The sequence below is a fragment of the Candidatus Hydrogenedens sp. genome, from assembly GCA_035378955.1.
Lineage (GTDB): Bacteria > Hydrogenedentota > Hydrogenedentia > Hydrogenedentales > Hydrogenedentaceae > Hydrogenedens.
In genome coordinates this window covers 57,672-115,342 of record DAOSUS010000001.1, presented here as the reverse complement: position 1 = coordinate 115,342, position 57,671 = coordinate 57,672, and the positions used below count along the sequence as shown (strand labels likewise).

Genomic DNA, 57,671 nt, shown 5'->3' with positions numbered 1-57,671 from the left:
TCTTAACTTTCGTATTTACAGAATTATATTTCTGCGTTTTATCCATGATAAAATTTATAGGAACATAATAAAATCCCTTTAGCTATATATGGCTCTCTCTATGTCAGAAGTTATTAAAACAGGACGGAACAATCTGGGTGACAGGAACAAGCCATGTAATATATTCGGTAGGTTTTGCAATGCAACAATTAGGTATGAAGATCTTAAATGATATTACATCGGAGAAAACCAATCCACCACCTAACCTTTCATGCAGATATTTTACACATTCCACAGAAACAATCATCTGGGCAGGAAAAAACGAAAAGACAAAACATCGGTTTAATTATGATGAAATAAAACAACTTAACCACGGTAAACAGATGAAAACGGTCTGGACAATTCCTGCTCCTAATGGTAACGAGAAAGAATTTGGTAAGCATCCAACACAAAAACCGATACAACTTTTGGATAGAATTGTCCTGTCGTGCACATTAGAAGGTGATTGGGTCTTCGACCCTTTTTCTGGAAGCTCTACTACAGGTATATCTTGTTTTAAGCTCAACCGATATTTTGTAGGATGTGAAATAAAAAAGGAATTTATCCAGTTATCCCTTAAACGCCTTGATGCATTTATCGATTATAAAAAGTCAAATCTTGAGCTTTTTGAGGTATATCTTCATGAAAAAAGGTGGTAAAGGAGGAGGACATACCTTAACTTAATTCAAAACCAATATACCATCCGTTTTGTTTATCTACTGCGAAAATATACCATTCTTTTCTAAAATTCCCCTGATTATCTTTGATTGATTCAGAAGTTGGGCAAGGGCTCCATCCCCCGCATTAACTTGATTCTCACAATCACTATATCCACATAACACATTTAAGTATCCACACGGCCCATTGCTATATACACTATCCAATTGCTCGACTATTTGGTCTACCATTCGCTCAAATTCCGAACTCTGGCGAATATCCTGCTCAAACAAACGATTTATGCCTTTCTCTCTCAAATCAATGCTAACCTCGCAAAAATGTGGCAAACCCTCTAACTCCTTTCCTGTGTAATCCGCCAAAATGTGTATATCCCACAATATCGTGAGTAGCCCCGCAGATTCATTTCTCGGCAGACCCGTAATTTGCATACACTTTTCAATCAACTCTCTATTAGCCTCGTTCCGCTTATCTTTTATAAATTTCAACGCATCCTTCACCTTCTCCTTTTTCTCCTTCTCCATTTGATTTTTATCGAGATTTCCTTCTTTCTTAATATCCTCCGAAATCTCTTTATTTAATGCCTCAATCAACGGTTCAAATTTTTCTATATCCTGATTAAATCCCCAGTGAAATAAATAGCGGTGCTTCTTACCCCCGCCAAAACTAACCCCATATTTCTCCTTTAAGTCCTTAATAAACTCACTATTTCCCCCTTCTTGGTCAATAATATCGTTTAACTTCTTGAACAAAGGCTCTAAGGGGTTATTTGGGGCTCTCTCTATGCCCAGAACCGCATAATAATCCAACTTATGTCTTTCATAACTATCCCGAGCATATAGATTTGAACCTAGAACAGAAAGAAAGAGAAGCAAAAAAACAATTAATTTCAATCCCTTTCGAATAAACATATCTTATTACTCCTATGTCCAAAAATTACCTTAACCGCTTTGGCAATTGACCTGGTTTCCATGAATTAACTATTTTCTCTGCTTCTTGAACCTGCTCTTTGGTTATTCCAAAAAACAAACCATTTAAACAATCTCTTCCACTTTTGGCTATTTTATATACATCATTATTAGATTCTTGTTCCGCTATTTTCATTGCTAAGGTATAGTATACATAAGCCCAAACATAATCCTTCGGGACTCCCTTGCCATTGTAATACATCAACCCAAGAAAAAACATTGCCGTTGCATCCCCATTCTCTGCCGCCTTCCCATACCACTCCCGTGCCTTACCATAATCCTTCGCTACTCCCTCACCATTGTAATACATCACCCCAAGATTAAACATTGCCTCTGCATCCCCATTCTTCGCCTTCTCATACCACTCCCGTGCCTTTGTCTCGTCACCTCTTTCTTCAGATGAACAAAAATTCTGAAGTAAAAACATGCACCACATAAAGAGAAAAAGAGTTAACAATCTCATTAAGGAATTTTTTCTACTATCTAATCGCATTATGACTCTCCTTCTTTTCTTTTTTAATTTTTCTATATCTTTATACGAAAATTAACTATCTCACATTTTAAAAAAATAAGCTATCTTTTTCAAACTCTTTTTTTCTTATTTCGGATTCAATAAAGAGACGCTTCTCTAATCAATCCCAGAACATAAAATTTATATATTTTATGTCCTGCAATTTTCCCACTTATTGCATCTTTTGTAAGTTGCTGTTATTGTTAAAGACCTTTTACTCAGCCTATCGAAACAGGGTAAGTTTAACAGAACAAAGGTGGATTATTATCTATTCAGGATTCCTATTTATTGTCTTTTTAGCATAGGACTGGGCGTAATTATAGATGTCTTTGATAGGTACATTGTGTTTTTGGGCGAGGGAGTAGCAGTCTTCGAATTCAGGGCTGATTTGATAGACATGTTCTCCAATATATCCGATTTTGGTTTTTACGGTGCCCCAGGGAGTATTCACAGTTATCCATTTCCTGTCCAGGATTACTCGTTTTTCCGTTCGATAGCGAATGCCTAATGTCGTTGTGTTTTTGAATAATATTTCCTGTATGGATAATATCCGTTCGGGTTCGCAGAGTGCCGTTATAATATAAGCGGGTCTGCCTTTTTTTGCGATAATCGGTGTAATGAATGCATCGCGTGCCCCTGCATTGAGCAGTTCGCTGACAATCGCAGGGAGCAGTTCCCCAGTCATATCGTCAATGTTTGTTTCTATTATCGAAATCTCTTCGATATTGGCTGATGTTTCTTCTTCATATTCGCCAATAAATAGCCGAAAAACATTTGCTTGTCCTTCCATGTCTTTAGTCCCAGCACCGATACCTATTTTTTTGATAGTAAAGGGAGGAACATTTTCCTGGGGTTGGGTAAAACTTCGCAATAGCACAGCACCCGTCGGGGTGGTCAATTCTGTATTGGCTTGACCTATTAATAAGGTGTAGTTTTGTAATAGTAGGGCGGTTGCGGGGGCTGGCACCGGCAAAATCCCGTGAGCACAATTCACCGTTCCACCTCCCACATTCACAGTGGCAACAAACCCTTTTTCTAATTTCTGATACCACCAGCACCAATGAGCACTCACAATATCAATAATGGCGTCTATAGCACCTACTTCGTGGAAATGTATTTTATCAGCCGTAGTTCCATGAACTACCGCTTCTGCCTCTGCTAATTGCCGAAAACTTTCCATAGCCCCTTTTTTTACTGTCTCAGGCAGCGAAGAAACAGTAATGATTTTTTCTATTTCGTTTAGTCCACGATGAGGATGTTGTCCATGATTATCTTCAATTTGCACCTTAAATTGTGTTGCTCGAATTCCCTGTTTTGTTACTTGGTGTTGTTCAATCTTATAACCTGTTATCGGCAGACTTTCTAACGCAGTCTTTAATTCTTCAAAGGAAGTTCCTATGTCCAAAAATGCCCCGATGAACATATCTCCACTAATTCCCGAGGAACAATCAAAGTAGGCTATTTTCATGTGATATATCCTTTATCCTTTCTGGCTAATTATTCTATGATTATCGGACAGTATTCAAAAAAATTTCGTGGTTATTTTAAGGTTGGAGTGGTGAAACGAGTTGATGTATTGTTACCGCACAAGTAGCCGCACCAAAACCGTTGTCGATATTTACTACGGCAAGGCCGGACGCACAGGTATTCAGCATTCCTAACAGGGCGGAAACTCCCTTAAAGTTAGCACCATAACCTATGCTGGTCGGCACGCCAATCACTGGTTTATCAATAAGCCCCGCAACAACACTGGGCAAGGCACCTTCCATACCGGCACAAACAATCACCGCCACAGCAGAACGAATTTTTGGGAGTTGGTCAAATAAGCGATGAATTCCCGCAACACCGACATCATATATCCGTTCTACATGAGAACCATAAGTTTCACAGGTGACGGCACTTTCCTCTGCCACAGGCATATCCCCTGTTCCTGCAGAAACTACGGCGATATACCCTTCACGGTATTGTATAGGTTTCTTAATCACAGTAAAAACACGGGCAATTTCATGATACTTTGCTCTCTTTATTTCTTTTTTGACTATATTAAAAACTTCCTTCTCACATCTTGTAGCAAGGACATTCGTATCCCTTGCCATCATAGACTTGCAAATGCGAATTATCTGGTCTGCGGTCTTCCCCGGGCAGAAAATGGTTTCCGGGAATCCTTTCCGTAAGGGACGATGATGGTCAACTTTCGCATCCTTTAAATCTTCGTATGGAAAATGCTTTATTTTTTCGACAGCATCGTCTATGTTCAACTTTCCCTGTTGAACCCATTCAAGAATTTCTTTGATTTGCTTCGGTTCCATTTTGTTTCCTGTATCCTTTAACTTTATAAAAATACATCCATTTAACGAAATTTAAGAATACCAAATTCCTGCTTCTCGTTGCATAATATATCTTTCTATTTGTATTTATCCATAGTATATGCTATAAATAGTGTAAGAACTTTTGTTCATTTTTGGTGTTTAAACAATTCATCAATAAATTTATTCAGGAGGTATGTCCTATGGATACTTTTTCCCGTAACCAAAAAAAATATGTGGCAAGTATTGCAATATCTATCGTTCTTTTTGCTATGTTATGTTTCTCTTCATTTTCTTTAACGGTAAGCAATGGCCTGGTGAATTATCAGGTATTACAGGCAAATGCGGAAGATAAGAATTTTCCTGTAGAGGTGAGTGGCACCTGTTCCAATGATGGGAAAGTAGAAATGCGTGTTGTAGGGCTGGCATATGAAATAGCCCCGTGGAAAGAGGTCGGAGCTGCTCAGAATAACCAATGGAAAGCAACGCTAACCGATATTCCTTTAGGGGGTCCCTATACAATCGAATTTCAGATAAAAGATACCTCCGGTGAAGTGAAAGAAAGTGCTTCTATCTATGATGTACTGGTTGGTGATGTATGGATTTTAGCAGGTCAATCAAATATGCAAGGGAACGGCAATATGGAAAATGTAACTGAACCCCATCCTTTGGTGCATTTGTATTCCATGGGTTATCAATGGCGTATTGCTAAAGAGCCCCTTCATTTATTGCAAGAATCTCCCGACCCTGTTCATTATACTCGGGTAATGAAATCAGAAGAGGAAAGAGTCCAGAAAATAAAGGAAGGGATAAATGCCAAAAAAGGTGCTGGATTGGGATTACCCTTTGCCATCGAAATGGTAAAAAGGACAGGTAGACCTATAGGCTTAATTGCTTCTGCTCACGGTGGAACATCTATGACACAATGGGACCCTTCCCTTAAAGACCAGGGCGGTGAATCGTTATATGGCTCAATGTATAAACAAGTTCAATCTGCCGGTGGGAAAGTCCGTGGTGTTTTGTGGTATCAGGGAGAATCGGACGCCAGTAAAGACCCCCAACCATTATATAAAGAACGGATGCGGAAATTAGTAGAATCTTTCCGCAAAGATTTTGGTAATCCGCAACTCCCATTTTATTATGTGCAAATCGGTAGATATGTTCTTGAGAATCCTGACGCTACCTATTGGAACAAACTGCAAAATGACCAATTGGAATTGGAAAAGGAATTGGCTCCTGGTGGAATGGTGCCTGCTATAGATTTAAGTATTGATGACCTCATTCATGCAGGGACAGATGGATTACAAATTTTAGGGTATCGGTTAGCAAATCTTGTCGAACGCGATTTGTTTGGTGGAAAGATTTTAGCAGGACCGCGTGTTGAAAAAATAGAGCGATTATCTTCCCCTTATGGACCTCAGGTAAAGGTTACATTCTCCGGTGTTAATGGAAAACTTAAGTCTGACGGGCGTCCTTCCGGTTTCTCAATCAGCACGGCAGAAGATGCCCCAATTTTGCCTTGTATTTATAAGATTACTTTCCTCGAAAATGAACCCAATGCCGTTATATTATGGATAACAAAAATGCCCGAACAAGCGTTCTTATGGTATGGACGGGGCTTTGACCCGTATTGCAATATTGTGGATGAAGCCAACATGGCCGTTCCTGTGTTCGGTCCTATTCCAATACCGTAATGAATTGGATGGCGATTGTTAAAAATATACAAATAAGTTTCAGGTAAAGATGATGAAGATACAAAATATTCTTCTATTGGTATTGATACCTGTTTGTGTCGTTTCTGCTATTTTATTGCTGAGATGGAACGGAAGTGTTTCTCCGGATGAAATAGCAAATGTGAATCCGACAAAAGTAACTTCCTCCAACAGCAATAAAAATAATTTGCCATCGGATTCTTTCTCAGCCTCTGCTGAAGGTAAAGATTCCAATGTAGCCAGCAAAAATAATTCCGATGTGGAAAATGACCCTACCCTGGACTACGACAATATTTCTGAAAATCTCCGTGAAAAATCGGTAGAAAATGCTCTGGAAGACATGATAAAGTCTATATCAAAAAATACAGACAATTCGGCTGACGGGAAAAATAATGCCAAAGACGGTAACCTGAAAGATGGGAACAAGACCGGTGGAGCAGGTTCTTCTCGAAACAATTCTAATAATTCTAATAAAGATAATGATATTGCTTTTGGGATAGGTAAGAATAAAGACAAATCTGATAAAGCACGAAGAAAAGACATGGACAATGAAAGTCAGCAAATTCAGGCTCAAGTAAAATCGCTATTGAATGAAGCAAAACAAGCCTTAGACCAGGGGGATTATGATAAGGCTTCCGAACTTTTGCAAAAAAGTTTAGAGTTAGACCCCAATTCCAGAGATGTCCTACGGTCTATGGCAAATTTGTATAAGAAAACAGGAGACTATCAAAGCGAAGTAGATGTATATAAACGGTGGATGAGCAATAATCCTAATGACCCAACACCGCACTATTTCCTTGCGGATACTTATCGCAGGCAAGGGAATTACGACCTTGCATATCGTGAATTGCAGCAATTTACCCAGATGAATGGAGAGAAGCCCTCTACCTATGCAATGGCTTCTGGTGTATATCGCCAGATGGGGATGAAAGAAGAAGAAGGGCAAGCATTAACAAATTGGGTAAATACAGACCCCAACTCACCCGATGCACGATTAGCTCTCGCTGACTATTACCGTCGGAGTAATGACTATAATTCCGCTATCAATCAGTATCAAACCGCAATACAATTGGCACCGGGAAATATTAGTTCCTATGTAGCTTTAGGTAGTCTGTATAGCCGCATGGGAATGTTAGCCGAAGCAGAGGCACAGTATCAACAGGTCCTTCAACTTCAACCCAACAATACTACAGCCCAGTTATTACTTGCCCAAACCTATCAAAGACAGGGTGATGTAAACAGTGCTTTGCAGATGTATCAATATATCGCACAAAACAGCAAAGAACCATCACAGGTTCGGCAAGCACAACATGCTATTAACCGCATTGAACGACAGATGAATGCAAATCCACCCGTAAAACAGAAATAATGAGTGTCGGATGCATGGGATAAATCTGATGCATCCGACTTATTTTCTCGCTTTACTTCTTACGAAAAACAAAATTTTTACTGAGAATGAAATTGGAAATCAGCCCAGCAAGGATACCCACAAGAGCTGGTAATTGAGGCAAGTTTTCTAATAGAGGGAAGATATATAAAAGGATAAGAACTGTGATGTAGTTTATTACAGCCCCGATAGAGCAAGCACTCATAAAACCTATTAATTGAGGAAACCAATGGCTCCCTACTGCATGGGGAAAGGTAAACCTGCGATTTAATACAAAATTGGAAAGCATGGCTATGATGATGGATATTGCCACAGAAAGACGAACAGGAATTCCCAAAAAAACAAGTATGGTCAGTGCCAGCAGGTTTACTAGGGTGCCCGAAAAACCTATAATAGAAAAATGTAAGAGATAAGTTAGATTTTCATACTTAAAAAAATACAATCTCCGTAGGTGCACCAGATATTTGAACTGCTCTTTAATCGAAAGTTTACTTTTCCCTTTGGCTCGTTGCGAAAAATAAATAGGTATCTCTACTACCTTCTCTATAGGGCATTTCACCAGTAATTCCAATGCAATTTTATACCCTGTGGGATTTAAAGGTGCCGATTTTTCATATATCCTTCTGGGTAGAGCAAAGAAACCACTCATCGGGTCCTTCACAGAGGTCAATGGTCGTGCTAATAATGTGGCTATTTTACTATTTAACCACCGAAACAAACCCCATTCCTCATCCGTTTTCCCACCGGGAACATACCGCGACCCCATAACCATATCAGCACCTGCCTGAATTTGCTCGATTAGCTCCGGTATTTTCTCCGGGGGATGGCTCAAATCGGCATCCATTACCACAAAAATATCCCCCTGCGCTTCGGTAAAACCTTTTAATACAGCCGAACTAAGTCCCTTTTCATCACGACGCACAAAAATACGACACCAGGGATAACCCAACGATTGAACATACTCTTCACTACCGTCCTTACTATTATCATCTACAATAATTAATTCAAGGTTTAAGTTATGGTCCTCTTTAACTTTCTGAATGCGATGAATAAGTTCCGGTAGATTTTCGCATTCTTTATATGTGGGAACAACTATAGATATACTTTGCTTCATGGGTATGGAAATCATTTCTATACTATTTTGAAAGTCTTAAATATTCATTTGAGACTTTTGAACAAATAGAGTTTTTAGGTTTGGATTAAACTGTAAAGTTATTATACTGTTTCTGGAGAGGAAAAATCGCTTTGGGAAAGAATCGCTTTTTTATAACAGACATTAAAGTTGTTTATTATCGATTACTATTCTCTCTTCCTCTTTTTTACCTCCGTATGCGGATTAGGCATTCATACCGCCTGCAAAAAATAAACTACTTATTAATAACCGACACGGAAGTGAGGAATGATTTTGTTATCCCATAATTCGGCTTATACAAACCCACTTCAATACACCTTTGCTCTATCTCTCCCCAAGGTATTATCTGCCATCAGTCCTAAAAATTGTTCTGTTCGTATAGGCTCTTGTTAGGATAACATTGATACTTTCTCTTCCGTCTTATTTTTTACTCTAAACTCTCTTTTTATTACAATAAATAAAATTTTTTATTCAGAAATCTCCATTGGTTAAAAATGATATATATTCAGAAATCGAAAATTAAGAATATTTTAAGTTTGGCTTTTGCTATAACGACTGTGCTTTACTTTACCTATTTACTTATAAAAACAGCCTGGTTGTGTGATGATGCATATATAAGTTATAGGGTTGTAGATAATTTTGTCAACGGATATGGATTAAGATGGAATATTTCAGAACGCGTTCAGGCATATACTCACCCTTTGTGGTTATTTTGGAATATAATTGCATACTCTTTAACCCATGAGGGGTTTTTAACCTGGCATTTTGCAAACATTCTAATTTCAATTATTGTTGTTACCTATCTTATATTCGGAACAGGTTTGAAAATAACAAGTGCAATAATTGCGATTATTGTTGCTTCTTTTTCAAGAGCGTTTGTAGATTTTTCGACATCAGGGTTAGAAAATCCTTTATCTCACTTGTTATTGCTTTTATTTGTTGGTTATTTTTTTAGAGTTGTTGATAAGGGAGAAATGAGAAATAGAGATGTACTTATTTTAAGTCTTATATCTTGCTTGGGGGGATTAAATAGAATTGATTGTTTATTATTTTACTTCCCTATGCTATTTTATATCTGGTATCTATCTGGATTTTGCTTCAAGGCTATTTTTTATATATGCGTTGGATACTTACCTTTGGTAGGGTGGGAAATTTTTTCTATTGTCTACTATGGTTTCCCTTTTCCCAATACAGCCTACGCAAAACTTAGTGCAGGAATTCCAAAAATAGAATTTATAAAGCAAGGCTTGTGGTATTACTTGTATTCCATACATAAAGACCTGATTACTTTGGTGGTAATCGCATTAGGCATTTTAGTCTCTGTGCCTAATCTGAAGAAGCAGTATAGAAAGAATGTTTTTCCTATGCTTACTCTATCAGCAGGGGTTGTGTTGTATTGCCTTTATATTTTGTGGATAGGCGGATGTTTTATGGGAGGTAGATTTTTTACGCTTCCTTTTCTATTGTCTATTGTTATTATAATGAGATTTTTTGATACTTATAATCTTTACTTAAAAAAGATATTTATTGCTCTCTTATTAATAATGATTAGCATAAGCCAACCTGAATTACCCCTTTTTACGGGTTCAAATTACGGTAGTAACTTAAAAAATTTCAAACTTACCCACGGAGTAGGCAACGAAAGAGAGTTCTATTTCTAAGGAACAGCATTACAAAACTATGGGAGAATAGAGAAAAGAATGCCTTGTTACAGTTGGGCTGAACGAGGTTGGAAATTAAGAGAGGAGAATAAAAATAGCAAAAAGACTTATGTTTATGGGGCAATCGGTGCAACGGGATTTCTTGCCGGGCCTAATGCTCATATTATTGATTACTTCGGTTTAGCAGAACCTCTTTTGGCAAGGCTACCGTGCACAGGGAAATGGAGGATAGGACATTTTCGTAAAGAAGTTCCCAAAGGTTATGAGGAAACAATAAATACAGGTATTAATATGATACAAGATAAGGATTTAGCAGAATATTACGAGAAATTACATCTCTTAATCTCAGGGCCTATATTTTCAATTGAAAGGCTAAAGACTATAATTCAATTTAATTTAGGATGTTTCGACTATCTAATTAAAAAGCCACATAAACAGCCCCAAAATATAAATTAGAATTACCATAGAACTTAGGGTAACAGATTTGAGGCCTTTGAATAAATAGAGTTTTTAGGTTTGGATTAAACTGTAAAGTTATTATACTGTTTCTGGAGAGGAAAAATCGCTTTGGGAAAGAATCGCTTTTTTATAACAGACATTAAAGTTGTTTATTAGGGATATGTTTATATAGGTATGGATTTCGTAGCACTAAATAAAAGATGTTATCTTTCTCTATTTTTCCTTGCAACCCATCTATCTATGGAGGTGTTACGGTAACAAGGTCACGGATTTTTTCAAACCGTTTAGGCCCTATACCTGATACTTGCATCAATTCTTCAACACTCTGAAAAGGTTGATTTTCGCGATAGGAGATAATGGATTTTGCCAGAACAGGACCAATACCCGGCAATGTTTCTAACTCTTGTTGGCTTGCATGATTGATGTCAATCAAGCCACCAGTATTTGTCCCCTTTGAATTTTCTTTACGAGTAGAAGCAGGAATTGGCACGGGTGAAGCAGAAGCAGTTTGCGTCGTATTTGTATTGTTTGCATTGGCAATATAAGCATTCCCTGCAGATAGGATAGAAGGCACTGGTTGCGAAGAACCACGAGCGGAAAGTCGTTGCCCGTTAAATTCAACTTTTTGCTTTTCCGGTATAACAACTGTGGTGCCATCCATTAATATTGCTGCAATATTCATATATCGCAGTTCCGCATTATCTAAAGGTCCGCCAGCCTTATCTATCAATTCCTGTAATCGGGTCCCTTCTTCAAGCCAATACAAACCCGGCTTTTGTATTGCCCCTTGAATACCCACAGCAATCATGTGAGGCTTATCCTGTGTTTGCGGAGATACGGTATTTGTATCTGGTGTTACATCTTTCAAACTATCTTCCAATCGAACATTAACAGGAATCCCTTTCCCTTTCTCTTCTGTTTCATTCTTTTCTTCAGCGGGGATATTCGACTTGCTTGCCGATGGAACTATTTTTGTTTGAATAACAGCATTATCCGCTTGAGATATATCTCTTGTTCGATGTTCAAAATAATATAAACTTGCCCCGCTACATACCGCAATCAAAGCAACAATCCCTACAAAAACATACCTTCCATAATACCACTCTTTATCACTTAAAACTACCCGCATATATACTGTCCCTTATCAAAAACATCAACAAACACTTTTTATAAAACTATATGTTTTCGAAAAATCAACTAAACTCTCAAAAATTCTTTTTATAGGATTTAAACCTTTTACCTCGTAATTATAAATCAAATCCTGTGTTAAATCTTCAAGAAGGCTAATCAAAAACAACGCAAATCGTGTCTCTTCACACGGACTATTTTTAATAAAGATATTATAAAGTATCTCTCGATACCTTAGAAAGTTATTTTTATGTTATGAAATATTTCTTATTGTAAGGTGACATTAACAACGAGGATTTGTAGTGTTTTAATTGGACCAAAGATGCCGGATTTTGTATGTCCTTCAAATACATGGGCACTGGGATGACCGATTGCAAAATGTGGTCCTAATGTGTTGTATACGCGAATTCGGACATCATTGGTAGGTTGGGTTAATGCAGAGGTAATATCAAACAGATACGGATGCCAGATACATGTTCTGCAGGATATTCCGTTAACAAAAACTTCCGCTGTCCCACGAACACGCCCCAAACTAAGATATACTTTTCGGTTAGGCTCTGCGGGTGGTTCAACGGTTAACCGATACTCCATACCTCCGCTATAATGCAAAAATCCCAATTCATCCCATGAACCTAATGGGATATTCCCTTCACCCATCTCGTAGGTAATCGGTTCTAAAATAGCCGCACCTTTCTCAAAACCTCGTTTTGTCTCAATACGCAAGCAGGCAACTCTGTGCGGGGATTCAGGTTCAGGTAAAACTATCTTATAAAGTGGACCGTTTCCTTCTACGGAAAGAGGTGTCCCGTTAATCCAGCATTCTAACTTGCCGACACATTTCAAATTCATAGATTTCGCTCCCGGTGGAAGCAGAAAACGGAACCGATATGGAACAGGCAAATCTGTAGATGGGAAAAAAATCAATTTGTTGAATGGTTCCGGTGGCTCGGCCTGGTCCTGTAACCAACCTGCTAATGGCAAAGGATGTGGGCGTTGCTTGATTAAAAGCAATGCAGGGTCACCCATATACCCATGTGCCGGTTGAGGTAATAATTTTACAGGAACCGCCTGTCCATCCATCACAGGCTCTGGGATACATTTGAAATTAGCATCCGAAACAATAACAACTTCTTTCCCATCTACCAGTTGAATATCCGAGTCTAACAAAAGTCCCGTTTGGTCTTCCATATCACGAGCGATTATTTCTATACAATTTTCACCTACTTTCAAATAGGGTTTGATGTCATATTGTTCCGCACGACTTGTAAAATATGGGTCAAAATTTCCCTGGTCTGAAATTTTTTGCCCATTTATATAAATTTGGTGTATATCGCCTAAAGCCACAACCATTTTAGCAGAAGCAAGTTCTACTGGAATGTCAAAGACCCGCACAAATTTTGTTTTACCGGTAGGGCTGGGTGTATTACTCCATATCCATTCTGGCGTAGGAATGTCCTCACTTTCAGGCATAAAATGGACATATAGCCTCAACCGACCCTCTACAATACTCTCAACAAAAACATCTACAACATTAACCCCATAAGACAATTGGACTTTCCCCTTGAATACTCGTTCATCCCCACTACCTTCACCTGCAACAGGAATTTTGTTCAAGAACACCTTCTTTTTAGCAGTAGCACCGACACGCAAGATAGCATTTAGCCGCTGGTCTGCCGGAATACCTTCAGGGGGTAATTCTACAAAGCACTGGATATGGAATACCTTCCCTTTGACAACTCTTCCCAAATCAATAAATTCTTCCGGAATTCGCCCCTTCCCACCTAAAGCACTGGAAAACACTGGGTCTTCATTGATACCCAATTTAAGGGAATATTCACAATTTTTCCATTCTCCATCAAGGTCTAAAACTTGTTGCAGAGAATCTAAATTTGTATTTTCAGGCAAAGATAAAGGTCCTTTCCATCGTGCCCGTGGACCGAATGAAGCCAGCATCATCTCCCATGCAGAATCGTCGTAGTCTGGATTTAACCAGTCTGTATTATTATCCCGTTCTTCCTGTCCTTTAAACGCCCGTGTCTCTACAGGGATAGGTCCCGGGAATGGAGGATAAGCAAAACTACCATCTTTATTATCGCATGTAGGAATTAACTGAAAGGCAAACGGTCCTTCGTATATCTTTTCCAAAGTAGGTGGCACTTCAACTGAGGTATTCCATTCCTGCGTTCCTTTACGGACATGGATGGTTTGGGTCACCGATTGACTATTGAGTTGATTAAAGAAAGGCATGGCACTTAATTGAATTTGTCCTTGTTCCTCTTTGCAGGACAAAATTTTCAGGTCCGACTTTATTTCATCCATATCCTGGTCGGATTTTTTACGAACACTAATAAGAGGTGCCGCTGTCCGAGACAAATCCACGGCAACTTTTGTCTTACCGTTCTCAATAGAATAATTCCAGAGTGTTTCTACACTCCCTGTAATAGCATTCCAGAACTCCGGAATACCTTCCTGATTTAATGTTAATTGCAGCACTTCACATTTTGCCGAGGGTGTTTCATACAAAGCACGCTTGTTTATATCGAACCGTGCCCGCGAAGTTGCTGGTGTCCCTTCATCGGACATTATAAAGTAAAACGGTTTATTCTCCACATTCCGTTCTAAAACAGGCACAGATTCAGCGGTAGATGTATATGAATTTGTGCGTAACTGCAATGCCCATGCATCCAAATCGGAGATGGCCTGTCCTTTCTCACGAAGGTTTATTAATGCATTCCGTTGTTCATCAGTCAATTGAATTACATCCGATATTTGTTCCGGCACAAGCCCATAGACATAAATTTTACCCCCAAGATTTGCATATTGCGACAATTTCTCCACAGAAGTCGAACGCAAAAATTGACAGGAAGGAAGAATAAAAATTTTGAAATTAAGTTCATGTATCTTTACACCTTCCGTAGAAACTTCCGTTTTTTCTAAAGAATCTTCATCCATAATAATATAATCAATATGATGTTTCCTTAAGAAACTCTGAACATTCCAATAGGTATCGGCAACTTGCTTGGCTGTGGGTAAGTCCAATCGGTAACCAATATAAGCATGGGTTGTTGTTGATGGATGAATAACGGCGACTTCTACTTTGTGGTTGCCTCGAGATAGGAGCCAGCATAGACGCGCGTTATAATCCGCCAATGTTTTGTAATGCACAAAATACGGCTGTCTCCAGCCCGTATCCGGTGGAGCCCACTCCCAATAGGAGCCATGGATGGAATAATAAATGGCATGGGGGTCAAACAAAGTGGCTCCATTCAGTAACCAAGGATGGAATAAAATCGCAATTTCTTCCAAAGTTTGTCCCCAACCACTGGAATGGAAAACCTCCGCCCAAACTCGTGGTCTCTTATAAAGGTCAGCAATGGACTGATGTGGTTTACAATCACCGTTCATATCATCACCGGGAACGGAAAAATGCCGCATCGTCTTAAAGTAATCTACATAATACGACTCTCCACGGAATGGGTCTCCATTTCTAACCGTCTGGTCATAACCGCAGAGCATACCGTATTTCTCATGCCATTGATGCAGCGGTATAAAAAAGGCTTCTTCTGCCAATGAGGCAGCAACATCGGCAGCATCACATCGAACTTTTACAGTATTCGGTGTGGTTTCACTACCAAAACGGTCTGTTACATCCTCAAACAAGGCAGGTAAATAATCCCGTATGTCATAACCTTTCCGTTTCTTGAATTCCTCCATAAATAAATACGAGAAACGCGGTGTCGGTGGAAATTCATCTTGAAAAGAACCCGCTATTGTTTTGCCCAATTCTTCCGGAAAACGCCGCTCAATCTCACCATGAAGTATATCCAGTAACGCATGGCATGCCGCAGGATTATGATAATCAAAACCAGCAGGCACTGTATAGAAAAGTTCCAACTGATAACTTCCCTCTGGTATATCTACTGTAAAATTGCGTTCCGATATATTTATCGGAATTCGACTGACACGAACGACAGGTTTCCCGAGTGCATGTAAAGCCTTCCCACCATTCATATTGTTTACTTTATCCCACGGCGAACAGCCTAACGGACCTATAACAACGGCGGACTTCCAGTTATCATCATTAAAATCTACATTTAGCCAGTTTGGTATTTCCTCTAATGCAATACGACATTGATTATCACTTAAAAGAACTTTTTCCCCTATCCGTAATGAGAAAATCAAGCCACCCGGTCCACCCAAATTTGTCCCATGAACAGCCATTACATTTTTCCCTGTTTGCAAATAGGGAAGCACATCAAAAACCTCCGCCGTTTCCCATCCATCGGTATCATATACCAATTCGTTACCAATTCGTTTCCCGTTAATATAAAGTTCATAACCATTATCGCAAGAAATGGTCACAATGGCTTTTGGAGGTAGTTCCGTTAGTTCAAATGTTCTACGGAAAAACACATGCGGTGTGTTCTCTGTGTTTTTACTTCCCCAAATCCATTCGGGTGTGGTATCAGAAGAATCTGTTTCTTCAACCAACTTTTCGGAACGGAAAAGAGCCAATGGATTTCCTTCCGCAGGTGTTTCTAGGGTCACAGTACCGGGTCCTGTTACCTCTTTTACAAATCGTTTAAGGTCAATCCCCCGATACGGCGGATTATCACGAACAACGCGTGCCTGTAAGCCCGCTCCTGAAAAACCCAACTGGTCATAGAACCAAATCCGCACTCCAACCTGTTTGGCTACCTGAAGCGTATATGCAAATAAATCCCACCATTCATCTGTCAAAAATAACGGGTCATCGGGAGCACTACCATATAACGGTCCTGATGGAGCTAGATTTAGAATAATGGCATTATGAATGCCTCCCTTAACCAATTCTTGCAATTGCCATGTAATTCCCTCTTTCGTAACCTTCCCTCCACTCCACCACCATATAGGCACCGGTGAGAAATCGGGTTTGGCTTCAGCAAATTCCTTATATATCCATTCCTGCCCATCTGAAAAAACAGAACCGTTTACCAGAATTAGGAAAAAGACAATGGATAAAGAAAATATCGAAAAAAATTGCTTCATACCTTATTTCCTTATTTGAAAGTTTTGAATTATTACGAATGTTTATAATAACAAAGCAAGGTCTTCTTATCAAGAAAAGAGCTATGGAAGATATACGATTTGTTAATTAGAATTTTATCGAAATCAAATAGGACTATTACGGGATTATGGAATAGGAAGAAGCCATGTAGCAGAATATACTTCCTCTGCAGGACCTTCTTGATATACATAATCATCCTCTGCCCATTCAATAGTAAGCGAACCATGGACAAGATGCACATTTACCTTTCGGTCGGTGCGATTGGTTATCATTGAAGCAAGGGCTGCGGCACAAGAACCACTACCACTTGCCATAGTAATTCCACTACCTCGTTCCCAGATACGCATGACAATATTGGAACGGTCAATAAGGGAAACAAATTCAACATTTGTCCTTTGAGGAAACAGATAATGATTTTCAATCTTCGGTCCTAACTCTGCAACAGGTGCTTCTGTTGCGTCCGGAACAAATATAACGGCATGCGGATTGCCAATATTAACCGCTGTAATATTAATGACTTCCCCTTCTACATCAATAGGCTCTTCAATAACCTGTCCTGACGCACCTACCATAGGTATTCGGGAACGCTCAAAACTCGGCTTGCCCATACGCGAACGAACAGATTTTACCTTGCCATTTTCTACATTCAAAACAACACGATTGGGACCAGCTAAGGTTTCAATAACAAAATCCGTCTTATGTGTCAGTCCCCGTTCATAAACATATTTTGCAAAACAACGAATACCATTCCCGCAGGTCTCCGCCTCACTACCATCTGCATTAAAGATACGCATCTTAAAATCGGCTACCTCAGAAGCAAGGATAAGAATTATCCCGTCCGCACCTGCCCCTAAATGACGATGGCTCATTCGCCGCGATAATTCCGGGATATTCTCTGTAGGTAAACCACCTCGTGCATCAATATACAAATAATCATTCCCCAATCCATGCATCTTTGTAAAAACAAGTTGATTCATTTTCGATTATCCTTTTACATTTTTTTATCTATTCAAGTAGAATCAACCAATAAAACAACGCAAATATTATAGAACTTTCTACAATTGTTAGCAACAATAAAAAAGAAAAGTGTTGAGTATATTCCATCGTTGTTCAAACCATTTAGGACACTTGATTCTTCATACCCCAAAACATATCTTTTTATTTCAAAAAGGCTTTCTATTAAATCTATTTAAGCAACATACTTTCTAAATTTTTTTCTTAATCGCATACTCTACAAATTTTTGTATCATCTGTTCGTAACTGATACCCGCACATTTTGCTTCTTGTGGGTATAACGATGTAGGTGTTAACCCCGGAATAGGATTTATTTCTATCCAGACGGGTCCTTCCTCGTCAATAATAAAATCGCTTCGACTCCATGTAGAACAGCCTATTGCTTGATGTGCTTGCAAAGCCATTTCTTGAACCTTTTGAGTTTGTTTCGGGTCAATAGGTGCCGGGGTAATTTCCTCAGTCGCACCCGGCGTATACTTCGCCGTATAGTCAAAGAACGAACTCGTTTTAGGGCAAATCTCTGTAACGGGCAAAGCACGTGGAGGGACTCCTTCTTCACAATCCCACACCCCACATGTAACCTCACGCCCCTTTATAAACTTTTCCACCAGCACTTCATTATCCCACTCTAAAGCCTGCTCAACCCCTTCAAGAAAAGATTTAGCATCTTCGGCTATTGTAACCCCTACACTGGAACCCTGAGATGACGGCTTCACAATCACAGGAAAGCCCAATTCATTCTCCACACGAAAAGCAGAATCGGAACGGTCCCATATCCAGGTATCCTGACGAAAAACAATATGGTCAGCCACACGAATACCTGCAATCTTTGCGACCGCTTTTGAACGCACTTTATTCATCGCAAGAGCACATGCAGCACAGTCAGAGCCTGTATACGGGATATGGAGCCAATCCAGCAACCCTTGAATGCGTCCATCTTCACCAAAAGCACCATGAAGTGCATTAAAAACCACCTGTATTCCTATTCGTTTCAGTTCCACAAGGGCTTCTTCCGTTTTCAATATCTTTTTCTCTGGAAATTCCCAATTGAAATTGCGATGAATAATAATAGGAATAGGCACATATTCCGTTGTGCTCAAAGCACGCACTACACCTTCCCCCGACAAAAGCGATATTTCATGCTCCGAACTAATCCCTCCCATCAACACACCTACCCGTATCGGATTAAAAGAATTTTTTGTTTTCATAACATATTTTCCTAAGACAAAAGAGAGGATGAATTTTTAATTAAAGGGATACGATTATGAGATAGATTTTATCACTTGCTTTGCCAATATCTCAATATCGTCCTATTTTGGGTATAAACCCTCCGTATAAAAAATTTTATTTTTTAATTTATGAACTATATTTAAAATTAAAGCAATATAATATTATGAGTAAAGAAAAGGAGAGTAGAAATGGAAAAATTAATGAGGACTATTGGGAGTGTGTTAATTTTAATTATTCTCATATAGGGATATTCTCAAGCGGAGGGTATACCCATTTTTAATGTCGAACAATTGCAGAAGATTGGAAGAGACCTTGATTATCCAATAAATGGCAACTATTACCTAGCTAATGATATTGATGCTACAGAAACTCAATATTGGAATAAGGGTGAAGGTTTTCGTCCTATCGGTAGTCGGGATAAACAATTATTTGAGGGTATGACAGGCTGGGTTCGGAAACAATTTTAATCCTATTTCTAAAAATTTGAAGGGACTTTCTATGGTAAAGAACCTAAGATTTCGGGTTTACATATTGTTCCTAAAAAAGAAGCAGTGTTTATAAGTCTTTTTGCGTGGATAGGGGAAAAAGAAACCGACAAACAGCAGTATAAATCGATAGATACAATTAACGGATTACCTATGGGACACAAGTAATCATATAAATCTTTTAAAATCTCTTATAGGTGTGTATATTATGATTTAATTAAAAAGGGAAATATATTGTGAAAAAAAGATTGACAGGATAAAAAATTTTTATTATAATGGATTTGAATATATTTAGTGAGAAGAGTGGTAATAAGAAAAGTAAAATTAAAAATATAGGAAGGGGTTGTATGAAGACGAAGAAAACAGGCTTTACGCTCATTGAGTTGCTCGTCGTTATTGCTATCATTGGTATTTTAGCGGCTATTTTATTACCTGCTTTAGCCCGAGCCCGAGAAGCAACTCGTCGTTCTTCTTGTCAAAATAACCTAAAACAGATGGGTTTGGTATTTAAGATGTATGCAAACGAAGCCCCGGCTGGAAAATTTCCGCGAATACAAATGCGTGATTATCCCGGCACAAATATACGGGCTCAATTTGCCTTATCACCGGACATTATGTCTATTTATCCAGATTATATGAATGACGCAAAGATATTGGTTTGTCCTTCGGACCCGGACAATAAAATTTTCTTCCATGGCGAATGTATTTTCGATGACCCCACAGGAGAATATTTTATGGCAAAATATCCAGATGCATCCTGGATTGTTGTATATTGGCCATTTTGTCAGGCGGCACATAGCTATTCCTATTTTGGTTGGGTATATGATAAGTTTGATGAAGACCCGACAGACCCCGATTTATCACTCATTGCAGGGTCTTTAGGAATAAATCTTCCTCCCGGCACGAAGGCACCCCGACAGATTTTTGAACATTGGCTGGAAAAATTAGTGGAATGGTTCGTCTTTGGAAATCAAACTTACGCCTCTGGAAAACCCGATGATGATGGGACAGTAAGCCCGGGCTATGGGAATGCAGGGGGAACTACTATATATCGTCTTCGTGAAGGAATTGAGCGATTTTTAATCACCGATATAAATAACCCTTCTACAGCGGCAAAAGCACAAAGTTCCATATTTGTCATGTTAGATAATTTCAGCACTTTTGTTCAGGAATTCAGTCATATTCCCGGTGGCTCCAATGTTCTGTTTATGGATGGGCATGTCCAGTTTATGCGTTATCCATCCGAGCCACCTATGGTTCCACGAATAGCAGCAATTTCAGGTTTGATATTAAATGTTATGGCTTCACAACAAAACTAACCCCTGTCTTATATCTATAAAAAAGATTACTAAATTCTGCTCCATTATTCGATGAAATTAGATATGGCAGGTATCTGGAAAAATGATTGGTTGAGATTGGTTTTTAATCTTTCTAAAAGTTCAAAAGGGGAAAGTTTATATAAACAGTATAGCCTTTAACAGTATTCAGCAGGATTAAAAGGGCCTTAGTTGAAACAATAACTTTTTTTTTCCTAATATAAAGAAATGATTGCGATAAGACAATATAAAGGAAATACTATCTTTGAAAAGGGGGTAGGGTTATATTTTGTCTTTGTATTTATTGCAATGTATTCTATAAATGGCAGATGTGAGGAATATACTCGCATTTACTACTGGGGAAATGAATTAGATTTTTTTGTGAGTGAAACCGTTCGCGATTTTGAACATGTATATAATGGGACAAATGGCAAACCGAAAATCAAAGTGGTTATGGGGCAAAGTGCCTCGCTTAATAAAACAGATGACCCGCAGCGATTATTATGTGCCGTTGCAGGAGGTGACCCGCCGGATGTTGTCTTTTTTGATCGATTTGCAGTAGCCCAATGGGCTTCAAGAGGTGCTTTTCTGTGTTTGCAGGATTTTTATGAACGAGATTTGAGAGAAAATCCAAATGACCCTTTAACGCTAAAAGAGGAATATTTCTTCCCGCCTTGCTGGCAGGAAAGTCAATATCAAGGAAAACTGTATGCAATCCCCTGCGATACGGATAATCGCGGTTTGTATTATAATTTAGACCTGCTTGAAAAATATGCGGAGCAATTGAAAGCCATCGGTTGCGTAGACCCCAATAATCCCAATAAAGTAGGACCACCCCGAACCTGGGAACAATTAAAAAAAGCCGCTGTAATCATGACAGAAAAGGATGCACGAGGGGACATCAAGCAAATCGGATTTATTCCTAATTATGGAAATTCATGGCTGTATATCTATGGCTGGCTAAATGGTGGAGAGTTCATGTCCGCTGATGGCAAAACCTGCACATTAAACAGTCCTGAAATAACAGAAGCCCTTGCTTTTATGTCGGAAATATATGATGCTATGGGCGGTGCCGAAAAAGTCATGGCTTTCCAATCTTCTATGTTGGTTGGGGACCTTGACCCCTTCGTTGCAGGTAAGGTTGCGATGAAAATTGATGGTGATTTTGCTATGATACCTATCGCTAATGCACGCCGTTCCATGCGATTTGGTGTTGTACCAGCACCGGCTCCAGAAGGGAAAAAACGCATCGGCTGGACAGGGGGTTTTTCGTATGTAATCCCATCAAGTGCCCGTCATCCTGAAGAAGCATGGCTGTTTATCAAGTATCTCATGTCAAAACGAGCCATTCGTATACGAAACGATGCAGAAGCAGAAAAAGTTCGTGGAAGTGGCACCATATTCATACCCCGAATGAGTGCAAGACGCGACTTGACAGAATGGATTATGGAACATTATCTATATTCCGACGCTACTGTCGAAAATACTTTCAAAGATGCTATGAAAACCTTTATTTCCATGATGCCCGAAGCAAAATACCGTCCTGTTACACCCGTTGGTCAACTTCTCTGGAACGAACATGTGCGGGCTATGTGGGAAGGTATCTACAAAAAATATGATAATGACTACCTCAAAAATGCAAAGCAGGCATTAGACCGAAGCACTTCCATTGTCCAACGCGAATTAGATAAAGTAAATTATCCTGTTGAATACCCAAACTTGTCTTGGACACCCGTAGTATTTGTATATATTATCACAATACTTATAATTCTAATTATTATTACTTATGTTTTGTTCCAAAAATCACAAGCAAGGGGCTATTTTCGAAAAGAATATTATGCGGGTTATTTTTTTGCAAGTCCTTGGTTTTTAGGCTTTTTAGTTTTTGGTGGTGGTCCATTGCTTTTTTCACTTATAATGAGTTTCTGTAACTATGATGTTCTTTCTCCCCCGAAATGGGTAGGTTTTGAAAACTACCGATTTATGATAAATGACCCCCTATTTTATAAATCCCTTTGGAATACAATATACATGACCATCAGCGTTCCCTTAGGGATGATTATCAGTTTGGGAATTGCTCTTTTGCTTCAACGGGAATGGAGAGGCATGGCAACCTATCGAACCTTGTTTTATTTGCCTGCAATTATGCCGGGAGTAGCTGCTTCTATCCTCTGGCTGTGGATATTCAATCCACAAGAAGGGATGATGAACGCTATTCTGACGCAATTAGGGACAACAGGACCGAATTGGCTTCAAGACCCAAAATGGTCAAAGCCTGCATTGGTTATTATGAGTGTATGGTCTGCGGGCGGAAGTATGATAATTTGGTTAGCAGGTTTGAAAACAATTCCCGTGCAGTTATATGAAGCAGCGGAGATAGATGGTGCAGGAGTTTTTCGAAAATTTTTCTATATAACTTTACCCATGTTGAGCCCATATATTTTATTTAATTTGATAATGGGATTTATTGCAACATTTCAGATTTTCACCCAGGCATTTATCATGACACAGGGTGGACCGGTAGATTCCACTTTGTTTTATGCTTATTACCTATTTAACAATGGTTTTCAATATTTACGAATGGGTTATGCCTCTGCCTTGGCATGGATACTGTTTGGTATCATTTTAATATTAACAATATTGCAACTAAAATTGTCGCAGAAGTGGGTATATTATGAGCGGGAGCAATAACATTTTGAAAAAGATAGGGCAGGGGCTTCGTTTTGGAGCATACCATGCTATCCTTCTTGCAGGTGCAATTGTGTTCTCTGCTCCTTTTGTGTGGCTTATTGGAACAAGTTTCAAGTCCCCGGACGAATTATATCCACCCAGTTGGTTTCCACCCATGCCTGCTAATGTGGTTACATCTCCTTATTTTGGTGCAAATGCTAATGAACTGCCTATTCAACCGGTAGATGTAAATGATGAGACTTGGGAAGCATATTTAGAAAAAGGGCGAGAGACTGTTCGCGGGAAATTATTAACAATTAAAGATACATTACCTAATTTTATTCAACCTTATGTAGAAGAACCCTATCTTACAGATTTTATATTAGGTAGTTTTTTCCGTCGTATGCCCAAAGAGTTATGGACTTCAGGACTTAACGATTTTTCTTCATGGATAAATTCTGAAATAAATTCTGAAATTGTAATCAATGCATTTGATGCCATATATCGGCGTGTAGCATTAGGAGAATTGATTGTAAAAACATGGGATGCGGAAACGGTGAAGGTAGGTGATGCGGAAACATTAAAATGGGAATTACATAGCGATTGCGCCAAGTTTGTTCCGAGGTTGGAATATTTCAATCGAAAAGGGATTGAGGTTCACTATGATTTTTCAAAAGGGGACCATTTTGTTGTGGAGACCATTGCCGATTGTAATATTTCAGCAGATGAATTTAAGCGATTACGATTGAGCCTTCATGGGGATAAATCCTGGTATAGTATTCACGCCATTATTGACATAGGAGGGAAACGATTTAAATCCGTGGAGCCCATTTATCTCCAATACAATCAATGGCAGGACTGTCTCTGGCAGGTATATAGCCACGAAGATAAAAGTATCATGATGAAAAGTTGGTATACGATTAAGGAAATCGGAAATAGTCCAGAAACGCCTGAGGGGAAACTGCGTCTGAAATTGGAGATAAGAAAAACTTCCTACCCTATAGTTCTTGCACGGAAAGCATGGGGAAATTATCGGGAAGTATTAAGGGAAGTTCCTATCATTAAATATACTTATAATAGTTTGCTTTTAGTATTAATGAATATCATAGGACAGATTTTTTCTGCTTCTTTTGTAGCGTATGCCTTTGCCCGACTTCGCTGGCCTGGTCGTGATTATTATTTTATTCTGATATTGGCAACACTGATGATACCTGCTCAGGTAACGCTGGTGCCTCAATTTCTAATATGGAAAAGTTTCGGATTGTATAATACTCTTGTTCCATTGTGGGCAGGTTCTTTCTTCGGCAATGCCTTTTTCATTTTTTTGTTGCGGCAATTCATGTTAAGCATCCCGAAGGACCTTGAAGATAGTGCCTTAATTGATGGCTGTGGATATTTGCGTATATATCGTCATATTATACTTCCACTTATCAAACCTGCATTAGCCACAGTGGCAATTTTCACTTTTCTATGGGTATGGAACGATTTTATGGGTCCGTTGATTTTCTTGACTGACCAGGAAAAGTATCCGTTAAGTTTAGGTTTATTTGCATTACATGCTTTGATGATTTGGTTAGCACGGTTCGAACTTATGATGGCAGCGGCTGTGTTGATGACTTTACCTGTGATTGCGTTATTTTTCTTTGCTCAACGGCAATTTATACAGGGTATTACTTTAACTGGACTGAAAGGATAATTAATAAATTATTGTTAATTAATAATTTACGATTATGTTTCATGTGAAACATTTAATTTTTAGGCGTTGTATTTACATAATGTCCATATATATGCTTAAAAATCAAATATTTATTGAAATGTTTCATGTGAAAAAGTGTATAATAAATAAACTTAACTTATATAAGGAGAAATGTTATGAATTCTAAACTTTTTGTCAATCGCATTACGGTAGTTCTGTTACTTTTGATTTCAATCTCTACCTCAGTTTACCCATGGCAACATCATCCATTGTTCACAAAACTTGTGGTCGAAACATTACCCGAAGTAAAAAATGCAAATTCCGTTCCTGCGGAAACATTAGAAGAGTTCCTTACCGCAGAAGGACAAAATATTGCACAGGTGCTCGCTAATGTTGAAACCTGGGCAAAAAAGAATATACCCATGTATGCCCCTTGTCCACCAGATTTACTTTTCTCTCCTACCGCAAATACATCCGAAATCAAAACACGATTTTTCAAAGCCATTCGTATTAATCCAAATACAAAAACGCCTCTTTATGTTGTGAGGTTTGCTAATAATCCGCCTGAAGGCAAAACTTTGTTGAATGTAAAAGATGTATGTATTGTAAATAATACAAAAGAATTTGAGGTTTTTTGTTTCGTAAAACTTAATAAAGGGGAAACAGTTTCTCCAATAGATATTCTTACTTCTGCATCCAATGAACCTGATTACGGAATGGATACGGGATTGTTCTCAGATAATCAAACGGAATTTGGAGCGATTTATGGGTTTGGAACTCAGCCTTATGGAAATCCGAACCTTGATTTCGGTTCTCAGGCACCTTTCCACATGGGATTTTTTCATGAAAATCCTATAATCACCTTTTTTGCTCCTTTTTTGAAACAATCTTATGTTGAATATCGGATATATTTATATAAGGAATTATCAAAATTTGCCTTTGCAACGGGTCATGACTATTGGGGCTGGCGGTTTATGGGCTGGGGATTGCACTATTTAGGGGATTTATCCATGCCTTATCATACAACGGCTTTACCGGGCTACTCCGCGTTAAGAATGTTATGGATATATCTGCTGGATATATTAGGCTGGTCAACTCCTAAAAATAATGCTGTCCAGTTATCTTCAAATCGTCATTTAGCCATTGAAACATTTATGGGCACGCTTTACTTAAATGCAGTTCGTGATGGAGAAGACCCATTCTTTCTACTTGAAAGATATAATAATACTAATAATAGTAATAATAGCAATGAATTTGGATTCGTGTTTGGCTGCCCCCTTTATGAGGGGAAAATACCTGAGTATAGCGATGATTTGCCGCGGAAATGTCTTGCTTTAAGGTCACACAATTGGTCACGACAGTTAGATAAACTTATCAGCAAGATATTACCCTATCGTTTTGTGAATGACCCATCTGTAGAATTGAATGATTTAGAAGAACGGAATAATATTGTAAGCCTTACATTGGCAGAACATAATTTTGAAGAAGTCCGTGGGCTTGTGGATATGGCAAATGCGTCTCTGTTCCTTTTCAACTATTATGGGAAAAGTTATATTTTGAATATCATAAAGTAACTTTTTAACGGGATATACATAAAAATAGGGGCGTATATTTCCATACGCCCCAAATTTTTTATTTTCTTATTTTTATACTATACCAATTCTTTGCGATGAGCCCAAACTTTCTGGAATGCCTTTACATACTGTTCAACCAGTTCGGGCACTTCTGTAGTAAAGTAGGGCAGGGCTATATTTGTATCATTTGCTTGTTTTGAGCCGGGCAGTTCGGGAATAACAGGTTTGTGATGCCACCATTCATCTTCTGCATATACAGGTAATTCATGTTGTAGCGTATAATGAACTCCATCGGCACGGACACCTTCTGCCCTCAAAGCCTCTACAAGGCGATTTCTTGGAACACCTGTTTTCTTTTCATCAACAAATAACATGTTCCATTGGTAATGCAGGCGTTTTATATCTTTTCTTCCACTGGTCTGTTCCGAAATTCCTTCCAATTCCAGAAGTTGGTCATTCAATTTACGAACCTGACGGACACCGGCTTCATTTCGTTCTTCTAATCCGACTAATTGACAACGAGCAAGTGCGGCTGCCATCGGATGCATTCTGAACTTTACACCCAAACCGGAACCTGCATACTTTGCGTAGGGATTATCTTTGGGTAGATTTGTTACTTTATAGTCACCGAAGGCAACGGCTCTGCCCCAATCCTCCGCATTTTGATAAATGCCCATACCTCCTTCAATTGCAGGTAAGGGCTTGCTCATTTGATAACTGAAAATAGCCATTCGGCTCCATGTGCCCATAAGTTTTCCTTTTAATCTCGCCCCGTGGGCATGAGCACAATCTTCTAAAACAATAAGACCTTTTTCTTTTGCCCAGTCATTAATTTCATCCATATCGGCAGGTAAGCCAATCCAATGAACCGGTAGGACAGCCTTGGTATTTGGCGTTAGCCGTTTTTTTGCATCGTTCAGGTCAAAATTGAGCGTTTGTGGATTGATGTCAACAAAAACAGGGACTAATCCGAATAATCGCATCGGAAGTATTGTAGCAAAGAAGGTATACGATGGAACCATAATTTCACTGCCGGGCGGTAAATTAAGGGCAAAAAACATCGCTGTTAATGCACTTGTTCCGTTAAAATGTGCCTTTACATACGGCACCTGCATATAGTTCTTCCAATCTTCCTCCAATTTATCTATTGGATTGTAAGATGGATTTCGAACCAATTCTACTACGGCGTCTTCTTCCGCCTTACCATAACGAGGCCAGCGAGCCGCATCGTCCTGTGAAACTGTTACCGCTGGTTTGCCACCAAACAACGCTAATGTTTCATTGGCGCCCCATGCCTTATTTACAGTTGAGGAACCAGCAACAGCCGTCATAATTCCCGCAGACTTTAAAAATTCTCTGCGTGTTGAAAAACCCTTTTCTTCTTTCTTGTTTTTTTTCATAACCCAACTCCTGTTTTTATTTTATTTGACATTCCATTATTTGAAGAACTATAGGACATAGGTAACACCTGACTTAGTGTATTATATACGAAACTCATAACATTCTAAGGAGGTGCTACCTATGAACATATACATCCAACAACAGATGATTAAACCAAAACTGAATATGATTATGGAATATCAGAAAATAAAAAATCAAGAAAGTAAATACTTTAGGACGATTAAAGATTTGCGTTATTTCTACGGCATATCTCGTAAAACCTTTTATAAGTATTTGAAGCGATATAAGAATAGTCATCAGAATTCGGAAAGCTTATTACCTCAATCGAGACGACCCAAAACGAATCGGAATATGCCCTCCAAAGAATTGGAACGACTGATAGTGAAGCTGCGAAAGAAGTTAGGCTATTCCGCCCTTCTAATCAGCATGATCCTTCGGAAAAGAGGAATCAGTCGAATCAGTGAATTTGGCGTATATCAGGTATTTAAGAGATATCGCATCGGTTCTCGGTATGAAAAGAAATATAAAAAGAACATTCCCAAACGGTATGAGAAGGAACAACCCTGGGAACTCATTCATATTGATGACAAGAGAGTTGCGAATGTGAAAGGAGAAGACCCGAAACAGAAGCGATATTCGTTCAAAGCGATAGATGACTGCACCCGGTTTAAGTTTACCAAAGAGTATCCGGATAAAACCGCCCAGTCCGCCTGTGATTTCTTACAGTATGTCGTTCAGCAGATAAAAAAACTCGACCCCGAAGCCCAAATATCTGCAGTTCTCACAGACAATGGGAAAGCCTATACTTGTAAAACTCAAAAGGGTAGAAAAAATCATCCCTTCGAAAAAACCTGTAAACAACTCGGTATAAAACACAAACGAACCCAAATCAGAAGACCCCAGACCAACGGAAAAGTCGAATACGCTCATTACCTCTATGACAAAGAGTTCTATCGGAAAACCAAATTTCTTTCTCGCAGACCGAGAAGAAAAGTTAAAGGCTTTTACAGACCAATTAAACTACATAAGACCCAGTATGGCTCTCAAGGGCTTAACTCCCTATGAAAAATGGCTATCGAAAACAACAAAAACAGATTTGTCTGTAGAACAACACTATGCTATAAAATATATCCAACAGAACTATAGAAAGGAGGTGATTAATGAAAAACTCGCTAGCTGATTACATATACTTGTTACCTATGTCCTAAAGGTGATCATGTAAGGTTTTATTAATGGGATAGAGAATTTTTGGAGTTATACGAAGAAGCAGTTTTCGAAGTTAAGTGGATTAATAAAGAATAAGTTTGTATTTTATTTGAAGGAGTTAAAGCTCATCTATAATAATCGGGACAATATAGATGAGATGATTTATGTAGCCTTGGGTAGAATAAAATTAGCAATTACCTTCTCTTTTATTGAATTTTTTCGATTAACTCCTTATTGTATTTTAGGATCTCGGGTATTTTTGTTTGATCTAGTAAACAGTGATTTGTGATATCTATTTTTCCTTCACTTACAGGGTCTACTAAAAACAATTTGTTTTGTTCCCATTTTATTTCTACAAAAGTATTACTTCGCGGTATTTTAGAATGAATTTTATTAGAAATATATATAAGATTTTTATGATTATCAATTAATTCTAATTCTCTTCTTGATGTAGCATAAGAAATTGGGTAAATATGGTGTAATTGATAACCATCTTTTTTAGATACACTGTGATATTCAAAATATAACTCTCTTTCTTTTTGACTTCTTGTTGCTACAAACTCTAAGATTTCTTGAGAAAGGGTTAACATTAAAATCGTCTTTTTAAAAGTCTTAAAGTAAATTGTCTGATTAAGTAGGTTGAAAACTTGTAATGATTCATTATACCAATTCATAAAATCTCTTTTATCAGTTTTATTTTTTGCTTTTTTGTTGATTTCTTGAAATGTTTTTTGAATGCAAGAAATTATACTTGCTTGTTGTATTTTCTTTAATTTTCTATATTCTTTGATAAGTTCCACCTTTTTATCCGCGTTTAGGTTTGGATCGGATAATATAAGTGTATACTCATAAATATTAATAGAATCAAACTTTTTAAATAGTATCATAAATAATTCTTCCAAAATTGGGGCAACCAATTTTTCTACTGCATCGATATAAATTTTATACTTTTTTAATAAACTTTTTTCGTTTACAAAATCCACTGCTAAATCACTCAACTTAACATAATATATTTTACTTTTTCTGCCTTGCAATACTAATGTATTGTTTTTATCAAATCTATCTAAAAATCCCATTACAGATAAATCAGGGAATATATTTTTTTTCAAAGAGTTAATGGTACAAGAGAAGTTTTTACTTTTGTTGATATATTCAATTATTTTGTAATATTCACTACAGTCTTGTTTAATCCCCTTCCAGTCGCCAACATGTATCTTAATTTTTTTATTTTTGATGTTGTTATAGATTGTCTCTAATAGATAGCAAACTTTTTCAAATGGTAATCTATTGTGTTGAGAAAGATGGTAACCTCTGTAGTCATGTCTTGTAATACGTTGTTTTAAATAATAAAAAAATTTGTTATTCATTCTTTATCATTTTTAACCTTTGATTAGCAATTTTTATGTATTCAGGATTAATATCGCAACCAATAAAGTTTCGTCCTAACCCTTTTGCAGCAACGGCAGTTGTCCCTATACCGACAAAACAATCTAATACTAAATCTCCCGGATTACTACTTGCTTTAATTATTCTTTCAATTAAGTCAAGAGGTTTAGGGGTTGCATGGGGTAATTTAGGAGTTTTGCCGTTTATTTTATTTTTATGTCTCTCACTTGAAAAATGCCATACATCCGTACAAAGTTTACCTTTAGGATGAGGATACCACCTTTTATCATTTTTAAGTATGCCTTTTTTTTTAGCATGTTCTATCCTCTCAAGAGAGTCATAAGGAATTCTAACATCGTCTACATTAAAAGTGTATTTATGGGACCTTGTAAGGAATAATATAGTTTCCTGACTACTTGTATATTTCCTTTTAGCAGCAGACAAACCATCTCTTTTATCCCATGTTATCCAATTTTGAAAAGTTAATCCTTTATCTAAAAGATATTTCAATATAAATGCACAATTAAATGGAGAATTAAAAATATAAAAACTTCCTGTTACCTTCAACTTCGGAATTAACATATCCAAATAGGAGTTCGTAAATTTAAAAAAATCTTCAGTGGAATTAAACTTATCCCATTTATCTTTTTTCATATTGTAGGGTGGGTCAATAATTATCAAATCGACAAATTCTTCAGGAACCAATTTCAAAAATTTGAAACAATCCATTACATAAAGTTTATTAGTTTCAACCTTTAGCATACAAAAATTCTTCAAAGGTAATTTGACTAAGTTTTCTATCTATTACATCTTTATATGTTTTGCAAATCTCATATCCTATAAAATGTCTTCCTAAATCTTTCGCGACTTTCAATGTTGTTCCACTCCCCGCAAATGGATCTAAAACAACATCACCAATATATGTAAATAATTTAACACATCTTCTAACAATTTCTTCTGGCATAATAGCAGGATGTTTCCCAAAAGCAAGATCATTTTTGCTTGGAATTGGAATATTCCATATTTGTTTGGTATATTCTACCCATTCTTTTTCTGTGAGTTTACTTCTTTCTCTAATTTCTTTAGGAATGTTATTATCAGGTTTTCCTTCCTTTACATATACAGTTATAAACTCTATTGTATTTTGTGCATAAAAATTTCGCGGGTAAGGATAACTTCCAAACATTAACTTTTTACTCCAGTTAATTCTATTCCATATATAAATATCATATAAAAACATATTTTTAATGTTTTTCAATATAGAGTGTTGGATGTCAGCTGCTATATCAAAAATATGTCTGTTATAGTGTGTATTTAATTCTCGTTTTAACATTGGCATAAGTGGAGCATTAATGATTAGTTTCCCATTTGGTTTAAGTGTGCGATCACACTCATTCCAAACTTTCAACAATTCTTGAATGTAAGTTTCATAATCACTAATATCTCCAATCTGTCCGGAGATTTTTTTTGAATGGTAAGTTTTTTGCCAGCCATCTTTTGAATAGTCTTTTATATTAAAATATGGAGGGCTTGTTACGACTAAGTCCACAACTCCGTCTGGGATTTCTTCCATACTCCTAGCATCTTTGTAAAAAACTTTATCCAGATATCTTTTCTCACTCATTTTTGAATTACACAATTTTCTATTTGTTCACGAACAAATATTTTTTTGTTAGTAGTCTTACAATTTTTTCTTTTTGTTCAGATAATACTATAATATAAACATTTTCTTTCACTAAAAGCAAAATGAATTCTGTTTTTGTTCATAAAAATAGATTAACGATAATCAAGTTATTTCTAAGATTGTGCTCAATTTTATTTAGTTATTTTATGATAAGGATTATCTCTGGTACATAGGGTAATAAGTTCAATATAGATAATTACTCGTTTTATTCTGCATGAGGCTATTAAGCCATTTTATTTGCATTATCTCGGTATTACCCTAATCTCTATTTTTTTCCAAATAATATACTTATATACAAATTTCTCCTTGTTTACCCAATGGAAACTCATAAACTACTCCTTAGTATAACTCCAATAAATCCCTATACCAATTAATATATGAGACCTCTGAACAAATAGGGTTTTTAGTTTTTAGATTAAAATGTAAAATAATTATACCGTTTTTGGAAAAAGAAAATCGCTTTGAGAAAGGAAAATATCTTTTCTATAAACAATAATTGAGTTTTTTCTTATTGATTTTTTGTTTTTTTTCCTCTATTCAGAGATCTCGTTTGTTTTATTTGAATCATTTGTGTTTCAAGAATTAACCACAGAGGACACAAAAGAAATTTTATACAAAGGACACAGAGGATGTATATAATAAAAGGGGACGGTCTCTACTTTTTGGACTTTGTGCAGGGACTTTTTGTTCTTTGTGGTAAAAAGATTTAACTACCTAAAAATACCAGAAGCCAGGACGCTTCATCTATATAAAGGGAAAGACAAAAAATGTAGAGGCGAAAGATTTTTCGCCTCTACTATCTTTGAAAAATAATGCTTTGATTTTAATAATATCCCGCAAAAACTTGATTTTAGAATATTATTATGGTATACCAAAAATAAGTATGTATGAAAATTTCGGGTCAGTAAATGTATGTAAAAAAGGAAGGTAAAAAATATATGAGATAATTAGGACTTAAAAGAAGTGCGAATCTTATTATTTGTTTAATCTTTTTGTATGATTTATACCCTTGAAAACATCCGAGGGTATCAAGTGAAGGCTGAATAAGAAAGGAGGCACTCTGAGGTGTAAATAAAATGATGGATAGTAATCATTCTTTTTTATACAGATTAAGTAGACTTTTTAACATAATGTTCTTATCTGGTTTAATTCTATTATTACATTCCTTATGCTTGGGAGCAATACAGATAAGTAATATTTATGAGCTACAGAACATAGGCAATGACCCGTCATATCCGTTGGATGAAGAGTATGAATTGATACAGGACATAGATGCAAGTGAGACTATAAACTGGAATGATGGTGCAGGCTTTGTACCTATAGGTACTTTCCCGTATGGATTTTCGGGAAAATTTAATGGTAATGGGTGTGAAATACGGAATTTGTATATAAATTGCCATGAAGGGTGTGCTGGTTTATTTGCTGTATCTTCTGGAGAGATTTGCAATTTAATTTTAGAAAATACTTGGGTATTTGGGGATAATTCTGCTGGTGGTCTGATAGGGTATAATTTTGGGAAAGTTACACAATGCTATTTCTCTGGCAGTGTGGTAGGTTTTATTTATGTTGGGGGCTTGATAGGGAAGAATGATTGTACTTTTTATGGTGAAGTTAAGCAATGTTATTCTACAGGAATTGTTGCCGGGGTATCCTATGTTGGTGGTCTTGTGGGGAATAATTATGGAGTTATGGTTATACAAAGTTATTCTACAAGTAATGTATCGGGATCTGCAAAAGTTGGGGGGTTGATAGGAGAAAATTTTGGAGTTGTAAAAGAATGTTATTCTGCAGGTAATGCATTTGCTAATAATGATGTTGGGGGGTTGATAGGAGGTGACAAAATTTCTTTGGCTCAAAAGAGTTATTGGGATATTGTGACATCGAGACAGAAAATCTCTTCCGGTGGTGAAGGAAAAACAACAGTAGAGATGAAAAAACAGGCTACTTATATAGACTGGGACTTCAAGAATGTATGGAATATAGAAGAAAATGCGAGTTATCCTTTCCTAAGAGCACTTGGACCTACAAAAAGTCCTCCGCCTGTTGTTATAAAGGATATAAGTAGTTTAAAGGAATTGAATAAAATAGGAAGAGATTGGGATTATCCCTGGAATGGGATATATCATTTGTGTGCGGATATAGATGCGACTGAGACAGAAAATTGGGATGGAGGAAAAGGGTTTAAACCGATAGGGCCGTTTTTTGGTAAGTTTTATGGGCATGGACATATTATACGAAACCTTTATATAAATCGTCTTTGCCAAAAAAGGTCCTATGCAGGTTTATTTGGCATTATTTTATATGATGGAACGGTGCGAGAATTAGGATTGGAGAGTGCTTGGGTGAAAGGGGATAATAGTGTCGGTACAGTAGCGGGTTGGAATTGTGGTATAGTGGCACAATGCTATTCTACAGGTGTTGTATCAGGGTATAAAGAAGTTGGTGGGTTGGTTGGGCATAATATAGGCACAGTTACACAAAGTTATTCTGCGTGTAATGTGTCTATGCTTTGCCGTAAAGGTGAGATTGTAATGGACTTTGGTGGAGTGGTTGGGTTCAATCATTTTATAGTTCAACAGTGTTTCTCTAAGGGTCGCTTTTTAAATAGATCGCTTTTTGGCGGTGTGATAGGTCGCAATATAGGAACAGTTACGCAGTCTTATTGGGATATAGAGACATCTGGGCAAAGTCATATCGGCGGTGGTGAAATGGGCAAGACTACTATGGAGATGAAACAGCAAGCAACATACAAAGGCTGGGATTTTGACAAAGTATGGGGAATAGTTGAAGGAGTAAGTTATCCTTATTTGCGGTGGCAAGGTGGGCCCCTTTCAGAGATGATTTCTATCCCTAATGTGGTTGGTAAAAATTACAATGAAGCGGAATACAGATTAGTTGGAATTGGATTAATTTTAGAAATGTTAATCCAACAGTGTAGTGATACAGTTCCCGAAGGTAATGTAGTCAATCAGACGCCAACCGCTGGACAACAGGTTTTACCAGGAACTCCAATAACCCTCGTAATATCCACAGGACCCTGTCCCGAAGGAGAAGGTATGGCAGAAGGTTCTAATCATTAACGAATGGAGGAAAGTGCCATATCGGAAGGAGAAATGTAGCGGTGAAAAATTTTTTGCTTTTTTATTTTTACATAATGAAAGATTTTTGATTATCATTCTTATGTGGTTTATGATTGTTCAGAGATTTCAAGTATGTTTTTAAGATTATTTTTAATAAGGATTGCGTTATGAGAAAAGTTTTTTGTCTGTTTTTGCTGTTTGTTTTGGGGGGGTTGTTTAACAGTTCGGCTGATGAGGTATGGAAAGCGGGTATTGCTGTATGTGATATAACACCGCCTACGGGTCTTTGGCTGGCAGGTTATGCAATGCGTGACCATCCTGCGGAAGGGGCGATACATCCATTGTGGGTAAAGGCTCTGGCTTTACAGGATGCACCGGGAAAAACGGCAGTAATTGTTAGCAGTGATATACTTGGTTTTACCGCAGAAATGTCTCAGAGGATAAAGCAACAAGTAAAAGAAAAAACAGGTCTTGACACCGGGGATATACTTTTGAACAGTTCGCATACGCATTCCGGTCCTATTGTTGGTGATTCGCTTATTGCTATGTATATTATCTCCGAAGACACGGAGCATCTGGATAAAATTCAACGATATACAGAAGAACTTGAACGAAAAGTTGTGGATACTATTGTTAATGCCATGGAGCATTTAGAACCTGCAAAACTATTTATGGGGCGTGGTGTAGTTCGGTTTGCTGTTAATCGGCGGAATAATAAAGAGGCGGAAATTGAAACTACTTATGATTATAAAGGTCCTGTAGACCATTCTGTGCCTATACTTGTGGTTAAGAATGTTATTGATGATACTATCCGCTCTATGGTATTTGGTTACGCATGTCATTCGACTGTTCTGTCTGGTTATCAGTGGTGTGGTGATTATCCGGGGTTTGCACAGATAGATTTAGAACAAACATATCCCACAGCGAAGGCTCTTTTTGTTGCGGGTTGTGGTGCGGATATAAATCCATTACCCCGAAGAACAATCGCCTTAGCCCAACAATATGGGAAGGAACTTGCAGCAGCGGTTACTCGTGCTATAGAAGATAACCTTCAAGAATTACCGCCTTCATTGAAAACAAGTTATGAAACCGTTACTCTCCCGTTAGAAACGCCTTTGACGAAAGAAGAACTTCAACAAATATCTGATGATACAAAAAAAGCAGAATATATTCGTCGTTCTGCCCGTTATTTGTTGAAGAAATTGGAACGGGGAATTCCTTTAAGAACTTCGTATCCATATCCGATACAGGTGTGGAATATGGGTGGTTTTCCTGTGATTGCCTTAGGTGGAGAGGTAGTTGTTGATTATGCTATTGCTGTTAAACAGCGGATAGAACCGAATGCAATGGTATTGGGTTATTCTAACGATCTGATGAGTTATATCCCTTCTGTGCGAGTGATTCGTGAAGGAGGCTACGAAGGAGATACTTCACAATTGGAATATGAAATGCCTGCTAAATGGAAGGAAGAGATTGAGGAACTTATCCTGAATGCTATTGCTCAAATGTGGGCGAAAATAAAATAGCCACAGATATTCGATCATTGGTATATATGGGACGAATGGGACTATGGGACTGTGGGACGAATGGGACCATGGGACGAATGGGACTGATGGGACTGTGGGACGAATGGGACTATGAGACACATGGGACATAGGGGACTATGGGACGAATGGGGGGAATGGGGCGAAAGATTTTACGCTCTCACTTCCTTATTTTTCTATCTTATTTGTGAATGATATTTTATACTCACTTAATTTTTTTTCTTGTGAGGATGGAGTAGGGCTTCCAGGAGTTGGCGAGTTCTTCGGCTTCTTTGATTTCCTCGGGAGTTAGTCCTGACCAGAAATTCCAGATATTGGGTAGGAGTTTTTTGCGTGTCTGTTCTGCTTGTTGGGCTAATTCTTTGGCTTGTGGATGGTCACTTCCTTCATTTACTAATCGTATTACCAGTGTATAATGTGCATAAGATAATACATAATCTTTTTTTCCTGCCAATCCATAAAGATAAAAATCGCCTAAACGAAGTATTGCTTCTAAATTTCCTTGACTTCCTGCTTTTTCATAACATTCTTTGGCTTTTGTATAACTCTTCTGTATTTCATAGCCGTTTTCGTAAATGTAACCCATTTTTACCTGTGCTTCGGGGAGAGAACTTGCTCTCTGATAATATTCCATAGCCTTTATGTAATTTACAACATCAATTTTCCCGGTAAAATACAAATCTCCAATAGCCATATTTGCTTCATGACTATAAGAACTATAATGATTTTGATATCCACCATAAGAAAGATCGTCTCGTATTACATCATAAAAACATTCGTATGCTTTTTGATAATCTCGTGGAACACCGTCACCTTTGCTATACATCAATCCTAACCAATATTTGCCATCTTTTCCAGATTTCTCAAAGTATTCTTTTGCTTTATTAAAATCCTGTGGAACAGCAATTCCTATATAGTAACATCTACCAATCTCGCAGAGGGCTTTCTGGTCTCCTTTTTCTGCCAGCTTTTGAAAGTATGCTAAACCTTTCTTTTCGTCTTTTTTCATTCCCGGTAGATAACCATACATATATCTATACGCGAGATAAGAGGTTGCTTCTTCACTTCCCAACTCGCTGGCTTCTTCCATATATGCCAATCCTTTATCCCTGTCTTTATTTTCCTTTCCATAGATATATTTACGCCCTAAGTAAAGAAACGCTTCTGGAATTTTAGCCTCCTTTATTTCTTCTAACTGTTCAAGATTTACAGGTTCCCATTCCAGGATTTTTGCCAATAATCTCATATGGTCAAAAACATCATAACCATGATTTAAATCATACATGGCAAGTTGATAAAATCCATACTCAGCTCTATTTTCCTTATCTACAAATTCCGGGTTTATTCCTGATAATATTTCTTGAGTTTTTTCCATCTTATTTAGTCTGTAAAATATTGCGGCTAAGTAGATTTTATAAAGTATGTTTTTGTCATTAACATATTTATAGGCATTTTCTGCAATAGCCAGCATTTTTTGATTAATACTTTCATCTTTTAACTCTGGATTTTTTTGGAGGAGGTGTTCTAACTTACGAATATAAATAACTTCAAGAAAGATATCTTTTTTCAACACGCTTTCGTAACATTCCAAAAACTTATCCATACATATTTCCGTTACTTCATTATTTTTCCCTGTGCTGGCTGAAAAGGCATATAACAACCAATAAATGGGTGTTTGAACTATCCCCTTTTCTGTCTTTTGCATGTCATTAAACGATTGCAGACATAAACCAAAATCCTTTGCATAGAAATTCCTTAAAAGCAACTGAACCATTCTATCTTCTACCAACAAGGCATCGGGTAATTTTGGTAAAATTTGATTATAAAAATAAGGTTTTATTACTTCCATCCATTCTTTTTTAACACTTGAAACAGTTCTTCTAAACTCTTCATTCAGTTCATCAGGCGGGTAACTACACGATTCGTAATTATAAAAACGGTTATCAAACAAACAGCGATAATATAGTATTTTGCTACAATTCATTAGGGAATGACGGGTATCCCTATTCATTTCTTGAAGATTAATCAAAGAATGCACTAATTCAGAAGACGGTTTATCCAGTCGTAAATAGTGTTCCCTTTCTAAAAGGTCTATTCCTTCTGATAGTTTTCCTTTTGCGGTTTTCAATTCGGAAAGGGAGTTGATAATCTCTTGATAAGTATTTTTTATTTCTTCAGGAAAATTAACTTTATCTAAATCAATGTTATTAAGGATATAGGTATATTCTGCTTTTATCATAGAAATGCTTGAAGTAGAACAGATTCGATTGAGGGAAAAGTTGATGAGATTTATTGCTTGCAAAAGGGTCTGATAGTATTCGTTTGTTTTTTCATCGGTTTGGGGTTTTGCTTCATCCGAAAAAACATTTGTGGGAAAAAGAGAAATTGAGATAATCAGAATTAAGCAGACATAACCGTTGTTCCGAATTTTCTCCATATCAGGTCCTTGGGTCTTTTTCTATTATAATGCACATAGGTAGGGTTATTGTCAAATTTTTTAAGGGGGTGCTGGATGTGTTAGACCTGTTGGACAAGTTGGAGTTTTAGACAAATTCCTTTATTTATTGTTCTTCAGATATTCTATTGCCTGTTCTAATACAATGTCTTTTTTATCTACAAAGATTTTCTGTAAATTGTCCGTATTGATAGGAATTCTTATTGTCGGAGCAATTCCACCTTCACCTTTTGCATTGGCTTCAATCTGGACATTTCCATCTTTATCCAGCGAGCGAGCCACTGGATACGAAACGGTGATACCATCGGGCATACGCACATCACCGCCGGGAACACCCATCGCACCTCTTGTATGGCACATTCCAATTATCTGGACATTCTTTTGCTTACTCAAAACAGAAACAAATCCTTCGGCACAGCCTGCAGTTCCATAATCAACAAGGATAACAACCTTCCCCCGATAGCGTATGGGAAATGGTTTAACAACGACCCTATCACCTGGACTTACTTTAAAACTCTTTTCCTTTTTGCTATAAAAAGCAAGGTCTTGTAAAAAGGTTTCCTCCTCAACGAAGTAACCTGCAAATCGTGGAATTAATTCTGGGTCACCACCTGTATTTCCGCGTAGGTCTATGATAATACCGGGCACACCATCACGGACAAAATCGCTAACGATTTTTTGGAATGCTTGTGCAGGAAAGGGGGTGTTGATACTGGGAGAGAAGAAAAGAATACGGACATAGCCGTAAGTTTCTTCCAGTTTTTTCTTCTGTAATGGACTATCCATTGGACCAACACTAACTTTATCCCACACAGGAAGTTGTAAGGTAGCATAGTCGTCTTTTTGTGCTTTTAATTTTGCCACCACAGGTTCCGTTTGTGAGGGGTTTACAAAAGACACTTCTACTTCTGTATCTATCGGAGCCCTACCCATAAGTTTACATTGCTCGTATAATCTGCCTTCGTTTGTTGCTGGCGGATTATCTGCCCATAAAACTGGTGTTTCCAGAACGGCTTGTTCTATCGGCTTGTTATTCCACTGTAAAAGTTTTGCACCGATTTTCATACCTGCTTTGTCCGCGTAACTATTTGGGTGGATATAAAAAACAATGTATTCCCCATCTTCAGTTTTGGTCATTGCAAAGCCATAACCACCACCTATAACCGAAGCACGAATAGATTCATGGGTCTCTATACGGACATTGGCATCGGGTATGGAATACATAAATTCACGGAGGGCAAGATAGTAGCCATCGCGGTTCTTTTTTTCTTTTGCCTGTGCTATTTTTTCCGAATATTTTGACCGCAACTCATCCCAATTTATATTTTTCCACTCTGTATATGGATACTCGCGTTCAATCTGGTCACAAAGCCTATAAAACGCCTTTTTCCATGGTAATAGCCGATAATCCCCTTCACCACTCATCAATAAGGGTATTTTGGGTAAGGGTAAGGGCAATTCGGGTAGAGGCACAGCCACCATAGGGACTTCAATTTTTGTAAGGGGTATGCGTGTTCGTGTGCAACCGACCCATAAAGATAGGACGCAGATAAAAAGGAACAAAAATACTACAATTCGCAGGTTTTTCATAAGTCTAATTCCATTTTTTAATTATTATGTACTTATAATATGTTATGGAAAATTTTCTATTTTCGTTCCAAAATTTTTTATGTTTTGAATGATATTGTATATTATAAAGTAAAAATAAATTTTCTCAAACCTTAATAGGTTATGCCCATTTTAAAAAGAAATCATAGGCATAAGGGGTAGTGTTACTATCTATTCATAAATATGGATATATTTTAATTACACTAACTTAGTCGCGTGCCCAAATTGTTGTCATTCCCATACCACCACCGACGCATAATGTAGCGAGACCATATTTGAGGTTTCTTCGTTTCATTTCATTGAGCAAAGACAATACAATACGGGCACCGGTACAACCAACGGGATGACCTAAAGCGATACCCGAACCATTTACATTAGTAATATCACGATTTAGACCTAACAATTTTTCACATGCGAGATATTGAGCCGCAAAGGCTTCGTTTAGTTCTATCAGTTCAATATCATCTAATTTCATTTTTGCTTTTTCTAATGCCTTCTTTGTAGCGGGCACAGGACCATATCCCATAAGTTCCGGTTCAACCCCGGCTACGGCATATGAAACAAGCCGACCTAACGGTTCCAATCCCCTGCGATTGGCTTCTTTTTCACTCATTAGAACAACCGCACACGCGGCATCATTGATACCAGAGGCATTGCCTGCAGTAACAGTGCCATCTTTCTTAAAAGAAGGCTTTAGAGAGGCTAATTGTTCTATTGTTAAGCCCATACGCACATGTTCATCCTGCTCGAAAAGGGTAACACTTCCTTTTTTTCCTTTAATCTCGACGGGGATAATTTCCTCCTTGAATTTTCCTTCCTTTATGGCTTTTTCAGCGCAATTGTGGGATTTTAACGCTATGGTATCCTGTTCCTCACGGGTAATATGATACTTTTCTGCAAGATTTTCTGCGGTCAGACCCATAATAAGACCGCTCCATGAATCCGTAAGTCCATCCCAAACACCATCTGCAAGTGTTGCATGCTGCAGGCGGATACCCCAGCGTGCTTTATCCACAGTATAAGGGACACGGCTCATAATTTCTACACCGCCTGCTACAGCAATGTCCATATCGCCAAGCATAATTTGCTGTGCCGCGTAAACAATGGCTTGCATTCCTGATGCACAGTTCCGCTGGATGGTAACACCGGGCACCTGGATAGGCAAACCTGCTTTCAAGGCAGCGAGCCTACCTGTCGGTAATTCATCGGTTCGTTGCATGCATTGCCCAATAATCACATCGCCGACGGCATCCGGCTCTACTTTACTTCGTTGAAGGGCTTCTTTTACAACGAGACCTGCAAGGTCAGGCGCCGGGTAATCTTTTAAACTTCCACCGAAAGAACCAATTGCCGTGCGAATACCTGATGTAATAACAATATGTTCCATAATAGTACCTCCTATCCTGTTAGGTTGTATGTTAAATTAAAATTGCCTGCGAAATTCATCTATATTTTCAGGTTGCATTTCCACCTCATTCCAGTAGGTTTCATCCTTAGAAAGCCATTGGCGGTTCAAAGGGTCTTCTTTAAACAAGCGATAAAGGATACCTATGGGAGCGATGACAAGATAAAAAGTAACCAACAAAAAAAGCCGTGTCATTACCCAGTTTAATGCTTCTGCTAATTTCATCCACAGGAAGAAAACAGGTTGCAGGATTTTCGGGAAGAGGATACCTAAAAGAATTAAGGTTCCTCCAATACCCCACCATATATAAGGTATCCCAATAAAGCCATGAATAGCCCAGCGTAAGGCACCGATTATGATAAAAACGGCACCAACAAGCAAACCAAATTTACGCTGTTCTTTTTTGTCGGTATAATCCATCTTTAAAGCCATATTACTTAATCCAATTCAAATTCTTTTTTCCAGTCCACTTCATCTTTCCACGGTTTTTGTTTTGTTTTATCCAGAAGGAATGAACCCATGCAAAGGTAATCCATATTGGTTCTCATAAAGCAAGTATATGCTTCTTTAGGTGTGCATACGATAGGTTCACCCCGAACATTAAAAGAGGTATTGATAATAACAGGACACCCTGTTTTTTCATAAAAGGCTTTTATCATGTCATAATATCGCGGATGGTCTTCTCGGCGAATGGTCTGTATACGAGCAGAATTATCCACATGTGTAACCGCAGGAATGTCCGAACGAATTACCTTTAATTTATCAAATCCTGTGGCTTTCTTTTCTTCCTCTGTGAGTTCACGCAGGCGTTCTTTTCGAACATTCGCAACCAACAACATATACGGACTTTCTACGCCATTTAGTTCAAAATACTCATCGGCATGTTCGTATAATACGGTAGGAGCAAACGGACGAAACGATTCACGGAATTTTATTTTAAGATTTAGCACAGATTGCATTTCCCGAGAACGGGCATCACCCAAAATACTTCTTGCTCCCAAGGCACGCGGACCGAATTCCATTCGCCCCTGAAACCAACCCACCACCTTCCCTTCATCTATAAGTTGAGCAACGCGTGTTGCAATCTCTTTTTCTGAAAGTTTTTCGTAAGGAATGTTTTCCTCTTTTAGGAACTTTTCAATATCCTCATCGGAAAACGAAGGACCTAAGTAACTGGCTTTTTGTCGGCGTGAGTGGGCTATGCGTTCTTTGCCATAGACTTGATGCCACGCCAATAAAGCACAACCTAACGCATTGCCTCCATCACTGGCACAGGGCTGTATCCAGATTTCCTCAAAAGGTCCTTCCCGCAACAATCTACCATTTGCCACACAATTAAGTGTAACACCGCCGGACATGGCTAACTTTTTCAAACCTGTTTCTTTATACACATGTCTTGCAATTTTCAGGACAATCTCTTCCGTAACGATTTGTATGGATTTTGCTAAATCCATTTCCCTTTGTGTAATCTTTGATTCCGGCTTTCGTGGAGGACCACCAAAAAGTTTAGCAAACCGATTGTTAGTCATTTTCAAACCGGCACAGTAATCAAAATATTTCAGATTGAGGCGGAACGAACCATCCTCATGTATATCCACAAGTTCTCTCTTTATCACATCTACATACTTCGGTTCTCCATAAGGAGCCAGCCCCATCAATTTATATTCGCCACTATTTACTTTGAAACCTGTAAAATAGGTAAAGGCAGAATAAAGCAATCCTAAGGAATGTGGAAAACGAATTTCCTTTAATAACTTTATCTTATTCCCCTGACCGATACCATAGGCAGATGTCGCCCATTCTCCAACGCCATCTAAAGTGATGATAGCACTTTCTTCGAAGGGACTTGGATAAAATGCGGACGCTGCATGGGATAGGTGATGTGTTGAAAATAATATTTCTCCTTCATAATTCAATTCTCTTCGAATGGTTCCTCGCATGTTTAATTTTTCAGAAAGCCACGAGGGCATTTGAACAAAGAAAGAGGATATACCCGCAGGAGCAGTGCCGAGATAGGTCATTAGCAATCGTTCAAATTTTAGAAAAGGCTTATCGTAAAAGGCGATACAATCAATATTGGATATTCCAATATTTCCTTCTTTTAAGCAATATTCAATCGCATTTTTGGGAAAGCGCGGGTCATGCTTCTTTCGTGTAAACCGCTCCTCTTGTGCAGCGGCGATAATTTCGCCATCAATAAGTAATGCTGCGGCACTGTCATGATAAAATGCAGAAATTCCGAGTATCTTCATTACCAGTCCTTATAAAAATTCTGTAAGAATATTACTGATTATTCATGCCGTTTTGCAATAAGATAATATAATAACAAAAAAATTCTTGACTTTTTTCTTCTATAATTTGTATATTGCATATATAATTTCTTTTAATACAACCATTGATATGATTAAATTTGTTTTGTAATCATGTGGGAGCAGGAAATATGTCCGATGAAAGAAACAACGAAAACAGGATAGCAGAAGGTCTTGTAAAAGGTGAGTATATCACTCAGGAGGAGTTAGAAAGGGTCCGTGAACGAGAAAAGACCAGCGGTGTTCCCTGGCATAAACAACTTATTCAGATGGGAAAGGTTACCTTCTCGGTTATTGAGGATGTCCTCCGCTATGAATGGCATTCGAAGGATACACAAGAAAAGCATAAATCTTTAGGTATGGCTCTTCTTGATGATGGTGTAATTACAAAAGGGCAGTTAGAGGAAGCACTTCGGGTGCAGAAGCGAACGAACCGTTTGTTAGGAAATATTCTTCTCGAACTTGGGTATGTCACCAGAGAAGATATAAGCAAAACACTTGCAAAACAACATAATCTTGAATATGTGGATATACGAACGGTAAAACCAGACCCTGCCGCATTGAACACGATTTCAGAGGCTCTGGCTCGTCGTTATCAAGTACTTCCTATATATGTTGAAGGAGATAAAGTGAGCGTTCTTATCTCTACACCACAGAATGTTCAAAAGACAAAGGACTTATCTGTACTCACCGGAAAACGAATTTACCCTATGTTAACAGCGGTTGAGGATATGACGGCTGTTATAGAAAAGTGGTATCGAGGAATAACATCGGTTAATGAAAACAATAATGTAGATGTGAAGCCTGTAATGAAAGAAGTAAAAAGAGTGGAGAAAGTAGAAGAACCCAAGAGAAAGGATAAGGCTATGGATGCTGATGTGAAAGTAAAGAAGGTTGAGGTGAAAAGCAATGAAGTAGATAAAAGATTTGAGCAGATAGCGAAAGAAGCATCCGGGACATCTGCTATTAATACGGTGAAAACAATTCTTGAAGGTGCGGTGAAAGCAGGGGCAACGGATATTCATCTTGACCCTCAGGAGCCCGAAATGCGTGTTCGTTATCGTATTGATGGTATATTACACGATGTTATGAGCATTCCTCCTTCTATGCAAAACGCCGTTGTATCCCGTGTAAAAATACTTTCTGACCTTGACATAACAGAAACAAGACATCCACAGGATGGACACATGAACCTTGAAGTTGAAGGAAGAGAACTGGATATAAGAGTTGCAACATTACCTACATTTTTAGGTGAGCGTGTTGTATTGCGATTGTTAGACCAATCGGCTGTTTTATCAGGGATTGGCGACTTGGGTATATCGGAGAAAGAACAAAGCCGCCTTATAAAACTTATTGCACAACCTTATGGCATGATACTTGTCACAGGACCTACGGGGAGCGGTAAAACAACAACCCTCTATGCGGCGCTAAACCAGAAGAATGTTATGACTGAAAGTATCGTTACTCTGGAAGACCCTGTAGAATATCAGTTATCTGGCATTAATCAGGTTCAGATAGACCCAGATATTAATGTTACATTTGCGAATACTTTAAGAGCCGCTTTGAGACAGGATGTAGATGTTATCCTCGTGGGAGAAATACGCGATACGGAAACAGCACACATAGCCATAAGAGCTGCAATGACAGGGCATCTTGTATTCAGCACGCTTCATACTAACGATGCACCTGATGCTATTAATACGTTAAGGAATATGGGGATACCTTCCTACCTCATTTCAAGTGCATTAACAGCAGTTATTGCCCAAAGGTTGGTCAGGAAGATTTATGAAGAATGCAAAGTTCCCTATAAACCAAGCACTTCCATACTTAAAGAAGTTGGATTGCCTACAACTGTGAAAACTTTGTATCACGGTAAGGGATGTAATAATTGTTATCACACTGGATATAAAGGAAGAACGGGGATTTTTGAAATATTAGAAATTACACCACAAATTAGGAAGTTAATTGCAGAAGGTGCTACTCCTGAAGTTATTGCACAAACGGCAAAAATGAAAACAATGGCAGACCATTGTAGAGAAAAAATTAAAGAAGGTATTGTTACGCCTGAAGAATTTTTAAGAGTTGTAAGGCTATAATTTACTATGGAAAAGTTGTTACTTTCTTGTGAATTTTTTTATTTTTATTAACAAAATACTAACATGAAAATTTTTTATTTTTTACTTTTGTGGAAAAGATAAATTTATCAACAAAAAAATTCATAACATATCAACAATAAAAAGTTGCTTTTGAATATGAAAAAAGGATAATCTTTTATAGTTATCCATAAATAAACATATACTACTGTTACTACTACGATATTTTTAAATATAATAAGAAGTAAGAAGAAGAAAGTAACTGTTGGAGGAAAAATATGAAAATAACAGTAAAACAGGAAAAATTAAATGAAGCATTATCAAAGGTGAGAAACGCAGTTCCTGCAAAATCATCATTACCAATTCTATCTTCTATTTTAATAACTGCAGAAGATGGTTTATTAAAATTAACAAGCACAGATTTACGGATGACTATTGAGCAAGAGTTAGATGAATGTGAGATAGAAGAAGAAGGAAGGGTTACATTAAGGGCTCATCTATTTTCGAATTTGCTTTCTAATTTACCAAAAGGTGATGTGATTATTAAATCTATGAGTGAAACTTCAGTAGTAGTTAAGAGTGGTCGGACAGAAGTGAAATATGTAACAATGCCTCCCGATGAATTTCCACCTGTAATGTTTGTAGATGATGTGGAACCTATAGTTATTTCGGAGTCATTGTTGTTGGATATGTTTCGTAAGGTAGCGTTTGCAGTGTGTACTGAGGAATCAAGATATGCGTTGACAGGGGTTTTGTTTGAGATAAATGGTGGAAATCTTACTGTGGTTGCAACGGATGGGAAGAGAATGAGTCTTAGGAGAGAAAGGGAATGTGTACCTGTAAAAAGGAATGTTCGTATAACGATACCGGAGAGGACGGTGAAGGAACTAATGAGCCAGATGGATGGGACAGGAGATATAAAGGTGTTTGATGGTGAATCAAGGGTATCATTTGTGTTTAATAAAACAAGGTTAACAAGTAGTTTGATAGAAGGGACATTCCCGAATTATGAAGTTGTTATACCAAGGGATTATAGTAAGCATGTAATAATAAAGGCGGAGGAGTGGAAATCCGTTTTGAGGAGGGCGGAAGCGATGAAGTTTATGTCTGTGAAGGTTCTTGTCCAGAAAGGTCGTATGGATATAGAGGTTCAAAATCCAGAAGTTGGTGAATTTTCAGATACAGTAGAAGTTGAATATGAAGGAGATGAAGTTAAAACAGGATTTAACATTGAATATTTGGTAGATATTGTTGACCATATAACATCAGATAAATTAGTAATGTCTATGAAAGATGGAGGTAGTCCTTGTGTTATAAAGCCATTAACTCCTGAGGCGGAAGGAGATGAGAGATATATAAATATTATAATGCCTGTGAAATTATAGTATTTGTGGAAAACTTGTGAATAAAGTTAGTTTTATTTGTTTCTTTATTAAAATCTCTACTTATTTTAGTTAAGTTTTTTATTTATAAGTCTTTATTTATGCATATTGTAGATGATTTTTTGATTGTTTTTTGATTTATTAACAGTGTTTGTGGAAAAATTGTTAATAATTTAATTGAAAAGAAGGTTTGGCAGATATGAAAACGGTTCTTGTTGTTGTTGCTCACGGAGATGATATGGAGTTTATGTGTGCAGGGACGGTGTATAGATGGATGAAGGAGTACAATTTTCCTGCTTATGAACTCATATTAACAGACAATAGGAAGGGAACATATACATTAAAGGAAAGTGAGATTATTATTAGGTCAAAGGAGGAGGCGATTGAAGCAGGTAAGGTGCTTGGGTTAAGGGAGGTAAGGTTTGGTAATTTTATAGATGGAGAATTGGAAGATATACCAAGAAAACATATAAGAAATATTATTATAGATATGATAAGGGAAGTAAAAGCGAATATAGTTTTAAGTTGGGACCCTTTTGCTGCTGGAGAGGACCATCCAGATCATAGAGTTACAGCAATGGCAACATACGAGGCTATATCTTTTAGTAGCAATCCAAACTTTGGGACACCAGGAATTTATCCACCTCATTTTGTTTCGGAAGCGTATTGGTTTGCTAAAAAGCCAGAGAATGCATTTACCTTTGTTGATATTACAGATAGTATTGATAAGAAAATAGAATCTTTGTTAAAGCACGAAACACAAATGGAACTTACATTTGATTCAATAAAGTTGGAGGCGGAAACATTAGGTATTGATATATCAGGTTTTGCGAATGTAGATAGAGATGTAAGAAATCAAATCATTGCAAATGCAGTAAAGGACTATACCGCAGAGAAGGGGAAAGTTCCTGGTTATAAGCACGCAGAACAGTTCCGCTATGAAAAGTTTGGAATGATAGAGATGGTATTGGGTCAGGAAATAATAAAGCCGGAATTTCCGCCGATAAATGTGTAGAAGAAGAAAGAAAGTAAATTACTAAACTCACCTGTTTTTTAGCAATTCAAGTATCTTCTTTGCATTTACCAGTTCTGCGTTCATTTTTAAGGCTTTTTCTGCATACTCCTTTGACATTTCATAATTGTCCATTTTGTAGAAGAGAAAAGCAATATTACTATATATTTCTGGGTCTTGATTAGAGATTTGCAGTGATTTTTCGAATAGAGAAAGAGCCGCATTATATCTGCCTAAGTAAAGATAGGAAGATGCAAGGTCATTATAGGGCCCTGCTCTTAAAGGATAAATTTCTATCGCCTTTTGTAGGTGTGGAATGGCTTCTACATATCGTCCCTGTTTAACTAATGAACTACCTAAATTACAAAGTGCTATATAGCTATTGGGTTCATACTTCAAAGTAGTTCTGAAAAGTTTTTCACTATTTTCCCATACAGAAGCATAAGATATAGAAATCACGGAAAAGACGATAACTATCAGGGTCAAAATAATATTGGATATTTTATAGGTTTTCATTTTAACTTCGGATAGAAATGTGCAGATTAATATACACAAGCCTATATGCGGTATATATGTAAAACGGTCTGCTATAAGATGGTCTCCGAATGGAATAAATCCAATCACAGGAACCAGAGGCAATAAGAAAAAAGCAAGTGAAAGTAGGTTTTTCTTGTATTGTTTTCTTATCAAAATCCAGGTCGAAATGAAAAGCAAAACTACAATTGCAGAGACTATAACAATGTCAAGCCTATCATATACAGGAATACCTTTGGTATAACCAAAAAAAGGGTAATATTCGGCTCCATAAGGGATGTGCAAAGTTGTAGGGAAAAAGGTAAGGATGAAATAAAGAGATAAAGAAACAATTATCCGTGATACTTTTTCTTTTATAGTTATAGATACAGGTATAATTGCTTCCTGCTCCGAATGGATGGTTATAAATATAAGGAATAAAGAAAAAACAAAAAAGGGGACATAAGATAGAAGTTTTTTTATAAGAGGGAAATTTTCTTTCTTTAATAACATGAAATCTATAACAGGAAGAAACAAAGGGAAAACCATACTTATAGGTTTGGACATAGCAGAACAAAGAAAGAAAAGGAAAGAAAGCAGGTAAAATTTCTTTTTTCTTGTCTCTATCCAATTAATGTATTCCAACAACATGAGAAGAAGAAAGAGAGTGCAGAGTAGGTCTTTTCTGCTGGCTATCCATGATACGGTCTCTACACGCATTGGATGGATAGCGAACAGGCAAACAGATAGGAATTGCACGAATCTGTCCCCAGTAATTTTACAAAGAAATCTCCACAAAAGGAGTGAGTTAATAATATGAATTAAAATATTTATCGCATGGTGTCCACCTGCTTTATTACCAAATAAATGTGTGTCTATTCTATGAGATATTTTTGTTATAGGTGCCCAGAAACCATCATCAGTGGAGGTCATAGCCCACGATAAAAAAGAGTATGTCCATACACTTCCCTTTTCCGCTTTGGCGACAGTATACAGATAATCATCATAATAGATAAAATCAAAATATACTACCTGCCCAAATACAGATATAACAATTGCAATCAGAAAAGCATTCCATGTAGGACATTTTGAATGGGGATGTGTCATCAGGGATTTGATACCCGAAATTATGCCTACATCTTTCTGGATGCTACATGAATTTGAATCGCAATCCATAGTCATCTTTAAATGAGATTTTCGGTATACTTTTCCCAGAGTTTTAAAAATTTCTGATACAGGGTCTCACTGTCTCTGCTTTCCGCTAACGATATGATATTTTCTTCTTTGTTAAGAAAAGCACCAATCTCGGACATAATATTTAGATGTTCTTCTACATTTTCTTTTGGAGCGATGATGAAAAAAAATACTCGGCTCAATTTTCCATCAAGAGAGCCATAAGCGACGCCTTCGGGTGAAACAAGTATACCTACAATGAAATCGTTAATACCCTCCACTCTACAATGGGGCAGGGCAAGCCCACGGGTCAATGCGGTTGAACCTAACATCTCGCGTGCCTGTAAAGCTCCAGCGATAAAATGTTTTAATGTTTCAGAGTTTTCACTACCGATAGAGGCGAGTTCTGCTATCTTTTCGATTACAGAATGTTTAGAGAGAGGCTCACGATATACACAAACAGTAGTTGGTTTTACATATTTTCTTAAATCTACAGACATAATTAAGTGCCAGCATATATTTTTTTAATTGTTCTTTGTCTACACCTATTATAAACGATTTAAAAGAAAAAAGTTTTACTAAAAACAATTATTATATGGAATTATAAAAATTTTGCTAAAGTTTATATAAATTATGCCGATAAAATAGATGAAGGATATGTAGAAAACTCAAGGATGAGGCTTATGAACATTATGATGGAAAATATAATAACAGGGATTGTAAAGCCAGTAAGCGGGCTGACAGGAAAAGAGCAGAAATTAGAAGAACCTGCAGTCCGTAAGAATGAGAATGCAACTTCTGCCCGCTACGAAGAGGGAGAACTTCCCATCGGGTTAGGTGTTGTTCCCATTATACCAACGGGTTCCATTTTTATCCCGCGGGAATTGGTTCTGCCCAAAGAAGAGAAGCCATTAGAGGTTGAGGTAATTCCTTCTAATAATCAAGCACTCCTACCGCAAAAGGTAGAAAAGAAGCAGGAAGAACAGAAATCCGAACAAGCACCTGCATCTGAACAAGATGTAAAAATTGAAACCCCGAAAGTGGCAGAAAAAGACAATCATTCATTAGATATATTAGTGTAATTAATCCCCTTTGAAAAATTAATACCCCAAGATTTTTCAAAGGGTTTTTTATTTGTATTTTAGAAAGTTTTCTTTTGTTGGTCTAAGACTTTTCGAATTCGACGGGCAAGGTCGCGGGCTACGATGGGCTTCATCACGATTTCGTCAATTCCTAAACGGGATAATTCTTCGGATGAGAATTCTCCGCTGAAACCTGTGAAGAGAATTACAGGTATATCGGGACGAAGTTCTTTAACCCATCGTGCTAAAACTTCACCGGACATTTTGGGCATTGCTTGGTCTGTTACGACAAGGTCAAAACGGTCCGGGTTTTGTGTAAAGACTGCTAAAGCAGCTAAGGCATTTTGGCATACTTCAACATTATATCCCCATTGGGTTAGTACTCTTTTTCCTAATTTACAAACAGATTCTTCATCATCTACAAAGAGGATACGCTCTTGTCCTTCTAAGGGTTCTTCATCTTGCTTTTTCTCAAGAACAATAGGATTGTCAATTCGCGGGAAATAAGTGTAGAAAGTGGAGCCCATTCCTGGTTTGCTTTCTACAATAATAGTTCCTCCGTGTGCCGTTACGATACCATGCACAACAGCTAATCCCATACCGGTTCCTTCGCCGGGCTTTTTTGTAGTGAAGAAAGGGTCAAAGATACGCTCTAAAATAGGGGGTTCCATCCCATGTCCGTTATCGCGCACGGTTAATTTTACATAGGCTCCAGGTTTTAGTTTGGGATGGATTTGTGAAGCATCGCTATCTAAGGTAACATCCCTCACTTCCACTTCCAATTTTCCACCTTTGGGCATTGCCTGAATGGCATTGGTGCAGTAATTCATTACAACTTGATGTATTTGTGAGGGATTGCCCATAATTGCTCCGGAATGAACATCTACATTATCAATAATATCAATGGTAGGTGAAGTCGTTGCTCTAAGGAGTTTCAGGGCTTCCCGTGCAATAACATGTAAATATAAAGGACTGCTTTCTTCGCCGGTTTGTCGGCTAAATGTTAGAATCTGCTTTACAAGGTCTTTTGCACGATGTGCCGCCTGTAATACCTCTTTCAGGTCTTCGTGTAGAGGTGTTTTTTTAGGCACTTCATTGATGGCCATGTCTGTTAGACCGATGATAACGGCTAACAGATTGTTAAAATCGTGAGCAATTCCTCCTGCTAAAACGCCTAAACTTTCCAATCGCTGTGAATGTTGAACCTGTTGTTCAGCCCTTCTGCGTTCTTCTTCTTCCTGTTTTTGGATGGTTATATCTTTTATGGAACCTAATATTCTGTAGGCTTCGCCTGTCGCATCAGGTAGGACAACACCCTGGTCTTCTACATAACGATAATCACCACTTTTATGTCGCAATCGGTATTCTACACGAAATTTTCCAATCTCCTGTTTTGCTACTTCAATATGTGCCTTGACACGCGGTAGGTCTTCAATATGGATATGGTCCATCCATCGTTGTAAATTGATTGTGTCTAATTCTCGCAGGAGGTAGCCTGTTACCTGAGTTACGGCTCCTCCCCATTTAACTTTACCCGAATGGAGGTTGCAGTCATAAATCATCATACCGGTTTGTGCGGCTAAAATACGATAGCGAGAAATACTTTCAGAAACACGCTCTGAAGTGATGCTTTGCGTGTCTTCTAAAGGTTGTCCTATGGCGATGATGCAGGGCTGGTTGTCTGTATTAAAACTCTGTGCTTGAACTTCTATCGGGATTTGTCTGCCGTCTTTGGCTAAAATTACAGTTTCAAAAGATACCTGCTGATGTTGGAGAATAGTTTCAATTCTGCCCTGTATTCCATCAATGCGATTTTTAGGAATGATATCCCGAAGGCGGAGTTGGAGAAACTCTTCGCGTGTAAAACCGGTCATTCGAAATACAAAATTATTGGCATCCAGGAAACGACTTTCCCGTATATTGTCGTTCAGCTCAAAGATTAATACCGGATTACTGCAATTATCTAATAAGAAGCGGTTTAAAGAATCGTATACAAACAAGGCACGGGACCGCTCTTCTGCCAGTTCCATCAATCTACGGTTCGTTTCCCAGAGTCCCACTTCTGCTTGTTTCATTCGTAGCAAGATACGAATGCGGGTTATCAATTCTGTTATATCGCAAGGATACATTAGAAAGTCATCTATCCCCGCAGCCATCAATTCCCATCGACGTGAGGTAGATATATCGTAATTGACAATAAGCAATATAGGGATTTTTGAAGTGTTTAGGGAGGTTTTCCAATACCGGCATAATGTAAGACAGGATTCATCTCCGAGAGTGCAATCAATAATCAAACAATCCGGCACAAAGACCTTTATATAGTCCATCACTTCTTTTACAGAATATACGCGGTCAATGTGGCATTCGGGAAGATGTTCTAATATTGCTGGGAAAAGGGATTGATGAGGTCCTTGTTGAGGTTGAACAGAAAGCACACGATACAATTTAGATGAAAATGGCGTATTTTCGGAAGAAGTATTTATGGAACTTCCGCTATTATCTACCTCAGAATTTTCTGCTTCTTCTAATTCTGATAGGGATTCTTTTTCTGTTGAAGGTTTCTTTTTCATAGGCACTCGTGATTAAAATATAACTAATAATAGTTTATATTAATATATCTTGTTAAAGGAAACAGCGTGAGAAAAAAGTTAATTCAAATAATAAAATATACCGCCATCAGCATTGTTGTTTTCTTATCTATAATTATTATATCTGTTTTCGGCGTTTGGTCACTATTTTTAATAAAAGACTCTGTATCTTTTAAACCCACAAAAAATATTTTCATTAAGTTATCAGGTCTCTCTATTTTTCCTAATATTTCTCTAAAAAATATTTCTGTTCAATTGAATGATTATAACACAGATTTAGAGTTTCAAAATATTCAGATACAATTATCTTTAAGAAAGCCACAAAAGTTATGTGTTTCCATTGAATCGTGTAATATTCATGTTGATACAACATCTCCATTTTCAAATAAACTGAAGGAAGAAAGGAAAACCAATCAAGAAACGAATGTTCCTAATTTCCAATCTTTTTTTACCTATCTACCTCAAAAGTTGTTTGTTAAGAATATTTCTATGTTTGTTAATAATCACGAAAGGACATTGTTTGTATCAGGTATTCCACTTACTATTGACAAAGCCCAAAACCTTATTTCCCTTTCCTCTACGGGTGCTATTATGGAAGTTACCTATAATGGGCAGAAAGAATCGCTTACAGGTACGGTGGATATACATTACCAACTCCAGAAGGAGTCTCAAGAAATAGGAATGAATATCCAGTTCGCACCTTATATGCTTGCACAGGGAAAAGTAAACTTTGATAACTCTATGCAAAGAGTGAATATAGAAGATATGTCCTTGTCCCTTGATGAAAATGTATCTCAATCCTTGTCGCCGTTAATCTATTCTATGTTTTCTTTACCTGTCGACTGGCAAAAAATTCAGGTATCCCATCTTCAGGGTAGTGTTTATTATCAAGGTGCTCGGTGGATACCTGAGAATATTAACGGGGAAATGTTCTTTTCTTCATTAACAATAGGTGATAAAGAAAAACCATGGCTCCGATATACTTCTGAAATACATATCCATTCTCAATACAAGGAAGATGAGAAAGCAACCGAAGTGGTAATGAATAGCGATAAAGCCCCTGTATGGAAGATGAACTGGAAATATAATCATGTTAACCAGAATACCTATTTAGATTTTTCTTGTGGGACTATACAAGGGAAAACTATTCAGGAGGTATCCCCTTATTTATACAATACACTATTACTCAAACAAATAGAGCCTTTTTCTGTAGAATGTTCTTTGGCGCTTCAAGGGATTTTACCTGTTCTGGAAGGGAACACTCAGGGGAAACTATCAATTCCTAATATAGATAGTATCCGACTTAATAGTGATGTAAAATTTATTGCGGATAATAAGGGTTCTAACCAAATAAAATGGTCGGGTGATGTGAATGTCCTCTCCTATCCTATTCATTTTTCGGCTGAATGGATTCCTTTTACCACTTTTATTTCGCATATTCAAACAGAGAAGTTTCCAGCAAAATTTATACAGTTGTTAACTCCTTCCTTAGTAAAGAAGGCATTAGAAACAACACTTGCAGATATAGAAGTGGATATAAAAGGGAAGGAATGGAATAAGGTAGACTTACAATTCAAAGGGGTGTTATCACCAGAAAAAGAGGATGAAGAATATCTACCTATTGTGCCGTCGGAATTTGGTTTTCAGGGAATAATTCAGAACTTGGAAACGGTTGTGGGTGCTTTTCGGCTCTCCTCCGAGAATTCTACTGATTTTGAATTAAATCCTTGCAAATTATATATGTTTCCAGTATCGTTAGAAGGGGATATGAAAACAAAAATTTATCTTTCGACCCTTTCTTCGGAATTCCTTCCTTTTTATATTCCGGGCAAAGCGGAGTTTCATGGGAAACTTCATTGGAATGGAAGTTTGAGAATTAAAATACAGGGGTCAGGTTCTGGAGAAGGTTTAGGCATAGGTGGATATATGCTTCCAGAAGGAATTCCTTTATGTTTTAATACGGATATAACTGGGGATTTTTCGGATTATACATTTGAGATTGAGAATTTAATGTTGGGATTTAAGAATTGTGAACTGGCAAAAATTCAAAAAGGCAGGATACTCCTGACTTCGGATAACCCCAACCTTGCTGTAAACATTCAAAATCTGGATGTTAAAGGAACTTTTAACGATTTACAGGATTGGGGAATTTCGCAAGAGAGCCAGGGAACTTATTATCTCTCTTTGAAAAATTTTGAATATAAAGATAATCAGGTCAAAAATGGAGAGATAGAATGGAATGTGAATATCTCAAAATTGGGCATACCTGCATGGCAAATACAGGTAAATAATTTTGTATCACAATTACAGCCTCAAAATTTAAGGAATACAGATTTAGCCGTTGATATAAAAATAGATGAGATTGCCTTACAGAAAGTGAAGATTTCTCAAATAGAAAATAGTTTGCGATTAAAATTCCTACCTCCCGAAATAGAAATAACCCGCATGAATGGAAATTTATGGAAAGGCAAATTGGATACACAAGGGATTGTTCAGAAAAAAGAGGGTTCACTTATAGGGAACATTGCGGGTGAATATGCAGGTGTTGATTTGTCTCAATTTACTGCGGAAGTTCAACCTCCATGGGTCAATCTTTCTGGACGGGCTAATGGTAATTTTGATGCAAATATAAATTTTACGCAGGGACAACTTGTCGAGGGGAATTTTAGTCTTCTATGTCCCGAGGGATTGACCATTAACCGTGATGTTCTTCTTCGATTAATTTTATATTTACAGAATGTTAGTATCGTTCAAAAGCAAT

General features: G+C 37.6%; 41 protein-coding genes (1 of these 41 only partly in view). 20 read left to right on the top strand and 21 right to left on the bottom strand.

Going from position 1 to position 57,671, the window contains the following annotated elements:
- Positions 1-86: 86 nt before the first annotated feature.
- Positions 87-677, top strand: coding sequence for a site-specific DNA-methyltransferase (locus PLA12_00420; protein ID HOQ30954.1), 591 nt, complete (start codon positions 87-89; stop codon positions 675-677).
- A 57-nt stretch (positions 678-734) separates the two neighbouring features.
- Here PLA12_00420 and PLA12_00415 read toward each other — a convergent pair whose 3' ends face one another.
- The 4 genes from PLA12_00415 to larB form a co-directional block, all read right to left on the bottom strand.
- The gene (locus PLA12_00415; protein ID HOQ30953.1) at positions 735-1,604 is read right to left on the bottom strand and encodes a hypothetical protein; all 870 of its coding nucleotides are present in this window, start codon (positions 1,602-1,604) and stop codon (positions 735-737) included.
- A gap of 25 nt (positions 1,605-1,629) precedes the next feature.
- Complete coding sequence (locus PLA12_00410) at positions 1,630-2,154, bottom strand: tetratricopeptide repeat protein (protein ID HOQ30952.1); 525 nt, start codon at positions 2,152-2,154, stop codon at positions 1,630-1,632.
- A 286-nt stretch (positions 2,155-2,440) separates the two neighbouring features.
- On the bottom strand, positions 2,441-3,640 hold the full coding sequence (gene larC / locus PLA12_00405; protein HOQ30951.1) for a nickel pincer cofactor biosynthesis protein LarC: 1,200 nt from the start codon (positions 3,638-3,640) through the stop codon (positions 2,441-2,443).
- Positions 3,641-3,716: 76 nt separating this feature from the next.
- Entirely contained in the window at positions 3,717-4,481 is a 765-nt protein-coding gene (gene larB, locus PLA12_00400; GenBank protein ID HOQ30950.1) for a nickel pincer cofactor biosynthesis protein LarB, read from the bottom strand.
- 200 nt (positions 4,482-4,681) lie between these two features.
- Between larB and PLA12_00395 the strand changes: the two genes are divergently transcribed.
- Together PLA12_00395 and PLA12_00390 are read left to right on the top strand one after the other, a co-directional pair.
- A complete protein-coding gene (locus PLA12_00395) occupies positions 4,682-6,172 on the top strand; it encodes a sialate O-acetylesterase (GenBank protein HOQ30949.1) in 1,491 nt (496 codons plus the stop codon).
- A 52-nt stretch (positions 6,173-6,224) separates the two neighbouring features.
- Positions 6,225-7,559 carry a tetratricopeptide repeat protein gene (locus PLA12_00390; GenBank protein ID HOQ30948.1) on the top strand — a complete coding sequence of 445 codons (1,335 nt, stop codon included), beginning with the start codon at positions 6,225-6,227 and terminating at the stop codon, positions 7,557-7,559.
- A 52-nt stretch (positions 7,560-7,611) separates the two neighbouring features.
- On the opposite strand, the gene PLA12_00385 is transcribed toward PLA12_00390, so the two are convergent.
- Positions 7,612-8,691 (bottom strand): glycosyltransferase family 2 protein, encoded by a 1,080-nt coding sequence (locus PLA12_00385; GenBank protein HOQ30947.1) that lies wholly within the window; start codon positions 8,689-8,691, stop codon positions 7,612-7,614.
- Positions 8,692-8,976: 285 nt separating this feature from the next.
- Here PLA12_00385 and PLA12_00380 point away from each other — a divergent pair, with 285 nt between their 5' ends.
- The 3 genes from PLA12_00380 to PLA12_00370 all read left to right on the top strand — a co-directional run bounded on the left by PLA12_00380 (position 8,977) and on the right by PLA12_00370 (position 10,826).
- Positions 8,977-9,102 carry a hypothetical protein gene (locus PLA12_00380; GenBank protein ID HOQ30946.1) on the top strand — a complete coding sequence of 42 codons (126 nt, stop codon included), beginning with the start codon at positions 8,977-8,979 and terminating at the stop codon, positions 9,100-9,102.
- 143 nt (positions 9,103-9,245) lie between these two features.
- Complete coding sequence (locus PLA12_00375) at positions 9,246-10,370, top strand: hypothetical protein (GenBank protein HOQ30945.1); 1,125 nt, start codon at positions 9,246-9,248, stop codon at positions 10,368-10,370.
- Between the two features lie 39 nt (positions 10,371-10,409).
- Positions 10,410-10,826: a hypothetical protein gene (locus PLA12_00370; protein ID HOQ30944.1), complete on the top strand. Its 417-nt coding sequence runs from the start codon at positions 10,410-10,412 to the stop codon at positions 10,824-10,826.
- 241 nt (positions 10,827-11,067) lie between these two features.
- Here the strand turns inward: PLA12_00370 and PLA12_00365 are convergent, their stop codons facing one another.
- The 4 genes from PLA12_00365 to PLA12_00350 form a co-directional block, all read right to left on the bottom strand.
- Positions 11,068-11,958, bottom strand: a complete 891-nt coding sequence (locus PLA12_00365) for a helix-hairpin-helix domain-containing protein (protein HOQ30943.1) — start codon at positions 11,956-11,958, stop codon at positions 11,068-11,070.
- A gap of 266 nt (positions 11,959-12,224) precedes the next feature.
- The gene (locus PLA12_00360) at positions 12,225-16,985 is read right to left on the bottom strand and encodes a hypothetical protein (GenBank protein ID HOQ30942.1); all 4,761 of its coding nucleotides are present in this window, start codon (positions 16,983-16,985) and stop codon (positions 12,225-12,227) included.
- A 144-nt stretch (positions 16,986-17,129) separates the two neighbouring features.
- Entirely contained in the window at positions 17,130-17,981 is an 852-nt protein-coding gene (gene dapF / locus PLA12_00355) for a diaminopimelate epimerase (GenBank protein HOQ30941.1), read from the bottom strand.
- A 228-nt stretch (positions 17,982-18,209) separates the two neighbouring features.
- Complete coding sequence (locus PLA12_00350; GenBank protein ID HOQ30940.1) at positions 18,210-19,226, bottom strand: D-alanine--D-alanine ligase; 1,017 nt, start codon at positions 19,224-19,226, stop codon at positions 18,210-18,212.
- 312 nt (positions 19,227-19,538) lie between these two features.
- Between PLA12_00350 and PLA12_00345 the strand changes: the two genes are divergently transcribed.
- The 5 genes from PLA12_00345 to PLA12_00325 all read left to right on the top strand — a co-directional run bounded on the left by PLA12_00345 (position 19,539) and on the right by PLA12_00325 (position 26,989).
- On the top strand, positions 19,539-19,715 hold the full coding sequence (locus PLA12_00345) for a hypothetical protein (GenBank protein ID HOQ30939.1): 177 nt from the start codon (positions 19,539-19,541) through the stop codon (positions 19,713-19,715).
- A 365-nt stretch (positions 19,716-20,080) separates the two neighbouring features.
- The gene (locus PLA12_00340; protein HOQ30938.1) at positions 20,081-21,052 is read left to right on the top strand and encodes a DUF1559 domain-containing protein; all 972 of its coding nucleotides are present in this window, start codon (positions 20,081-20,083) and stop codon (positions 21,050-21,052) included.
- A 225-nt stretch (positions 21,053-21,277) separates the two neighbouring features.
- Positions 21,278-23,740, top strand: a complete 2,463-nt coding sequence (locus PLA12_00335) for an extracellular solute-binding protein (GenBank protein ID HOQ30937.1) — start codon at positions 21,278-21,280, stop codon at positions 23,738-23,740.
- Positions 23,724-25,415 (top strand): ABC transporter permease subunit, encoded by a 1,692-nt coding sequence (locus PLA12_00330; GenBank protein HOQ30936.1) that lies wholly within the window; start codon positions 23,724-23,726, stop codon positions 25,413-25,415. Before PLA12_00335 ends, PLA12_00330 begins: the two co-directional genes overlap by 17 nt.
- A gap of 176 nt (positions 25,416-25,591) precedes the next feature.
- Entirely contained in the window at positions 25,592-26,989 is a 1,398-nt protein-coding gene (locus PLA12_00325) for a hypothetical protein (protein HOQ30935.1), read from the top strand.
- Positions 26,990-27,066: 77 nt separating this feature from the next.
- Here the strand turns inward: PLA12_00325 and PLA12_00320 are convergent, their stop codons facing one another.
- Positions 27,067-28,389, bottom strand: a complete 1,323-nt coding sequence (locus PLA12_00320; protein HOQ30934.1) for an aminotransferase class I/II-fold pyridoxal phosphate-dependent enzyme — start codon at positions 28,387-28,389, stop codon at positions 27,067-27,069.
- Between the two features lie 121 nt (positions 28,390-28,510).
- Between PLA12_00320 and PLA12_00315 the strand changes: the two genes are divergently transcribed.
- On the top strand, positions 28,511-29,455 hold the full coding sequence (locus PLA12_00315) for a DDE-type integrase/transposase/recombinase (GenBank protein ID HOQ30933.1): 945 nt from the start codon (positions 28,511-28,513) through the stop codon (positions 29,453-29,455).
- 347 nt (positions 29,456-29,802) lie between these two features.
- On the opposite strand, the gene PLA12_00310 is transcribed toward PLA12_00315, so the two are convergent.
- Genes PLA12_00310 through PLA12_00300 form a run of 3 tightly spaced genes read right to left on the bottom strand, consistent with a single transcriptional unit; the run spans position 29,803 to position 32,555 of the window.
- Entirely contained in the window at positions 29,803-30,963 is a 1,161-nt protein-coding gene (locus PLA12_00310) for a hypothetical protein (protein HOQ30932.1), read from the bottom strand.
- Entirely contained in the window at positions 30,956-31,744 is a 789-nt protein-coding gene (locus PLA12_00305; GenBank protein ID HOQ30931.1) for a site-specific DNA-methyltransferase, read from the bottom strand. Before PLA12_00305 ends, PLA12_00310 begins: the two co-directional genes overlap by 8 nt.
- Positions 31,731-32,555, bottom strand: a complete 825-nt coding sequence (locus PLA12_00300) for a site-specific DNA-methyltransferase (GenBank protein HOQ30930.1) — start codon at positions 32,553-32,555, stop codon at positions 31,731-31,733. The genes PLA12_00305 and PLA12_00300 overlap by 14 nt, the downstream gene beginning before the upstream one ends.
- A gap of 1,187 nt (positions 32,556-33,742) precedes the next feature.
- Here PLA12_00300 and PLA12_00295 point away from each other — a divergent pair.
- The 3 genes from PLA12_00295 (at position 33,743) to PLA12_00285 (ending at position 37,403) form a co-directional block, all read left to right on the top strand.
- Entirely contained in the window at positions 33,743-35,746 is a 2,004-nt protein-coding gene (locus tag PLA12_00295) for a PASTA domain-containing protein (protein HOQ30929.1), read from the top strand.
- Positions 35,747-35,913: 167 nt separating this feature from the next.
- Entirely contained in the window at positions 35,914-37,272 is a 1,359-nt protein-coding gene (locus PLA12_00290) for a neutral/alkaline non-lysosomal ceramidase N-terminal domain-containing protein (protein HOQ30928.1), read from the top strand.
- The gene (locus PLA12_00285; GenBank protein ID HOQ30927.1) at positions 37,254-37,403 is read left to right on the top strand and encodes a hypothetical protein; all 150 of its coding nucleotides are present in this window, start codon (positions 37,254-37,256) and stop codon (positions 37,401-37,403) included. Before PLA12_00290 ends, PLA12_00285 begins: the two co-directional genes overlap by 19 nt.
- A gap of 92 nt (positions 37,404-37,495) precedes the next feature.
- On the opposite strand, the gene PLA12_00280 is transcribed toward PLA12_00285, so the two are convergent.
- The 5 genes from PLA12_00280 to PLA12_00260 form a co-directional block, all read right to left on the bottom strand.
- Positions 37,496-39,727 carry a tetratricopeptide repeat protein gene (locus PLA12_00280; GenBank protein ID HOQ30926.1) on the bottom strand — a complete coding sequence of 744 codons (2,232 nt, stop codon included), beginning with the start codon at positions 39,725-39,727 and terminating at the stop codon, positions 37,496-37,498.
- A 120-nt stretch (positions 39,728-39,847) separates the two neighbouring features.
- Positions 39,848-41,335 (bottom strand): S41 family peptidase, encoded by a 1,488-nt coding sequence (locus PLA12_00275; GenBank protein HOQ30925.1) that lies wholly within the window; start codon positions 41,333-41,335, stop codon positions 39,848-39,850.
- A 226-nt stretch (positions 41,336-41,561) separates the two neighbouring features.
- A complete protein-coding gene (locus PLA12_00270) occupies positions 41,562-42,740 on the bottom strand; it encodes an acetyl-CoA C-acetyltransferase (GenBank protein ID HOQ30924.1) in 1,179 nt (392 codons plus the stop codon).
- Between the two features lie 36 nt (positions 42,741-42,776).
- Entirely contained in the window at positions 42,777-43,190 is a 414-nt protein-coding gene (locus tag PLA12_00265) for an SxtJ family membrane protein (GenBank protein ID HOQ30923.1), read from the bottom strand.
- Positions 43,191-43,195: 5 nt separating this feature from the next.
- The gene (locus PLA12_00260; protein HOQ30922.1) at positions 43,196-45,010 is read right to left on the bottom strand and encodes a carbamoyltransferase; all 1,815 of its coding nucleotides are present in this window, start codon (positions 45,008-45,010) and stop codon (positions 43,196-43,198) included.
- A 188-nt stretch (positions 45,011-45,198) separates the two neighbouring features.
- Between PLA12_00260 and PLA12_00255 the strand changes: the two genes are divergently transcribed.
- From PLA12_00255 to PLA12_00245, 3 genes are all read left to right on the top strand, one after another.
- A complete protein-coding gene (locus PLA12_00255) occupies positions 45,199-47,163 on the top strand; it encodes an ATPase, T2SS/T4P/T4SS family (GenBank protein HOQ30921.1) in 1,965 nt (654 codons plus the stop codon).
- 275 nt (positions 47,164-47,438) lie between these two features.
- Positions 47,439-48,545, top strand: a complete 1,107-nt coding sequence (gene dnaN, locus PLA12_00250; GenBank protein ID HOQ30920.1) for a DNA polymerase III subunit beta — start codon at positions 47,439-47,441, stop codon at positions 48,543-48,545.
- A 196-nt stretch (positions 48,546-48,741) separates the two neighbouring features.
- Positions 48,742-49,557, top strand: coding sequence for a PIG-L family deacetylase (locus PLA12_00245; protein ID HOQ30919.1), 816 nt, complete (start codon positions 48,742-48,744; stop codon positions 49,555-49,557).
- A 27-nt stretch (positions 49,558-49,584) separates the two neighbouring features.
- Here the strand turns inward: PLA12_00245 and PLA12_00240 are convergent, their stop codons facing one another.
- Together PLA12_00240 and PLA12_00235 are read right to left on the bottom strand one after the other, a co-directional pair.
- The gene (locus PLA12_00240) at positions 49,585-51,243 is read right to left on the bottom strand and encodes a tetratricopeptide repeat protein (GenBank protein ID HOQ30918.1); all 1,659 of its coding nucleotides are present in this window, start codon (positions 51,241-51,243) and stop codon (positions 49,585-49,587) included.
- Positions 51,244-51,251: 8 nt separating this feature from the next.
- Positions 51,252-51,740 (bottom strand): PTS sugar transporter subunit IIA, encoded by a 489-nt coding sequence (locus tag PLA12_00235; GenBank protein HOQ30917.1) that lies wholly within the window; start codon positions 51,738-51,740, stop codon positions 51,252-51,254.
- Between the two features lie 183 nt (positions 51,741-51,923).
- Between PLA12_00235 and PLA12_00230 the strand changes: the two genes are divergently transcribed.
- On the top strand, positions 51,924-52,322 hold the full coding sequence (locus PLA12_00230; protein ID HOQ30916.1) for a hypothetical protein: 399 nt from the start codon (positions 51,924-51,926) through the stop codon (positions 52,320-52,322).
- A 59-nt stretch (positions 52,323-52,381) separates the two neighbouring features.
- Here the strand turns inward: PLA12_00230 and PLA12_00225 are convergent, their stop codons facing one another.
- Complete coding sequence (locus PLA12_00225) at positions 52,382-54,892, bottom strand: response regulator (protein HOQ30915.1); 2,511 nt, start codon at positions 54,890-54,892, stop codon at positions 52,382-52,384.
- A gap of 66 nt (positions 54,893-54,958) precedes the next feature.
- Here PLA12_00225 and PLA12_00220 point away from each other — a divergent pair, with 66 nt between their 5' ends.
- A protein-coding gene (locus PLA12_00220) for a hypothetical protein (GenBank protein HOQ30914.1) crosses the window boundary here: on the top strand, positions 54,959-57,671 show its 5' portion. 206 nt of this gene lie beyond the right edge of the window; the window shows 2,713 of its 2,919 coding nt (coding positions 1-2,713); its start codon is at positions 54,959-54,961; its stop codon lies off the right edge, out of view.

Bases quoted from the DNA above. Each gene is read 5' to 3' on its own strand.
- PLA12_00415 (HOQ30953.1), bottom strand. From the start codon at position 1,604: ATGTTTATTCGAAAGGGATTGAAATTAATTGTTTTTTTGCTTCTCTTT.
- PLA12_00410 (HOQ30952.1), bottom strand. From the start codon at position 2,154: ATGCGATTAGATAGTAGAAAAAATTCCTTAATGAGATTGTTAACTCTT.
- larC (HOQ30951.1), bottom strand. From the start codon at position 3,640: ATGAAAATAGCCTACTTTGATTGTTCCTCGGGAATTAGTGGAGATATG.
- larB (HOQ30950.1), bottom strand. From the start codon at position 4,481: ATGGAACCGAAGCAAATCAAAGAAATTCTTGAATGGGTTCAACAGGGA.
- PLA12_00395 (HOQ30949.1), top strand. From the start codon at position 4,682: ATGGATACTTTTTCCCGTAACCAAAAAAAATATGTGGCAAGTATTGCA.
- PLA12_00390 (HOQ30948.1), top strand. From the start codon at position 6,225: ATGAAGATACAAAATATTCTTCTATTGGTATTGATACCTGTTTGTGTC.
- PLA12_00385 (HOQ30947.1), bottom strand. From the start codon at position 8,691: ATGAAGCAAAGTATATCTATAGTTGTTCCCACATATAAAGAATGCGAA.
- PLA12_00380 (HOQ30946.1), top strand. From the start codon at position 8,977: ATGATTTTGTTATCCCATAATTCGGCTTATACAAACCCACTTCAATAC.
- PLA12_00370 (HOQ30944.1), top strand. From the start codon at position 10,410: ATGCCTTGTTACAGTTGGGCTGAACGAGGTTGGAAATTAAGAGAGGAG.
- PLA12_00365 (HOQ30943.1), bottom strand. From the start codon at position 11,958: ATGCGGGTAGTTTTAAGTGATAAAGAGTGGTATTATGGAAGGTATGTT.
- PLA12_00360 (HOQ30942.1), bottom strand. From the start codon at position 16,985: ATGAAGCAATTTTTTTCGATATTTTCTTTATCCATTGTCTTTTTCCTA.
- dapF (HOQ30941.1), bottom strand. From the start codon at position 17,981: ATGAATCAACTTGTTTTTACAAAGATGCATGGATTGGGGAATGATTAT.
- PLA12_00350 (HOQ30940.1), bottom strand. From the start codon at position 19,226: ATGAAAACAAAAAATTCTTTTAATCCGATACGGGTAGGTGTGTTGATG.
- PLA12_00340 (HOQ30938.1), top strand. From the start codon at position 20,081: ATGAAGACGAAGAAAACAGGCTTTACGCTCATTGAGTTGCTCGTCGTT.
- PLA12_00335 (HOQ30937.1), top strand. From the start codon at position 21,278: ATGATTGCGATAAGACAATATAAAGGAAATACTATCTTTGAAAAGGGG.
- PLA12_00330 (HOQ30936.1), top strand. From the start codon at position 23,724: ATGAGCGGGAGCAATAACATTTTGAAAAAGATAGGGCAGGGGCTTCGT.
- PLA12_00325 (HOQ30935.1), top strand. From the start codon at position 25,592: ATGAATTCTAAACTTTTTGTCAATCGCATTACGGTAGTTCTGTTACTT.
- PLA12_00320 (HOQ30934.1), bottom strand. From the start codon at position 28,389: ATGAAAAAAAACAAGAAAGAAGAAAAGGGTTTTTCAACACGCAGAGAA.
- PLA12_00315 (HOQ30933.1), top strand. From the start codon at position 28,511: ATGAACATATACATCCAACAACAGATGATTAAACCAAAACTGAATATG.
- PLA12_00310 (HOQ30932.1), bottom strand. From the start codon at position 30,963: ATGAATAACAAATTTTTTTATTATTTAAAACAACGTATTACAAGACAT.
- PLA12_00305 (HOQ30931.1), bottom strand. From the start codon at position 31,744: ATGCTAAAGGTTGAAACTAATAAACTTTATGTAATGGATTGTTTCAAA.
- PLA12_00300 (HOQ30930.1), bottom strand. From the start codon at position 32,555: ATGGAAGAAATCCCAGACGGAGTTGTGGACTTAGTCGTAACAAGCCCT.
- PLA12_00295 (HOQ30929.1), top strand. From the start codon at position 33,743: ATGATGGATAGTAATCATTCTTTTTTATACAGATTAAGTAGACTTTTT.
- PLA12_00290 (HOQ30928.1), top strand. From the start codon at position 35,914: ATGAGAAAAGTTTTTTGTCTGTTTTTGCTGTTTGTTTTGGGGGGGTTG.
- PLA12_00280 (HOQ30926.1), bottom strand. From the start codon at position 39,727: ATGGAGAAAATTCGGAACAACGGTTATGTCTGCTTAATTCTGATTATC.
- PLA12_00275 (HOQ30925.1), bottom strand. From the start codon at position 41,335: ATGAAAAACCTGCGAATTGTAGTATTTTTGTTCCTTTTTATCTGCGTC.
- PLA12_00270 (HOQ30924.1), bottom strand. From the start codon at position 42,740: ATGGAACATATTGTTATTACATCAGGTATTCGCACGGCAATTGGTTCT.
- PLA12_00265 (HOQ30923.1), bottom strand. From the start codon at position 43,190: ATGGCTTTAAAGATGGATTATACCGACAAAAAAGAACAGCGTAAATTT.
- PLA12_00260 (HOQ30922.1), bottom strand. From the start codon at position 45,010: ATGAAGATACTCGGAATTTCTGCATTTTATCATGACAGTGCCGCAGCA.
- PLA12_00255 (HOQ30921.1), top strand. From the start codon at position 45,199: ATGTCCGATGAAAGAAACAACGAAAACAGGATAGCAGAAGGTCTTGTA.
- dnaN (HOQ30920.1), top strand. From the start codon at position 47,439: ATGAAAATAACAGTAAAACAGGAAAAATTAAATGAAGCATTATCAAAG.
- PLA12_00245 (HOQ30919.1), top strand. From the start codon at position 48,742: ATGAAAACGGTTCTTGTTGTTGTTGCTCACGGAGATGATATGGAGTTT.
- PLA12_00240 (HOQ30918.1), bottom strand. From the start codon at position 51,243: ATGGATTGCGATTCAAATTCATGTAGCATCCAGAAAGATGTAGGCATA.
- PLA12_00235 (HOQ30917.1), bottom strand. From the start codon at position 51,740: ATGTCTGTAGATTTAAGAAAATATGTAAAACCAACTACTGTTTGTGTA.
- PLA12_00230 (HOQ30916.1), top strand. From the start codon at position 51,924: ATGAACATTATGATGGAAAATATAATAACAGGGATTGTAAAGCCAGTA.
- PLA12_00225 (HOQ30915.1), bottom strand. From the start codon at position 54,892: ATGAAAAAGAAACCTTCAACAGAAAAAGAATCCCTATCAGAATTAGAA.